54 protein-coding genes, 2 tRNA genes, 1 pseudogene and 2 other annotated features (1 of these 59 running past the window's edge) are annotated in these 57,671 nt (G+C 37.0%); of the genes and pseudogenes, 51 read left to right on the top strand and 6 right to left on the bottom strand.

The window, feature by feature from the left end; translation table 11 throughout:
- The 8 genes from B5P40_RS13670 to B5P40_RS13635 form a co-directional block, all read left to right on the top strand.
- A protein-coding gene (locus B5P40_RS13670; protein WP_113709325.1) for an MFS transporter crosses the window boundary here: on the top strand, positions 1-660 show its 3' end. Its footprint begins 666 nt before the window's first position; the window shows 660 of its 1,326 coding nt (coding positions 667-1,326); its start codon lies beyond the left edge, outside the window; its stop codon occupies positions 658-660.
- Between the two features lie 360 nt (positions 661-1,020).
- Complete coding sequence (gene racE, locus B5P40_RS13665) at positions 1,021-1,833, top strand: glutamate racemase (protein WP_002015338.1); 813 nt, start codon at positions 1,021-1,023, stop codon at positions 1,831-1,833.
- Positions 1,834-1,963: 130 nt separating this feature from the next.
- Positions 1,964-3,013 carry a GerMN domain-containing protein gene (locus B5P40_RS13660; protein WP_002015339.1) on the top strand — a complete coding sequence of 350 codons (1,050 nt, stop codon included), beginning with the start codon at positions 1,964-1,966 and terminating at the stop codon, positions 3,011-3,013.
- Positions 3,014-3,144: 131 nt separating this feature from the next.
- Positions 3,145-3,882, top strand: a complete 738-nt coding sequence (rph, locus tag B5P40_RS13655; RefSeq protein WP_002015340.1) for a ribonuclease PH — start codon at positions 3,145-3,147, stop codon at positions 3,880-3,882.
- 11 nt (positions 3,883-3,893) lie between these two features.
- Positions 3,894-4,502, top strand: coding sequence for an XTP/dITP diphosphatase (locus tag B5P40_RS13650; protein WP_002165027.1), 609 nt, complete (start codon positions 3,894-3,896; stop codon positions 4,500-4,502).
- Positions 4,503-4,515: 13 nt separating this feature from the next.
- Positions 4,516-5,019 carry a metallophosphoesterase gene (locus B5P40_RS13645; RefSeq protein WP_113709324.1) on the top strand — a complete coding sequence of 168 codons (504 nt, stop codon included), beginning with the start codon at positions 4,516-4,518 and terminating at the stop codon, positions 5,017-5,019.
- A gap of 108 nt (positions 5,020-5,127) precedes the next feature.
- A tRNA-Gly gene (locus tag B5P40_RS13640) sits at positions 5,128-5,201 on the top strand.
- A 1-nt stretch (position 5,202) separates the two neighbouring features.
- Positions 5,203-5,276, top strand: a tRNA-Arg gene (locus B5P40_RS13635).
- A gap of 51 nt (positions 5,277-5,327) precedes the next feature.
- On the opposite strand, the gene B5P40_RS13630 is transcribed toward B5P40_RS13635, so the two are convergent.
- Complete coding sequence (locus B5P40_RS13630; RefSeq protein ID WP_000473869.1) at positions 5,328-5,942, bottom strand: PH domain-containing protein; 615 nt, start codon at positions 5,940-5,942, stop codon at positions 5,328-5,330.
- A gap of 315 nt (positions 5,943-6,257) precedes the next feature.
- On the opposite strand from B5P40_RS13630, the gene B5P40_RS13625 reads away from it, so the two are divergent.
- The 7 genes from B5P40_RS13625 to yihA all read left to right on the top strand — a co-directional run bounded on the left by B5P40_RS13625 (position 6,258) and on the right by yihA (position 15,701).
- Entirely contained in the window at positions 6,258-6,506 is a 249-nt protein-coding gene (locus B5P40_RS13625; protein ID WP_001983650.1) for a hypothetical protein, read from the top strand.
- Between the two features lie 198 nt (positions 6,507-6,704).
- Positions 6,705-7,703, top strand: coding sequence for a hypothetical protein (locus B5P40_RS13620; protein WP_002034206.1), 999 nt, complete (start codon positions 6,705-6,707; stop codon positions 7,701-7,703).
- A 310-nt stretch (positions 7,704-8,013) separates the two neighbouring features.
- Positions 8,014-9,291, top strand: a complete 1,278-nt coding sequence (gene tig / locus B5P40_RS13615) for a trigger factor (RefSeq protein ID WP_113709323.1) — start codon at positions 8,014-8,016, stop codon at positions 9,289-9,291.
- Between the two features lie 264 nt (positions 9,292-9,555).
- Positions 9,556-10,815 carry an ATP-dependent protease ATP-binding subunit ClpX gene (gene clpX, locus B5P40_RS13610; RefSeq protein WP_000472285.1) on the top strand — a complete coding sequence of 420 codons (1,260 nt, stop codon included), beginning with the start codon at positions 9,556-9,558 and terminating at the stop codon, positions 10,813-10,815.
- Positions 10,816-10,921: 106 nt separating this feature from the next.
- Positions 10,922-12,592, top strand: coding sequence for an ATP-dependent protease LonB (gene lonB, locus B5P40_RS13605; protein ID WP_002034202.1), 1,671 nt, complete (start codon positions 10,922-10,924; stop codon positions 12,590-12,592).
- 185 nt (positions 12,593-12,777) lie between these two features.
- A complete protein-coding gene (lon, locus tag B5P40_RS13600; RefSeq protein ID WP_002192456.1) occupies positions 12,778-15,108 on the top strand; it encodes an endopeptidase La in 2,331 nt (776 codons plus the stop codon).
- Positions 15,105-15,701 (top strand): ribosome biogenesis GTP-binding protein YihA/YsxC, encoded by a 597-nt coding sequence (yihA, locus tag B5P40_RS13595; protein ID WP_002088829.1) that lies wholly within the window; start codon positions 15,105-15,107, stop codon positions 15,699-15,701. The genes lon and yihA overlap by 4 nt, the downstream gene beginning before the upstream one ends.
- A gap of 35 nt (positions 15,702-15,736) precedes the next feature.
- On the opposite strand, the gene B5P40_RS13590 is transcribed toward yihA, so the two are convergent.
- Complete coding sequence (locus tag B5P40_RS13590) at positions 15,737-16,153, bottom strand: organic hydroperoxide resistance protein (protein ID WP_002015349.1); 417 nt, start codon at positions 16,151-16,153, stop codon at positions 15,737-15,739.
- 2 nt (positions 16,154-16,155) lie between these two features.
- Positions 16,156-16,608: a MarR family winged helix-turn-helix transcriptional regulator gene (locus tag B5P40_RS13585; protein ID WP_002015350.1), complete on the bottom strand. Its 453-nt coding sequence runs from the start codon at positions 16,606-16,608 to the stop codon at positions 16,156-16,158.
- Positions 16,609-17,025: 417 nt separating this feature from the next.
- On the opposite strand from B5P40_RS13585, the gene hemA reads away from it, so the two are divergent.
- From hemA to pheA, 32 genes are all read left to right on the top strand, one after another.
- Entirely contained in the window at positions 17,026-18,357 is a 1,332-nt protein-coding gene (gene hemA / locus B5P40_RS13580) for a glutamyl-tRNA reductase (RefSeq protein WP_002015353.1), read from the top strand.
- A gap of 17 nt (positions 18,358-18,374) precedes the next feature.
- Positions 18,375-19,208: a cytochrome c biogenesis protein gene (locus tag B5P40_RS13575; RefSeq protein WP_002015354.1), complete on the top strand. Its 834-nt coding sequence runs from the start codon at positions 18,375-18,377 to the stop codon at positions 19,206-19,208.
- A gap of 15 nt (positions 19,209-19,223) precedes the next feature.
- A complete protein-coding gene (gene hemC / locus B5P40_RS13570) occupies positions 19,224-20,153 on the top strand; it encodes a hydroxymethylbilane synthase (protein ID WP_002034194.1) in 930 nt (309 codons plus the stop codon).
- A 2-nt stretch (positions 20,154-20,155) separates the two neighbouring features.
- Entirely contained in the window at positions 20,156-20,908 is a 753-nt protein-coding gene (gene hemD, locus B5P40_RS13565; protein WP_002015357.1) for a uroporphyrinogen-III synthase, read from the top strand.
- Positions 20,909-20,928: 20 nt separating this feature from the next.
- The gene (gene hemB / locus B5P40_RS13560; RefSeq protein ID WP_002015358.1) at positions 20,929-21,918 is read left to right on the top strand and encodes a porphobilinogen synthase; all 990 of its coding nucleotides are present in this window, start codon (positions 20,929-20,931) and stop codon (positions 21,916-21,918) included.
- Positions 21,918-23,207: a glutamate-1-semialdehyde 2,1-aminomutase gene (hemL, locus tag B5P40_RS13555; RefSeq protein ID WP_002034163.1), complete on the top strand. Its 1,290-nt coding sequence runs from the start codon at positions 21,918-21,920 to the stop codon at positions 23,205-23,207. Before hemB ends, hemL begins: the two co-directional genes overlap by 1 nt.
- A 79-nt stretch (positions 23,208-23,286) precedes the next feature.
- Entirely contained in the window at positions 23,287-24,294 is a 1,008-nt protein-coding gene (spoVID, locus tag B5P40_RS13550) for a stage VI sporulation protein D (protein WP_170969887.1), read from the top strand.
- A gap of 72 nt (positions 24,295-24,366) precedes the next feature.
- Complete coding sequence (gene ysxE / locus B5P40_RS13545; protein ID WP_113709322.1) at positions 24,367-25,392, top strand: spore coat protein YsxE; 1,026 nt, start codon at positions 24,367-24,369, stop codon at positions 25,390-25,392.
- A 134-nt stretch (positions 25,393-25,526) separates the two neighbouring features.
- Positions 25,527-25,758: a binding site (T-box leader), on the top strand.
- A 38-nt stretch (positions 25,759-25,796) separates the two neighbouring features.
- A complete protein-coding gene (locus B5P40_RS13540; RefSeq protein WP_002192465.1) occupies positions 25,797-28,442 on the top strand; it encodes a valine--tRNA ligase in 2,646 nt (881 codons plus the stop codon).
- A gap of 94 nt (positions 28,443-28,536) precedes the next feature.
- Positions 28,537-29,838 (top strand): bifunctional folylpolyglutamate synthase/dihydrofolate synthase, encoded by a 1,302-nt coding sequence (locus B5P40_RS13535; RefSeq protein ID WP_002190781.1) that lies wholly within the window; start codon positions 28,537-28,539, stop codon positions 29,836-29,838.
- A 164-nt stretch (positions 29,839-30,002) separates the two neighbouring features.
- Positions 30,003-30,965 (top strand): stage II sporulation protein B, encoded by a 963-nt coding sequence (locus tag B5P40_RS13530; protein WP_113709321.1) that lies wholly within the window; start codon positions 30,003-30,005, stop codon positions 30,963-30,965.
- Between the two features lie 219 nt (positions 30,966-31,184).
- Complete coding sequence (locus tag B5P40_RS13520) at positions 31,185-31,760, top strand: Maf family protein (protein WP_012261761.1); 576 nt, start codon at positions 31,185-31,187, stop codon at positions 31,758-31,760.
- Positions 31,761-31,810: 50 nt separating this feature from the next.
- The gene (gene radC, locus B5P40_RS13515; RefSeq protein ID WP_113709320.1) at positions 31,811-32,488 is read left to right on the top strand and encodes a DNA repair protein RadC; all 678 of its coding nucleotides are present in this window, start codon (positions 31,811-31,813) and stop codon (positions 32,486-32,488) included.
- A 158-nt stretch (positions 32,489-32,646) separates the two neighbouring features.
- Positions 32,647-33,666 (top strand): cell shape-determining protein MreB, encoded by a 1,020-nt coding sequence (gene mreB / locus B5P40_RS13510; protein WP_002015369.1) that lies wholly within the window; start codon positions 32,647-32,649, stop codon positions 33,664-33,666.
- Between the two features lie 41 nt (positions 33,667-33,707).
- A complete protein-coding gene (gene mreC / locus B5P40_RS13505) occupies positions 33,708-34,559 on the top strand; it encodes a rod shape-determining protein MreC (protein ID WP_002190778.1) in 852 nt (283 codons plus the stop codon).
- A gap of 14 nt (positions 34,560-34,573) precedes the next feature.
- Positions 34,574-35,119 carry a rod shape-determining protein MreD gene (gene mreD, locus B5P40_RS13500; RefSeq protein ID WP_113709319.1) on the top strand — a complete coding sequence of 182 codons (546 nt, stop codon included), beginning with the start codon at positions 34,574-34,576 and terminating at the stop codon, positions 35,117-35,119.
- 35 nt (positions 35,120-35,154) lie between these two features.
- Positions 35,155-35,841, top strand: a complete 687-nt coding sequence (minC, locus tag B5P40_RS13495) for a septum site-determining protein MinC (protein WP_002015372.1) — start codon at positions 35,155-35,157, stop codon at positions 35,839-35,841.
- Between the two features lie 2 nt (positions 35,842-35,843).
- Positions 35,844-36,641: a septum site-determining protein MinD gene (gene minD / locus B5P40_RS13490; protein WP_000503308.1), complete on the top strand. Its 798-nt coding sequence runs from the start codon at positions 35,844-35,846 to the stop codon at positions 36,639-36,641.
- A 133-nt stretch (positions 36,642-36,774) separates the two neighbouring features.
- A complete protein-coding gene (locus tag B5P40_RS13485; RefSeq protein ID WP_002034147.1) occupies positions 36,775-37,521 on the top strand; it encodes a M23 family metallopeptidase in 747 nt (248 codons plus the stop codon).
- Positions 37,514-38,374 (top strand): M50 family metallopeptidase, encoded by an 861-nt coding sequence (locus B5P40_RS13480; protein ID WP_002088816.1) that lies wholly within the window; start codon positions 37,514-37,516, stop codon positions 38,372-38,374. Before B5P40_RS13485 ends, B5P40_RS13480 begins: the two co-directional genes overlap by 8 nt.
- Before the next feature lie 42 nt (positions 38,375-38,416).
- Positions 38,417-39,826: an Rne/Rng family ribonuclease gene (locus B5P40_RS13475; RefSeq protein WP_002015376.1), complete on the top strand. Its 1,410-nt coding sequence runs from the start codon at positions 38,417-38,419 to the stop codon at positions 39,824-39,826.
- Between the two features lie 77 nt (positions 39,827-39,903).
- Positions 39,904-39,982 (top strand) — a sequence feature (ribosomal protein L21 leader region).
- 14 nt (positions 39,983-39,996) lie between these two features.
- Positions 39,997-40,305: a 50S ribosomal protein L21 gene (gene rplU, locus B5P40_RS13470; protein ID WP_000270907.1), complete on the top strand. Its 309-nt coding sequence runs from the start codon at positions 39,997-39,999 to the stop codon at positions 40,303-40,305.
- An 11-nt stretch (positions 40,306-40,316) separates the two neighbouring features.
- On the top strand, positions 40,317-40,661 hold the full coding sequence (locus B5P40_RS13465; RefSeq protein ID WP_002138477.1) for a ribosomal-processing cysteine protease Prp: 345 nt from the start codon (positions 40,317-40,319) through the stop codon (positions 40,659-40,661).
- A 3-nt stretch (positions 40,662-40,664) separates the two neighbouring features.
- Positions 40,665-40,955: a 50S ribosomal protein L27 gene (rpmA, locus tag B5P40_RS13460; protein ID WP_000944957.1), complete on the top strand. Its 291-nt coding sequence runs from the start codon at positions 40,665-40,667 to the stop codon at positions 40,953-40,955.
- A gap of 63 nt (positions 40,956-41,018) precedes the next feature.
- On the top strand, positions 41,019-41,567 hold the full coding sequence (locus B5P40_RS13455) for a sporulation initiation phosphotransferase B (protein WP_002015377.1): 549 nt from the start codon (positions 41,019-41,021) through the stop codon (positions 41,565-41,567).
- Positions 41,567-42,850 (top strand): GTPase ObgE, encoded by a 1,284-nt coding sequence (obgE, locus tag B5P40_RS13450; RefSeq protein ID WP_002015378.1) that lies wholly within the window; start codon positions 41,567-41,569, stop codon positions 42,848-42,850. The genes B5P40_RS13455 and obgE overlap by 1 nt, the downstream gene beginning before the upstream one ends.
- Positions 42,851-43,021: 171 nt before the next feature.
- On the top strand, positions 43,022-43,729 hold the full coding sequence (locus B5P40_RS13445; protein WP_002034150.1) for a response regulator transcription factor: 708 nt from the start codon (positions 43,022-43,024) through the stop codon (positions 43,727-43,729).
- Positions 43,719-44,801, top strand: a complete 1,083-nt coding sequence (locus B5P40_RS13440; RefSeq protein WP_113709318.1) for a HAMP domain-containing histidine kinase — start codon at positions 43,719-43,721, stop codon at positions 44,799-44,801. Before B5P40_RS13445 ends, B5P40_RS13440 begins: the two co-directional genes overlap by 11 nt.
- Before the next feature lie 93 nt (positions 44,802-44,894).
- Complete coding sequence (locus B5P40_RS13435; RefSeq protein ID WP_002015381.1) at positions 44,895-45,671, top strand: ABC transporter ATP-binding protein; 777 nt, start codon at positions 44,895-44,897, stop codon at positions 45,669-45,671.
- On the top strand, positions 45,646-47,568 hold the full coding sequence (locus B5P40_RS13430; RefSeq protein WP_113709317.1) for an ABC transporter permease: 1,923 nt from the start codon (positions 45,646-45,648) through the stop codon (positions 47,566-47,568). Before B5P40_RS13435 ends, B5P40_RS13430 begins: the two co-directional genes overlap by 26 nt.
- A 49-nt stretch (positions 47,569-47,617) precedes the next feature.
- Entirely contained in the window at positions 47,618-49,531 is a 1,914-nt protein-coding gene (locus tag B5P40_RS13425) for an ABC transporter permease (protein WP_033731352.1), read from the top strand.
- A 97-nt stretch (positions 49,532-49,628) separates the two neighbouring features.
- The gene (gene pheA, locus B5P40_RS13420; protein ID WP_002129247.1) at positions 49,629-50,480 is read left to right on the top strand and encodes a prephenate dehydratase; all 852 of its coding nucleotides are present in this window, start codon (positions 49,629-49,631) and stop codon (positions 50,478-50,480) included.
- A 102-nt stretch (positions 50,481-50,582) separates the two neighbouring features.
- On the opposite strand, the gene B5P40_RS13415 is transcribed toward pheA, so the two are convergent.
- The 3 genes from B5P40_RS13415 to B5P40_RS13405 all read right to left on the bottom strand — a co-directional run bounded on the left by B5P40_RS13415 (position 50,583) and on the right by B5P40_RS13405 (position 53,001).
- On the bottom strand, positions 50,583-51,230 hold the full coding sequence (locus B5P40_RS13415) for an MOSC domain-containing protein (RefSeq protein ID WP_002129246.1): 648 nt from the start codon (positions 51,228-51,230) through the stop codon (positions 50,583-50,585).
- Between the two features lie 86 nt (positions 51,231-51,316).
- Positions 51,317-51,859: a transcription repressor NadR gene (locus tag B5P40_RS13410; RefSeq protein WP_002034157.1), complete on the bottom strand. Its 543-nt coding sequence runs from the start codon at positions 51,857-51,859 to the stop codon at positions 51,317-51,319.
- Positions 51,859-53,001, bottom strand: a complete 1,143-nt coding sequence (locus B5P40_RS13405) for an IscS subfamily cysteine desulfurase (protein WP_113709316.1) — start codon at positions 52,999-53,001, stop codon at positions 51,859-51,861. Before B5P40_RS13405 ends, B5P40_RS13410 begins: the two co-directional genes overlap by 1 nt.
- Positions 53,002-53,154: 153 nt before the next feature.
- Between B5P40_RS13405 and nadB the strand changes: the two genes are divergently transcribed.
- The 4 genes and pseudogenes from nadB to exsA form a co-directional block, all read left to right on the top strand.
- Positions 53,155-54,684 carry an L-aspartate oxidase gene (nadB, locus tag B5P40_RS13400; RefSeq protein WP_016120844.1) on the top strand — a complete coding sequence of 510 codons (1,530 nt, stop codon included), beginning with the start codon at positions 53,155-53,157 and terminating at the stop codon, positions 54,682-54,684.
- Positions 54,685-54,703: 19 nt separating this feature from the next.
- Positions 54,704-55,537 carry a carboxylating nicotinate-nucleotide diphosphorylase gene (gene nadC, locus B5P40_RS13395; RefSeq protein WP_002184918.1) on the top strand — a complete coding sequence of 278 codons (834 nt, stop codon included), beginning with the start codon at positions 54,704-54,706 and terminating at the stop codon, positions 55,535-55,537.
- A gap of 30 nt (positions 55,538-55,567) precedes the next feature.
- Entirely contained in the window at positions 55,568-56,674 is a 1,107-nt protein-coding gene (gene nadA, locus B5P40_RS13390) for a quinolinate synthase NadA (RefSeq protein ID WP_113709315.1), read from the top strand.
- Between the two features lie 224 nt (positions 56,675-56,898).
- Positions 56,899-57,671 (top strand): annotated as a pseudogene (gene exsA, locus B5P40_RS13385) (spore coat assembly protein ExsA); the annotation flags it as partial.

Below are 57,671 nucleotides of genomic sequence, written 5' to 3'. Positions count from 1 at the left end.
CTATTTGTGTTATCGGTAGCTTTCTTATTTTTATTCACGGTTCGTATGAAGAACGCGGAGCATCCCTTTATTGATATTGAGTTATTTTCGAACAAGCCATTTCTTCGTTTAATAGCGGTCGGGTTTATAATTAATGTGGCGTTATGTGCTAGTCTATTATTATTGCCATCACTGCTAGGAAGAGTGCACGGATTGTCGCCATTCGTTATCGGAATTGCATTGTTTGTTGCATCACTCTTTGGTATTGTATCTAGTTTTATTACGGGAAAGATTGTCCCTTCGTTTGGAAATGTGAATATGATTTATGTAGCGTCTGTAGTTATGATCGTTGGCTTTTTAATTTTAGGGCTTATTCCGAACGGGAACTTAATCATTATTTTAGTGGCGGTTATTTTAACATTTATGAGTTATTCAGCTATTCAAGTATCATTAAACACATTTATACCGAAAACATTACATCCAGCTAAAGTTGGAGTCGGTCTTGGTTTATATAATTTAATTAACTTTTTCGGTATGGCATTTGGGCCAGCTGTAACGAGCAAGGTTATGGAATCTACAAATAGTTATCGTTTGAATTTTATTTTAATCATCATTTTAATTTCTGCTCATTTCTTCTTATTAATAGGAATGTCTTCTTTCCAAAAAAAGATGGAGCAATAAAATGAAACTTTAATTAGTGGGGGGCATCCCCCGCTAATTATTAGCCCCCACCAATCGGGCTTTTACGGGCAGCACGATCCCCTATATAACTTCTTTGCTTTCGCTGAATTTTGAGGTGGGGGTCTTACTGTCCGGCAAAGAGTGGGGTAAATGCGTATTTTATATAGAAGAAACCGACTTTCATATAGAAGGTCGGTTATTTTTCTGTCTTGCAAATTATGAAAAAAAGGAGCAAAATAAAAAAGGTCCTGATCTATATAGGTACAAATGAAAATTTTTATACAGGGGCACTTTAAGTTAGCGAACTTAAAGTGTGTAAAATATACTGATAAACATAAAAGATGATGAATGAGAAAACGGGTGATTAAGTTGAATAGAGCGATCGGTGTTATTGATTCAGGAGTGGGCGGTTTAACAGTAGCGAAGGAATTAATTCGTCAGTTGCCGAAAGAGCGTATTATATATTTAGGGGATACAGCACGTTGCCCTTATGGTCCGCGTTCTCGTGAAGAAGTGCGTCAATTTACGTGGGAAATGACGGAGCATTTATTAGATTTAAATATCAAAATGTTAGTTATTGCGTGTAATACAGCAACTGCGGTTGTATTAGAAGAAATGCAGAAACAATTACCAATTCCAGTAGTTGGAGTTATTCATCCAGGATCACGTACAGCTTTAAAAGTGACAAATACGTATCATGTTGGGATTATTGGAACGATTGGAACAGTAAAAAGTGGCGCCTATGAAGAGGCGTTAAAGTCTATTAATAACCGTGTTATGGTAGAAAGTTTAGCTTGCCCACCTTTCGTTGAGCTTGTAGAGAGTGGGAATTTCGAAAGTGAAATGGCGTATGAAGTTGTAAGAGAAACATTGCAACCGTTGAAAAGTACTGACATTGATACGCTTATTCTAGGATGTACGCATTATCCGATTTTAGGTCCTGTTATTAAAAAGGTAATGGGGGATCAAGTACAATTAATTAGTTCGGGTGATGAAACAGCGCGTGAGGTAAGCACGATTTTATACCATAGTAAGATGTTAAATGAGGGAGAAGAACAAAGTGACCACCTCTTCTTAACGACTGGTAAAATAGGTCTGTTCAAAGAAATTGCATCAAAGTGGTTCGGTCAGCCGATTGAAAATGTGAAGCATATCAATTTAGAAACAGAATAATAGTAGATTCATATAAGAGAACTCCTGAGAAATCAGGGGTTTTTTCTGTATAAGTAGCCATAGCTTGTTCTAAAATATGAAACAGCTCGTATACATAATAGTACAAACTTAGATTTTAGGGGGGAATGGCATGCCTAAATCCACTTTTAAATGGGTTGTTGGTGCTACTGTGAGTGCGATTTTATTATCAGGGTGTGGCTTGTTAAATCAAGAGAAAGCGACAGAACAAATTGATCCGCCAAAAAAAGTTACGTATACAGAAGGTGAAAAGAAAGAAACTGCTAAAAAAGATAAACAAGGGCAAACAGTAAATAGAGAGTTATACCTCGTTGATAAAAATGGATATGTCGTACCGCAAACTATTGCAATGCCTACTCCGAAAGCGAATGAAGTTGTACAGCAAACGTTAGAGTATCTTGTGAAAGATGGACCAGTCACAAATTTATTACCAAATGGATTTCGAGCAGTCCTTCCAGCGAATACGACGATGACCTTGAATTTGAAAAAAGGCGGGACAGCAGTAATTGATTTCTCTAAAGAAATGAAAAATTATTCAAAAGAAGAAGAACGTCAAATTGTTGAATCAGTAGCGTGGACTTTGACTCAATTTACAGAAATAAAACAAGTGCAGTTCCAAATAAATGGTGAAAAGTTAGCGAAGATGCCTGTTGCGGGTACACCGCTTGGTGAAGGTGTAAGTCGTGCGAATGGAATTAACTTTGATGATGAACAAGTAGCAGATGTGACGCATACAAAACCGGTTACACTTTACTTTATGGCACAAAATAATAATAAGCAGCAATATTACGTACCGGTAACAAGGCGCGTTGCAGAAGGAAAAGAAAATGATTACTCGGCAATTGTGGATGAGCTTGTAAAAGGCCCGATTCAAGGATCGCTACTAAATGATTTTAATCCAGGAGCTAAGCTTATTACGAATCCAAAAGTGGAGAACGGAAATATTACATTAAACTTTAATGAAAATATATTTGTGAACCCAGACAAAAATATGATTTCAAATTATGTGTTGAAATCGTTAGTCTTATCTTTAACGGAAAAACAAGGTGTGAAAAATGTTTCTATTGAAGTGAATGGGAAAGCAAATCTTATGGATGAGAAAGGTGAAAAGTTAATAAAACCTGTTGATCGTCCACAAAACGTGAATACAGGTAGTTTTTAATCGTGAATAATTTGATATACTTATGTAAGAAAGGGGAATTGCTTTTTGAGTTCCCCTTCTTTTATTGTTATACATAGCGTACATTTAAATTTGGCTATACTAATGAGAGTATTTATGAGGGGGTTATTTTTATGCGAGTAGATGGTAGAGGAAAAGCAGAGCTACGCCATATACATATTCATACAAATTATTTAAAACATCCAGAGGGATCAGTACTAATTGAAGTTGGGGATACAAAGGTAATTTGTTCAGCGACAATTGAAGAGCGTGTACCGCCGTTTATGCGCGGAGAAGGAAAAGGCTGGGTAACAGCAGAATACTCAATGATTCCACGTGCGACAGAGCAACGTACAATCAGAGAGTCAAGTAAAGGGAAAGTAACAGGGCGCACAATGGAAATCCAGCGTTTAATTGGACGAGCATTACGTGCGGTTGTTGATTTAGAAGCGCTTGGCGAAAGAACAGTTTGGATTGACTGTGATGTAATTCAAGCGGATGGCGGAACGAGAACAGCTTCTATTACAGGTGCTTATGTAGCGATGGTATTAGCTTTTGAAAAATTATTGCAAGCAGAAAAAGTATCTAAAATTCCGGTGAAAGATTATTTAGCGGCAACGTCAGTAGGTGTTGTTGAAGAACAAGGTGTTGTTTTAGATTTAAATTATGCTGAAGATTCTAAAGCAGACGTTGATATGAACGTTATTATGACTGGAAAAGGTCAGTTTGTTGAAGTGCAAGGAACTGGAGAAGAAGCGACGTTTAGCAGAGCTGAATTAAATGAATTACTTGATGCTGCTGAACAAGGGATTTTCCAACTTGTTGAAAAGCAAAAAGAAGCGTTAGGTGACATCGTATCTCATATAGAGTAGAGGTGGAAAATATGAAGCAAGTTGTTGTAGCGACGAAAAATCTTGGGAAAGTACGTGAGTTTGCTGAGTTATTTGAGAGATTTGACTTAGAAGTGAAATCTTTACACGATTTTCCTCATATTGAAGAAGTTGAAGAAACTGGTGAAACATTTGAAGAAAATGCGATTTTAAAGGCGGACAGTCTTAGTAGACAGTTGAATTCCATCGTAATTGCAGATGACTCTGGTCTTATTGTAGATGCCTTAAACGGGAAACCAGGTGTGTATTCAGCTCGTTTTGCTGGAGAGCCGAAAGATGATCAGGCGAATATAGATAAGGTGTTACAAGGGTTAACTGACGTCGATTTAGAAAAACGTACAGCTCGTTTTTACTGTGCGCTAGCAGTTGCTTTCCCTGAAGTGGATAAAGAGCCGGTTATTGTAAACGGAACGTGCGAAGGGAAAATTCTAGAACAGCGCCGCGGGGAAAATGGTTTCGGATACGATCCGATTTTTTATGTAGAAGAATATAAAAAAGCGATGGCTGAGCTAAATTCGGATGAGAAAAATGCGATTAGTCACCGCGGACGCGCTCTTCGTAAATTAGAAAAAAAAATCCCAGAATGGTTTTTAGAAGAATAAGGGAGAGAGATTGATGAAAGCTTTAATCGTAAGCGATAGTCATAGCTCTGTGAAGGAATTACAGCAGTTAAAAGAGAATTACGAAGGGAAAGTAGATGTCATGATTCATTGTGGTGATTCAGAGCTAACGCCTGCTCAAGAAGAGCTACAAGGTTTCCAAGTTGTAAAAGGGAATTGTGATTATGCTAACTTTCAAGATGAAATTGTAACTGATGTAGATGGAATTCGTTTCTTAGTTGTACACGGTCATCGTCATGATGTGAAAATGACGTTACAAACGTTAGCGTATCATGCAGGAGAAGTAGGAGCGCAAGTAGCATGCTTTGGACATTCTCATATATTAGGGGCAGAATTAATTGATGGGATTTTATTTATTAATCCAGGAAGTATTTTGCTCCCACGCTCTCGTGTGGAAAAAACATTCGCTTTATTAGAAATGGATGAAAATCATATAGAAGTTCGTTTTGAAACATTAGATGGACAGCTGGTGGAACAAGCAATTTTTAAAAGAGGATAAGGAAAATTATCCTCTTTTAAAAAAGTGTTGACTTTATAAGTAGTTATGAATATAATAAATATTGTCGATAGGGCAACGGCGCTAACGAAGAAAAATAAAATAACATATGCGGGTGTAGTTTAGTGGTAAAACAAGAGCCTTCCAAGCTCTGGTCGAGAGTTCGATTCTCTTCACCCGCTCCATGTCCCAGTAGCTCAGCCGGATAGAGCATACGCCTTCTAAGCGTACGGTCGGGAGTTCGAATCTCTCCTGGGACGCTAAAAAAACCTTGTTATCTTTTGATAACAAGGTTTTTTGTTTGTTTTAAATTAGTTATTAATAAATTTTTCAAAGACAAAACCGTAATCTTTCACGTTATATTGCTTTTTCGTATCAACGAGCCAGTTAAAGGCGATCTCGTTCATCTCTTTAAACTGTTCTGCTAAATTTACTTGTGCATTTGAAATACGGCTGAAAGCGTTAGATGCCATATCTAAACTTTTATGTGCATACTGCAATGTAATGTCGTTGTCGTATGAAATTTCTTCGATTTTAAGAAGAGCCTTATATAAATCTTTTAATTCTTCAATATGTTTTTTATGAACATCAATTGAGTAATGCTCATCTCCCATTTGAAATTTAATTTCTACATCTAAATCAATCGTTCCTGCAGTTTCAAGTGCTACGTTTTTAATTTGATATTTACTATAGCTAAAGCGGCGTAATGTACGTTTTTTGCTTGTGGCACTTGTACCATCTAGGTGAATTAATCCTTTGTTTGTGAAACAATATTCATCTGATTTTGATTTAATAAGAAAGTAAATTTTCTCCCCATCTTCATGCATTACGTAATCATCAGCATCGACCTTATCGTAATCTTTTGGTGTGATAACGGAACCTACATCGCTTAATCCTAAAACGTCAGCTGCCATTTTTTTGAACATATATAATCCCCCTTGTAAATTAAATTCTTAATTGTACAAAAATATATTAACATGATATTAAACTTATTTTTGAAATCTTACAACTCTGTAAGGTAAGTGTAAGGAAGTTCGATGGTAACAAATTACTAATCTTATATAATGAAGATAACAACGATAAATGAGGAGGAAGAGATGATGAAAGGATTAATCGTAACGGGTTTAACAGTAGCTTTTGGGTTTGTGGCGTATGAAAAGTTAACATATGTAATTGATGTTGTAAAACATTTAGTAGCGTAGAAAAAACTGCCATGAGAGGGAAAGGGAATGAGTGAATGAATGGAATGGTTATTTGGAATTATAGGTACTTGTAGTGTAGTTTTATTGTTCTTTGTCCCGAGTGGTATACTTAGTTCGACAACGAGTTTGTTCTTTTTAAGTTTGTTTGCTTGTACGATGCTTATTATTATGTTTTTAATGAAGCGAAGTAAACCAATCTTCTATTTTAGCATGATTGTTATGGCAATTATTGTTCTCCAAATTATTACCCTTGTTATATACCCCACAATTATAAAAGCTTTCCATTAATGATGAACCCTCTGCCGTCTGTTGCTGAGGGTTTTTGTTTGTGAAAAATGAATTTTATTTAGAAGTTTGTTGTTTTTTCGTTATGAAAATAGAATATTCCTATATTTCAAATAAATAATTTTGGAATGTTGTGTTCTCATTACGCATTTGATATATTTACTTTGAAGATCATTAAAATCTAGAAAAAGAGGCGGACGTATGGATAAAAAAGAAAATACGGTCGTATTGTTTCCGCAACTATCAGAACGCTATATTGATAAAGGTTTTTTAGCGTTGAAAGAGCGGGAATTCGAAGATGCATTGCGCTGCTTTGAAATATTACGTCAGTATAATGCAGAAACGGAACAAACAGAATTAGCTTCCGTTATTTGTTTGCTAGAATTAAAACGTATGGAAGAAGCGAAAGAAAAATGTGAGCAGTTGCTTGAAACAGGAGCTGTATTATTTGGTGATATTCTTGAAACGTATGTAACTATTTTAGTTCAAACAAATGATTATGAAGGTGTCATTGAAACTGTTGAGGAAGTTTTGCAAACGAAAGATATAATTCCTGAGCAAAAGGAAAAATTGGCGCAGCTTGCTTTGTTTGCGCAAGGGATGCTGAATGAAGAAGATACACCGCTAGTGGATTCGAATTTTGAATTAGAAGAATTTACCGATGGGCTTTTTGGAGAAAACTTTGGTCAAAAGCTAAGAGTGATCCAGAAACTTTCGTTAAAAGACCTGGATCTCGCACTTCCTACTTTAAAGAAATTTTTAATAGACGAAGATCAGCACCCGTATTTAAAAACTTCTATTTTGTATAAAATGGTAGAAAATCAAATAGAAGAAGAGATAGAAGTAGAGAAGTTTGGAAATACGATAAAGGTGATTCCAGCATTTACAGGTCATAATGAGGAGCAATCCGATAAAATTATACATAAATTCTCAAACCGATTAGAGCAAAATTATCCAGATATATTTAGTACGATGGTTACATACTGGAAAGAATTACAAATTAGCATTTTTCCGTTCCCTCTATTAATGGATAAAGTAGAAATTTGGGCTGCTGTCTTAGAGAGAATTGGAAGAAAGCGTTTCGGATTGGCTATTGATGAAGAAGAACTTATGACAGCATACAATATTGAGTTTGAGGAATTTCATATTGCCTATCAATGGTTACTGCGCATTGAAAGAGAAGGGTATTTGCCCGTATAATTATGAAAAAGAATCGTTCAGTTATTGAAACGAGCACATTCTATGTTATAATGTAAGGGTTGCAAAAGGCAGAAATCTGCCTGTTTGTAAGAGAAGAGGAGTATAATTCTCTTACTTAATATGTTTCATATTAGTCTCGAACAAAATATACCGTAGTTGTCTTTTAGACAATTAGTAGATTGGAACATTGTATCTGAAAGCTTTTTGCTAGAGGGTTATTTGTACATTTGTTATTTCAAGAAAGAGATAATAAAAATTTTGATCTATAGAGGTATGTGCATACATTATTATAGTTGGAGGGAAAGAATAAATGTCTACAAAATGGGAAAAATTAGAAGGTAACGTTGGCGTTTTAACAATCGAAGTTGATGCTAAAGAAGTAAATAACTCTATCGACGCTGCATTCAAAAAAGTAGTAAAAACAATTAATGTACCAGGTTTCCGTAAAGGAAAAATGCCTCGTCCATTATTCGAACAACGCTTTGGTATTGAATCTTTATACCAAGATGCTTTAGATATCATCTTACCAAAAGCATACGGTGAAGCAATCGATGAAGCTGGTATCTTCCCAGTTGATCATCCTGAGATTGACATCGAGAAATTCGAAAAAGGCCAAAACTTAATTTTCACTGCAAAAGTTACTGTAAAACCTGAAGTTAAATTAGGTGATTACAAAGGTTTAGCAGTAGAAAAAGTTGAAACAACTGTAACTGACGAGGATGTAGAGAACGAAGTAAAAGCTTTACAAGAGCGTCAAGCTGAACTAGTTGTTAAAGAAGAAGGAACTGCTGCAGATGGTGATACAGCTGTAATCGACTTCGAAGGTTTCGTTGATGGCGAAGCATTTGAAGGCGGAAAAGGCGAAAACTATTCTCTTGCAATCGGTTCTGGTACTTTCATCCCAGGTTTCGAAGAGCAAGTAATTGGTCTTAAATCTGGTGATTCTAAAGAAGTTGAAGTATCATTCCCAGAAGAGTACCATGCTGCTGAATTAGCTGGTAAACCAGCAACATTCAAAGTAACAATTCACGAAATCAAAACAAAAGAACTTCCTGAGTTAAACGATGAGTTCGCTAAAGATGCTGACGAAGAAGTTGCAACTCTTGATGAATTAAAAACAAAACTTCGTACAAACTTAGAAGAAGGCAAAAAGCACGAAGCTGAGCACAAAGTACGTGACGAAGTAGTAGAATTAGCTGCTGCTAACGCTGAAATCGACATTCCAGAAGCTATGATCGACACTGAGTTAGATCGTATGGTTCGTGAATTCGAGCAACGTTTAAGCCAACAAGGTATGAACCTTGAGCTTTACTACCAATTCACAGGTACTGACGCTGACAAATTAAAAGAGCAAATGAAAGAGGATGCACAAAAACGTGTAAGAATCAATCTTGTTCTTGAAGCTATCATTGAAGCTGAAAACATCGAAGTTACTGAAGAAGAAGTAACTGCAGAAGTTGAAAAAATGGCTGAAATGTACGGTATGCCAGTAGACGCTATCAAGCAAGCTCTTGGAAGCGTAGACGCTTTATCTGAAGATCTTAAAGTGCGTAAAGCTGTAGACTTCTTAGTAGACAACGCTGCATAATAAAATAACAAGGCGCGATTTTAATCGTGCCTTGTTTTATAAATATAGAAATATATTTATAAAACTTTTCGATGAAGAAGGAAAAGTGCCTTTGTAAGTCGAATATACATATTTCAAAAGTTTTAAAATTTTTTTATTTGTACATAACTAGTCATATTATTTGTATTTCTCGCTACGTAGTGACATAATATGTATTTACATACGATACATTTATCGTGTACATACGAAGGCAAGAGGTTAGCACTTTGTAAGGGGTGTGAAAATATGTTTAAATTTAATGATGAAAAAGGTCAATTAAAATGTTCTTTCTGTGGTAAAACACAAACGCAAGTTCGAAAGTTAGTTGCAGGTCCAGGTGTTTACATTTGTGACGAGTGTATCGAGCTTTGTACTGAAATTGTACAAGAGGAGCTTGCGAAGGACGAAGAAGTAGAATTCAAAGATGTACCGAAACCGGTAGAAATTCGTGAAATCTTAGATGAGTATGTCATCGGACAAGATAACGCGAAAAAAGCACTAGCGGTAGCGGTATATAACCATTACAAACGCATTAATTCTAACAGCAAAATTGATGATGTAGAATTAGCGAAGAGTAATATTTCACTTATTGGGCCAACTGGTAGTGGTAAAACATTATTGGCACAAACATTAGCGCGTATTTTAAATGTTCCATTTGCAATCGCGGACGCAACATCTTTAACAGAAGCTGGATACGTTGGGGAAGATGTAGAAAACATCTTACTAAAACTAATTCAAGCGGCTGATTACGATGTAGAAAAAGCGGAAAAAGGAATTATTTATATTGATGAGATTGATAAAGTGGCACGTAAGTCCGAAAATCCATCAATTACACGTGATGTATCTGGTGAAGGTGTACAGCAGGCACTTCTGAAAATTTTAGAAGGTACTGTAGCGAGCGTTCCACCTCAAGGTGGTCGTAAGCACCCGCATCAAGAGTTTATTCAAATTGATACAACGAACATCCTATTCATTTGTGGTGGAGCGTTTGATGGCATCGAGCCTATTATTAAACGTCGCCTTGGTGAGAAAGTAATTGGATTTGGTGCTGAGAAGAAAAATGCTGATGTAAATGAGAAGCATGTTTTATCTCACGTTTTACCAGAGGATCTTTTAAGATTCGGTTTAATTCCGGAGTTTATCGGTCGTCTTCCAGTTATTGCGAACCTAGAGCCGCTTGATGAAGATGCTCTTGTAGATATTTTAACTAAACCGAAAAATGCACTTGTTAAGCAATTCCAAAAATTATTGGAGCTTGACGATGTTGAGTTAGAGTTTGAAGAAGGTGCACTAGTTGAGATTGCGAAAAAAGCAATTGAACGTAAAACAGGTGCTCGTGGACTTCGTTCTATTATTGAAGGCTTGATGCTTGATGTAATGTTCGAACTTCCATCTCGCAAAGATATCGAGAAGTGTATTCTTACGAAAGAAACAGTAGCTGATAATGAACCGCCGAAATTGGTGTTACAAGACGGTACTGTACTTGATACAAAAACATCTGCATAATGCGAAGAAGAAACAGCAATTTTTATAATTGCTGTTTTTCTTTATGTTTAGCACTATTCCTCCCAGGAAATACTAAAAGGTAAAACATAGCGGGAGGAAATGAATTATGAGCTGGACAAATATATTTTTACTTGTTCAACTTGTTTTTGGCGTAATTGTCGGATTGTATTTTTGGCATTTACTTCGAAATCAGCGAACACAAAAAGTTTCAATTGATCGAGAATCGAAAAAAGAATTAGAGCAGCTTCGTAAAATGCGTGAGGTTTCTTTAACAGAGCCGCTTGCGGAAAAGGTACGTCCTACATCCTTTATAGACATTGTAGGGCAAGAAGACGGGATTAAGTCGTTAAAAGCGGCTCTTTGTGGTCCTAATCCGCAACATGTGATCATATACGGTCCGCCAGGTGTCGGAAAGACAGCGGCAGCACGCCTTGTATTAGAAGAAGCGAAACGAAATCCGAAATCTCCATTTCGTACAAATGCAACATTTATCGAACTTGATGCGACGACAGCTAGGTTTGATGAGCGTGGTATTGCGGATCCATTAATTGGTTCAGTGCATGATCCTATTTATCAAGGAGCAGGTGCAATGGGACAAGCGGGTATCCCGCAACCGAAAAAAGGGGCTGTAACAGATGCGCATGGTGGTATTTTGTTCATTGATGAGATTGGTGAATTACATCCAATTCAAATGAATAAAATGCTAAAAGTGTTAGAAGATCGGAAAGTGTTTTTGGAAAGTGCGTATTATAGTGAAGAAAATTCGATGATTCCAACGTATATACATGATATTTTTCAAAAAGGTTTACCTGCAGATTTTCGCTTAGTTGGTGCAACGACACGTTCACCAGAGGAAATTCCTCCTGCAATTAGGTCGCGTTGTTTAGAAGTGTTCTTCCGTGAGTTAGATACAGAAGAAATTCAAAAAGTAGCGAAAAATGCAGCTGACAAAGTGGAGATGCAAGTAGGTGAGAACGGTATCGAAATGATTGGAATGTATGCAAGAAATGGGCGAGAAGCAATTAATCTCGTGCAAATTTCTGCTGGTATGGCGATAAATGAAGAACGACCTTTCATTAAAGATGAAGATATTGAATGGGTTGTTCATTCTAGTCAGCTTACACCAAAGTACGAAAAACGTATTTATCCAATTCCGAGAATCGGTCTTGTGAACGGGCTTGCTGTATATGGGCCGAATACAGGTGCGTTATTAGAAATTGAGGTAACAGCTATTCCTGCGAAAGATAAAGGATCAGTAAATGTCACTGGAATTGTAGAAGAGGAAAGTATTGGAAATCAAACGAAATCAATCCGCCGTAAAAGTATGGCGAAAGGTTCTGTTGATAATGTGTTAACAGTACTTCGTTCTCTAGATGTGTTGCCAGAAGGGTATGATATACATATTAATTTTCCTGGTGGTATCCCGATTGATGGTCCTTCAGCAGGTATTGCTATGGCAACAGGTGTCTATTCAGCAGTGCATCGTACGTATGTGAATAATGAAGTAGCGATGACAGGTGAGATAAGTATCCACGGAGAAGTGAAGCCTATTGGTGGTGTGTACGCAAAAATAAAAGCTGCGAAAAAAGCGGGAGCTAAGAAAGTCATCATTCCGGCTGAAAACATGCAACCATTTTTGTATACAATAAAGGGAATTGAGATCATTCCTGTTCGCAAATTAAAAGAAGTATTTGAATTAACATTTATGCAGGAAAATATGCATCGTGAGCTTGATGCACATAATGATTTGGACGAAACAGATGCACAATCAATGTGAGAATATACAATAATAAAAATTTGCCAGACTTCGTTTAAGTTTGTATGCTTAAGCGGAGTCTTTTTTCTTTTCGTGAGGCACAAAAAAACAGGGGATTAACAATTGCGAAGAATCTCTGCAATTGCATCTAGATGTATTGTAATATAAAATAGTTGAACAGGAGTTTAATTTATTATGGAGGTGCTATGTCTAGTATGAATACGAATGAAAGAATTGTGCCCCTCCTACCATTAAGAGGCATTCTCGTATATCCAACGATGGTTCTGCATCTTGATGTGGGACGTGATAAATCGATACAAGCACTAGAGCAGGCGGCAATGGATGAAAATATCATCTTTTTAGCAATGCAAAAAGAAATGAATATCGACGATCCGAAAGAAGATGACATATATAGTGTAGGTACAGTGGCGAAAGTGAAGCAAATGTTAAAATTGCCGAACGGTACGCTTCGTGTCCTTGTAGAAGGTTTACATAGAGCAGAAGTAGTAGAGTTTATCGAAGAAGAAAATGTGGTACAAGTTTCTATTAGAACGGTAACGGAAGAAGTAGAAGATGATTTGGAAGAGAAGGCTCTTATGCGTACGTTACTGGAGCATTTCGAACAATATATTAAAGTTTCGAAAAAAGTTTCAAATGAAACATTTGCAACGGTAGCTGATGTAGAAGAACCGGGAAGACTAGCTGATTTAATTGCTTCTCACTTACCGATTAAAACGAAGCAGAAACAAGAGATTTTAGAGATTGTATCTGTGAAAGAGCGACTACATACACTTATTTCAATTATTCAAGATGAACAAGAGTTACTTAGCCTAGAAAAGAAAATTGGACAAAAAGTGAAACGTTCAATGGAGCGCACGCAAAAAGAATATTTCTTACGTGAGCAAATGAAGGCGATTCAAACTGAACTTGGTGATAAAGAAGGCAAGGGCGGGGAAGTTGAAGAACTTCGTGAGAAAATTGAACAGTCGGGAATGCCTGAAGAAACAATGAAGGCTGCACTGAAAGAATTAGATCGTTATGAAAAATTACCTGTAAGTTCTGCTGAGAGTGGTGTCATTCATAATTATATTGATTGGTTATTAGCTCTCCCATGGACAACAGCAACAGAGGATATGATTGACCTCACTCATTCGGAAGAAATTTTAAATAAAGATCATTACGGTCTTGAAAAAGTGAAAGAGCGAGTACTTGAATATTTAGCTGTACAGAAGTTAACGAATTCATTAAAAGGCCCAATTCTTTGTCTAGTAGGACCTCCTGGGGTTGGGAAAACTTCGTTAGCACGTTCTATTGCAACATCGTTAAACCGTAATTTTGTACGTGTTTCTCTTGGTGGTGTGCGTGATGAATCTGAAATTCGTGGTCACCGTCGTACATATGTAGGAGCGATGCCAGGACGTATTATTCAAGGTATGAAAAAGGCGAAAACAGTTAATCCAGTCTTCTTATTAGATGAGATTGATAAAATGTCTAACGATTTCAGGGGAGACCCATCAGCGGCGTTACTTGAAGTGTTAGATCCAGAACAAAACCATAACTTCAGTGATCATTACATTGAAGAGCCATATGATTTATCGAAAGTTATGTTCGTTGCAACTGCTAATACACTTGCAAGTGTTCCGGGCCCATTGCTTGACCGTATGGAAATCATTTCAATTGCTGGTTATACAGAACTTGAAAAGGTGCACATTGCTCGTGAGCATTTATTGCCGAAACAATTAAAAGAGCACGGTTTGCGAAAAGGTAATTTGCAAGTACGTGATGAAGCGCTTCTTGAAATTATTCGTTATTATACACGCGAGGCTGGTGTTCGTACGTTAGAGCGTCAAATTGCAAAAGTTTGCCGTAAAGCAGCAAAAATTATCGTTACAGCAGAACGCAAGCGCATTGTTGTAACAGAGAAAAATATTGTTGATTTACTTGGTAAGCATATATTCCGTTATGGTCAAGCTGAAAAAACAGACCAAGTTGGTATGGCAACAGGTTTAGCTTACACAGCAGCGGGCGGCGATACACTTGCAATTGAAGTGTCTGTAGCGCCAGGAAAAGGGAAATTAATTTTAACAGGGAAACTTGGGGATGTTATGAAAGAATCCGCACAAGCCGCGTTTAGCTATATTCGTTCTCGTGCAGAAGAACTTCATATTGATCCGGATTTCCATGAGAAAAACGATATTCATATTCATGTTCCAGAAGGAGCAGTTCCAAAAGATGGACCATCAGCAGGTATTACGATGGCAACGGCACTTATTTCTGCACTAACAGGTATTCCTGTAAGTAAAGAAGTTGGTATGACAGGTGAAATTACACTTCGTGGTCGTGTATTACCGATTGGTGGTTTGAAAGAAAAAACATTAAGTGCTCACCGCGCGGGATTAACAAAAATTATTTTACCGGCGGAAAATGAGAAAGATTTAGATGATATTCCAGAGAGCGTAAAAGAAAACCTTACGTTTGTGCTTGCATCTCATTTAGACGAAGTATTGGAGCACGCATTAGTAGGAGTGAAACAATGAAAGTAACAAAAGCAGATATTGTAATTAGTGCCGTTAAACCGGAACAATATCCAGACAGTGATTTACCAGAAATTGCCTTAGCAGGTCGTTCTAATGTCGGGAAGTCTTCCTTTATTAATAAAATTTTAAATCGTAAAAAGTTAGTACGTATTTCTTCTAAACCAGGAAAAACGCAAACGCTGAACTTTTTCTTAATTAATGAAATGATGCATTTTGTTGACGTTCCAGGTTATGGATATGCGAAAGTATCTAAAACAGAGCGCGCGGCATGGGGCAGAATGATTGAGACTTACTTTACAACACGTACGCAATTAGACGCAGCTGTATTAGTAGTTGATTTACGTCACCAACCAACAAAAGATGACATTATGATGTATGATTTCTTAAAGCATTATGAAATCCCAACAATTATTATTGCAACGAAAGCCGATAAAATTCCGAAAGGGAAATGGCAAAAGCATTTAAAAGTTGTAAAAGAAACGCTTGCTGTTGAAATTGGCGATGAAATCGTTCTATTCTCTTCTGAAACAGGACTTGGAAAAGAAGAAGCATGGAAAGCAATTCATAAAATGACAAAAACAAAAAACGCGTGACGAATGTCGCGCGTTTTTTTTTATTTACTAAACTTTTAGCGTACGTTTAATGTAACTTCAATATTTCCTCTTGTTGCTTTAGAGTAAGGACATACACCGTGAGCGGCTTCTACAAGTTCTTGTGCTTCGGCATGAGAAACACCAGCAACATGTACGTCAAGTACAGCAGATAGTCCGAAACCACCATCTGTATCTTTACCGATAGAAACGTGTGCAGTCACTTCTGTACTTTCCACCTTCATACGTTTTGTACGAATTACAAGTTGTAATGCACTATCAAAGCAAGCTGCATAACCAGCTGCAAATAATTGTTCTGGATTTGTTGCTTCTCCGCCTGCGCCACCTAGTGCTTTTGGCATTTTTACATCAAGATTTAATATGCCATCATCTGAAACTACCTTACCGTTTCTTCCACCTGTTGCTGTTACTGAAGCAGTATATAATTTATCCATGTTTATTCCCCTTTTCTGTCATTAATTTTTTTCATTGTTTCAATTAATGTGTTTAATTGGATTAATAAAGAATGATATTCTTGCTCTGTAATTCCTAAATTTGTAGCCATCGTTGTTGGTAATGAACAAGCTATTTCTTTTAAATCTTTACCTTGTTCTGTTAATTCAATACAAACTTTTCGCTCGTCTTCTTTTGAACGAACACGTTGTACAAGTTTTAATGATTCCATACGTTTTAACATAGGTGTTAAAGTACCAGAATCTAAAAATAGACGTTCTCCAATTTCTTTTACTGTTAGTCCGTCTTGTTCCCAGAGTACGAGTAAAGTAATGTACTGGGGATACGTAATGCCCATTTCTTCTAAATAGGGGCGGTAAAAACGGGTAACCTCTCTAGAACAAGCGTAAATAGAAAAACAAAGTTGGTTATCTAGATGCAAAGGATTTTCTTTCATAGGCAACTCCTTGTGTTTTTAAATTGTGCACAATTTAATTTTGTAAAACCGATATAACGAAAAAGAAATACAATGTCAAATGCATTGCATCGAGAAAGTGAGTACTATATTTTGGAACAATCATACATATTTTCCTTCATGATGAAAGAAGATAGAAAAGATGATGTTATAATTAATATGGAATAGTTTCCATCACTTGATTATGAGGACTTTTTTTGGTAACGTACAAATAGAGTTATTATTTTATAATTATTATAAAGTAGAAAGTTCTTTATTAATCTTACTGAAGCTCCTTTATTACATATGGAGAATAAATAAAAAATAATCAGTTGTTCACACGATTGTCAGATTCATAAGAGGAAAGTTGTATTATGATAGTAGATAAAGTGATAAAACGGGTGAAGGGGGACATGCTGCGTGCATATTCTTGTTGTTAGTGTAAATTATCGAACAGCCCCTGTAGAATTTCGTGAGAAACTCACATTTCAGGCAGCAGAGCTAGAGCAAGCAATGACTATATTACAAAACCAAAAGAGCGTGCTAGAAAATGTCATTGTATCAACTTGTAATCGCACTGAGATTTACGCTGTTGTCGATCAATTACACACGGGACGGTATTACATTAAGAAGTTTTTAGCTGATTGGTTTCAGCTTGAAATAGAAGAAGTCGCACCATACTTGTCTATTTTTGAACAAGATGGCGCAATAGATCATTTATTTCGCGTAACGTGCGGTTTGGATTCTATGGTTGTTGGAGAGACGCAAATTTTAGGTCAAATAAAAGATAGCTTTTTAGAAGCACAACAAGTAAAAGCGACAGGTACAATTTTTAATGAGTTGTTTAAGCAAGTGGTTACGTTAGCAAAACGTGCGCACTCAGAAACAACGATTGGTGAAAGTGCGATGTCTGTTAGTTATGCTGCTGTTGAGCTCGGAAAGAAAATATTTGGCGATTTAACAGATTGTCATGTACTTATTCTTGGTGCGGGTAAGATGGGTGAACTTGCACTGCAAAACTTATACGGAAGTGGAGCTCGTAAAGTAACGGTTATGAATAGGACGCTTACGAAAGCGGAAGTGATGGCTGAGAAATATATGGGACATGCAAAGCCTTTAAGTGAATTGCAATGTGCATTATTAGAAGCGGATATTTTAATTAGTTCAACGGGTGCATCAGAATATGTCATTACGAAAGAAATGATGACAAAAGTAGAGAGAATGCGCTCTGGTCGTCCGTTATTTATGGTTGATATTGCAGTACCACGTGATATTGATCCGGCGATTGATGAATTAGAAGGCTCTTTCTTATATGATATCGACGATCTGCAAGGTGTAGTTGAAGCAAACCGTGCTGAACGTTTAAAAGAAGCAGAGAAAATTCAATTTATGATTGAAGAAGAAATGGTTTTATTTAAAACGTGGTTAAGTACGCTAGGTGTTGTACCGTTAATATCAGCTCTTCGTGATAAAGCGCTAGCAATTCAAAGTGATACGATGGAAAGTCTTGAGCGAAAAATACCAAACCTTAGTGATCGTGAGAAAAAAGTAATTAGTAAACATACGAAAAGTATTATTAACCAATTGTTAAAAGACCCAATTTTAGTAGCTAAAGAATTAGCTGTTGAAGAGGGAGCTGGCGAAAAATTAGCTTTATTTGCGAAGATTTTTGATTTAGAAGTGGAAGAAGCGGGAAATACGGAAGAAGTAGAACATAAAAGAGCGTGGACACCATCCGTTCCATCTTTATAACTTGGAAGGATGATCGGATGAGTTTTTTAAATAACAGTATTATTTATCATATTGCAATTATTTTATATGCTTGTAGCATTAGTTTATATTTTATAGATTATTTCCAAAGTAACCGAAAGGCGAACCGCTTTGCTTTTTGGTTACTTTCGATTGTATGGGTTCTGCAGTCTATCTTTATGTTGCTTAGGGCTACAGATTCAGAAACGAATCCTATTTTAACTTTATTATCAGGGATTTATTTTTATGTTTGGTTATTGATTACGATGTCATTAGTCATTAATCGATTTATGCGTATTGACTTTTTAGTCTTTTTTACAAATGTTGTAGCATTTGGCGTAAGCGCTTTTTCTATTTTTACACCGCTCGGGAAGATGTCGCCAGTACTTGCAGAGCAATTAGTTTCAGAACTTGTATACGTGCATGTCGGTATGGCGATTATTTCTTATGCAACGTTTACTGTATCGTTTATTTTTTCTATTATGTATTTATTGCAATACCGACTATTAAAAAAGAAAAAGTGGAATGCGAGATTAAGAAGATTAGGAAATTTGCCGAAGCTTGAATCTATGTCTTACGGATTAAATTTATTTTCTGTTCCGTTTTTCTTATTAGCAATTATATTAGGATGCATATGGGGATATACAAAATTGGATAATTTCCATTGGTATGATACGAAAGTAATTGGGTCTTTTGTCGTTCTATTTGTATATTGCGTGGGCTTATATTTACGAGCAGCAGATGTGTTGCAAGGTAAGAAAATTGTGCAGTGGAATATCGGGGCATTTCTCGTAATGCTAGTTAACATTTTTCTATTAAGCAGTTTATCTAATTTCCACTTTTGGTATTTATAATGAGGAGAGAGAATTATGCGCAAAATTATTGTAGGTTCACGAAAGAGTAAACTAGCATTAACACAAACTAATTGGTTTATTGATCAATTAAAAGCGCTTGGTTTACCATATGAATTTGAAGTGAAAGAAATCGTCACAAAAGGTGATGTTATTTTAGATGTTACTCTTTCAAAAGTAGGCGGAAAAGGTTTATTTGTAAAGGAAATTGAACATGCGTTACTTACGAAAGAAATTGATATGGCTGTACATAGTATGAAAGATATGCCAGCTGTACTTCCAGATGGATTAACGATTGGTTGTACGCCAAAGCGCGTTGACCCTCGTGATGCTTTTATTTCTAAAAACGGAGAATCGTTTAAAGACTTAGCAGAAGGCGCGATCTTAGGAACGAGTAGTTTGAGACGTAGTGCACAACTACTAGCTGCGAGACCAGATTTACAAGTGAAATGGATTCGCGGGAATATCGATACACGCTTACGTAAGTTAAAAGATGAAGATTACGATGCAATTATTTTAGCGACAGCTGGATTACAGAGAATGGGCTGGGACGGAGAAGTTATTACAGAACATTTAGATGAAACGTTATGTGTACCAGCCGTAGGACAAGGTGCATTAGCGATTGAATGTCGTGAGGATGATACGGATTTACTTCAGTTGTTAGCGCATATTAATGATGCAGTAACAGAAAGAACAGTGGCTGCTGAACGAGTATTTCTTCATAAACTTGAAGGTGGATGCCAAGTTCCAATCGCTGGATATGCAACTCTTAAAGAAAATGATGCAATCGAATTAACAGCGCTTGTCGGTTCTATGGACGGTTCTGTTTTATTGAAAGAGATAGTAGTAGGTAATGATCCGAAGCAAGTTGGATTAGAGGCTGCGGACCGTTTAATTAAACAAGGAGCAAAAGAGCTCATCCTTGCTGCAAATAAGGAGCAACAATAAATATGAACGCTCTCGCTGGCAAAACAGTATTGATTACACGTGCCCAGCACCAAGCGAAACAAATGAGTGTAGCAGTGAAAGAAAGGAGCGGAATTCCATTGGAAATTCCGCTTTTGCGTATGGAAGGTACGTCTCATAGGCAAATTCAACACATAGCAGGGCAGCTACATTCGTATGACTGGGTTATTTTCACGAGTAAAAATGGTGTAGCTTTTTTTCTAGATAGTTTGAGAAAGAAGCTCCCCGGACCGATTAAAATTGCTGCAGTAGGCGTGAAAACAAAGTTAGAGTTAGAAAAGCGAGGCTATCAAGTAGAGTTTGTTCCCACTGCATTTGTTGCAGAAACATTTGCCGAAGAGTTTCTAAAAGAATTAAGTGGAAACGAGCGTATTTTATTTCCGAAAGGGAATTTAGCAAGAGATGTAATCCCGGTTAAACTTAGGGAGTTTGGTGTTTTTCTAGATGAGTTAATTGTATATGGTACGAAGGTGAATGTAGAGAAAAAACAAGAACTTATAACAGCATTGAAATTAGGGGAAGTAAATATTATTACATTTACGAGCCCTTCAACTGTTGATAGTTTTGTTCGTTTACTTGAGGGTACAAACTGGAGAGAATGGACGAAAAAATGTACAATTGCTTGTATAGGGCCTATTACGGAAAAAGAGGCGAACCTCTATTTTCCACATGTTATTGTGCCAAAAGAGTACACTGTAGAAGCATTACTACAATGCATTTGTGAATCTATAAAATAAAAGAATGGGGATAGAAATCTATGAATTCTTTACAATTTAATCGTCATCGTCGTTTAAGACAAAGCGGGGGCATGCGTGCGCTTGTACGTGAAACATTTTTACATACAGAAGATTTTATTTACCCTATTTTTGTATTAGAAGGAGAAAATACTCGTAATGAAGTTCCTTCTATGCCAGGCGTATATCAAATGTCTTTAGATTTATTGCAAGCTGAAATGCAAGAGGTCGTTGATTTAGGTATTCGTTCTGTTATTGTATTTGGTTTACCTGCTGAAAAGGACGAAGTTGGATCATCGGCATATTGTGAGCATGGAATTGTACAGCGTGCAATTAAGCAAATTAAAGATGAGTTCCCAGAGCTAGTAGTAGTTGCAGATACATGTTTATGTCAATTCACAAGCCATGGTCATTGCGGTGTTATTGAAGATGGCGTTATTTTAAATGATGAGTCTCTTGCAGCTCTTGCAAAAACAGCTGTAAGTCAAGCGAAAGCAGGGGCAGACATTATTGCACCATCTAACATGATGGACGGATTTGTAACAGCAATTCGCCATGCATTAGATGAAAATGGTTTCGCGCACGTACCAGTTATGTCGTACGCTGTGAAATATTCATCAGCATTTTACGGACCGTTCCGTGATGCAGCACACGGTGCACCGCAGTTTGGTGACCGTAAAACATATCAAATGGACCCAGCGAACCGTATGGAAGCATTCCGTGAAGCAGAATCAGATGTAATGGAAGGGGCCGACTTCTTAATTGTAAAGCCAGCTCTTTCTTATCTAGATATCGTTCGTGATGTGAAAAATAACTTTAACTTACCAGTCGTTGCTTATAACGTAAGTGGTGAATATTCGATGATTAAAGCAGCAGCACAAAATGGTTGGATTAATGAAAAAGAAGTTGTACTTGAGAAATTAATTAGCATGAAACGCGCAGGAGCAGACTTGATTATTACGTATCATGCAAAAGATGCAGCAAGATGGTTACAAGAAGGAGGCGCTAAATAATGAAAAAATTTGATAAGTCGATTGCGGCGTTTGAAGAAGCTCAAAATTTAATGCCTGGAGGCGTAAACAGCCCTGTTCGTGCTTTTAAGTCTGTTGGTATGAATCCGCTGTTTATGGAGCGCGGAAAAGGCTCTAAAGTATATGATATCGATGGGAATGAATACATCGATTACGTATTATCGTGGGGACCTTTAATTCATGGTCATGCGAATGATCGTGTTGTTGAGGCTTTAAAAGCTGTTGCTGAAAAAGGAACAAGCTTTGGTGCACCAACAGAAATTGAAAATAAATTAGCGCAGCTTGTTATCGAGCGTGTACCATCAATTGAGATTGTGCGTATGGTTAACTCTGGAACAGAGGCGACAATGAGTGCACTACGTTTAGCTCGTGGTTACACTGGACGTAACAAAATTTTAAAATTCATTGGTTGTTATCACGGTCATGGTGATTCTTTATTGATTAAAGCAGGTTCGGGTGTAGCAACGCTAGGTTTACCAGATAGCCCTGGTGTACCAGAAGGTGTAGCGAAAAATACGATTACCGTAGCATATAACGATTTAGAAAGTGTAAAATATGCTTTCGAACAATTCGGTGATGACATCGCTTGTATAATTGTAGAACCAGTGGCAGGGAATATGGGTGTTGTTCCCCCGCAACCAGGGTTTTTAGAAGGACTTCGTGAAGTGACAGAGCAAAACGGTGCACTACTTATTTTTGATGAAGTAATGACAGGATTCCGTGTTGCTTATAATTGTGGACAAGGTTACTACGGTGTAACTCCTGACTTAACTTGTTTAGGTAAAGTAATCGGTGGTGGCTTGCCGGTAGGAGCATACGGTGGGAAGGCAGAGATTATGCGTCAAGTTGCACCAAGCGGACCGATTTACCAAGCTGGAACATTATCGGGTAATCCACTTGCAATGACAGCAGGTTATGAAACGTTAGTGCAGTTAACGCCAGAATCATATGTGGAATTTGAGCGTAAAGCAGAAATGTTAGAGGCTGGACTACGTAAGGCAGCTGAAAAGCATAATATCCCGCATCACATTAATCGTGCAGGTTCTATGATTGGTATTTTCTTTACAGATGAGCAAGTTATTAATTATGATGCAGCAAAATCTTCAAACTTAGAATTCTTTGCAGCTTACTATCGTGAAATGGTAGAACAAGGTGTATTTTTACCACCTTCTCAATTTGAAGGTTTATTCTTATCGACAGCACATAGTGATGCAGATATTGAGGCGACAATTGCGGCGGCCGAAATTGCAATGTCAAAATTAAAAGCATAATTTCTTAGAGAAAATCGCTTTCCATTAGGGGAGCGATTTTTTTTATTCATAAAGTAGCCTTAGGGAACATAAATCTGTAATGACATATAGTTTGGGAGGGGGAAAAGAAGTGGCAACAGATCATTCATTACGATTTTCATTAAAAGAATCTGTTTGGTTCCAGAAGGGACAGGAAGTCGAAGAACTTTTGTCAATTTCGTTAGATCCAGACGTTGAGATAGAGGAGCTCGATCATGAAGTTATCGTGAGGGGGCAATTAGATTTAACGGGAGAGTACGTTGCAAGGCAAGATGATTCAGCTTATTCATTAAGAGAGCTATCACCAGCAAAGGCAATTGATTATGTAGAAACAAGGGCAGACGGGGTTAATGAGCTTGTCCATTCCTTTCCGCTCGAAATATCAATTCCAAGAAATCGAGTGAAAGTAATTGAAGAATTATATGTATCAATCGAGGAATTTGATTATGAATTAAAGGAAAATGGTTGCTTACAACTATTAGCGGATATATCTATTACAGGTTTATGTGACGAAGAAAGAACCGAGGATGAAGAGGAAGAGACGGTGTATGCCGAGTTGGAAGCTGATTCAGCTGAAGAAGATGAAAGTAGACCTGCGCCACACGAAGAGGTACCAGCCTATAAAGAATCAGATGGATGGGAAGATTATGCATTTGAGCCGTTTCAGTTAGAAGAAAGAAAAGAGCAAGAAATAGAAGAAGAGGAATTAGAAGAACATGAACTTGTGGAGCGTGAAGAGGAGCAAGAAAAGACGCCACAATTTGAATTGTTCGGGCGGAAAAATTTCAAGAAAGAAAAAGCGAAAAAGCAGGAAGAGCCAGAGGAAGAAGCATATTCACAGCGAGATGAAAATGCACTTTATTTAACGAAATTATTTACGAAAGAACCAGAAGAAGAATTTACGAAGGTAAGAATGTACTTCGTACAAGAAGGAGATACAATTGAATCGGTTGCAGAACGTTATGAAACGACTGTACAAAGCTTATATCGTGTAAATCAATCAGAAGATATATATTTAACTACAGGGCAAATTATATATATTCCTGTTTCAAAAGCAACAGTGAAATAAGTGAGTGAGTTTTTTCACTCACCTCTTTTCTTTTCCTAGAAGCTATGTTTTGAATAAGAAAGGGTTATTCGTATGGATATTGAATTACGAAATCGCTTTGAACCCATTGTGAGGCAATATAGATTGGACACTCAGCATATGGAAGAGCACGGAAGTGTAATGAAAATTTATACGAATCAAGGTCCGTATGCGTTAAAGAAAATACAAGATAGAAAATTAGAGCGGAATAATTTTTTACACCATATTCAATATTTGAAGGAGAAAGGTTTTTCGAATTATGTACCTATCTATCACACGACGGACGGGAATTATGTTTTAAGTGATGGGGCGTATAGCTATTATTTAATGCCTTGGTTAGAACGTGCGGAAGGAAATGGCGAAGATAATGATCAATACCATAAGATGTTTCAAACGCTCGGGACGTTGCATCAAAAAACGGTGAAAGAGGAGACTTATACAGAAGAAGATTTAGAAAAACATTATACAAATATATCCGGCCGTTGGGAAAATGATGGCGAGATATTAGAAGAGTTTCTCATAGAATCTGAAGCGAAGTGGTATATGTCTCCATTTGAATTACAATATTGTACGTATTATCACCACGTTATGAGAGCACGTGAGTTCGCAACGAAACAATTAAGTGAATGGCATGATGCAATGAAAGAAAAGGAAAAAACACGTACTACTTTCGTTCATGGAAATGTATCGCTTAATCACTTTTTATTTGATTATGAACGAAACGGTTATTTTATTAGTTTAGAAAAGTCTCAGTTTGCTACACCGGTACAGGATATCGTCAGCTTTTATTCAAGGTCTTTGAACACATATCCAATTGCGCGGAGCGACCGCTTTGAATGGTATCAAATGTATCAAAAAAATTTTCCATTTACGAAAGAGGAGCAGCTTCTTATGTTTGCGTATATGACGTACCCGTCGCATTTTATTCGGCAAATTCAGTCGTATACGAAAAGAAGAAAGAGTCGTAATGAAGAAAATGAGCTTCGCGGGGTAAAAATTCTGCAGCAATCGCATTGGCTCATTAGTAATACAGAATATTTCCTTTCGCAATTACAAGCTGCCCAGCAAGGGAACGGATAAAGAAGATAAGTAGGGAGAACCCTGCTTATCTTTTTTTATTAGTTTCATAAAGAGATAAAAGCCGTAGTTTCAAATTTATCTTGACGAATAAGGTTTCGTTTTTTACACTATTGTATATAATAATTAACAATCACATAAATGCATTGAAGGGGAAGAGTATAACATGAAACGTCTTCAGAGAGGGGAACCATTGGCTGGGAGGTTCTCTAGATAGTTATGTTAGAAGGTAGCCCTGGAGCATCTTTTCTGAACGGAATGATTCTTATTAGGAAAAGACGGATTTGTCCGTTATCAAATTAAGAGTATAAGCAAATCCTGAATTTGTTTGTAAATAAAGGTGGTACCGCGATGTCCCTCGTCCTTTTTTGGATGAGGGGCATTTTTTATTTTAAGGAGGGAAAATAATGTCAAACACGGAAAATAATTTACCAACTAAATATGATCATATGTCCGTTGAAGAAGGCCTTTACAAGTGGTGGCTTGAAGGCAAATATTTCGAAGCAACAGGAGATGAGAAGAAACAACCATATACAATTGTAATTCCACCTCCGAACGTAACTGGTAAGTTACACTTAGGTCACGCTTGGGATACGACGCTTCAAGATATTTTAACTCGTACAAAGCGTATGCAAGGTTACGATGTATTATGGCTTCCAGGAATGGACCATGCTGGTATCGCAACGCAAGCGAAAGTAGAAGGAAAACTTCGTGAAGAAGGTATTTCACGTTACGATCTTGGTCGTGAGAAATTCCTTGAAAAAGCTTGGGAATGGAAAGAAGAATACGCTTCTCACATTCGTCAACAATGGGGGAAAGTTGGTTTAGGACTAGACTATTCTCGTGAACGCTTCACATTAGACGAAGGCTTATCTAACGCTGTTAATAAAGTATTCGTTCAATTATATGAAAAAGACTTAATTTACCGCGGTGAGTATATCATCAACTGGGATCCAGCAACACGCACAGCTCTTTCTGATATTGAAGTAATTCATAAAGAAGTTCAAGGTGCATTCTACCATATGAACTATCCGTTAACAGACGGTTCTGGTCACATTCGCCTTGCAACTACTCGTCCAGAAACAATGCTTGGTGATACAGCGGTAGCAGTTCATCCAGAAGATGATCGCTACAAACATTTAATCGGAAAAACAGTTACACTTCCAATCGTAGGCCGAGAGATTCCGATTATTGCTGATGAATACGTAGAAAAAGACTTCGGAACAGGCGTTGTGAAAATTACACCAGCTCATGACCCGAATGACTTTGAAGTAGGTAACCGTCATGACTTACCACGTATTTTAGTAATGAACGAAGATGGAACGATGAACGAAAAAGCTGGTAAGTATAACGGTATGGATCGTTTCGAATGCCGTAAAGAGTTAGTGAAAGACTTACAAGAAGCTGGCGTATTAGTAGAAATCGAGCCTCATATGCACTCAGTAGGTCATAGTGAGCGTAGCGGTGCAGTTGTTGAGCCTTATTTATCAACACAATGGTTCGTAAAAATGGCTCCACTTGCAGAAAAAGCGGTAGAACTTCAACAAAAAGAAGAAGAAAAAGTAACGTTCGTACCAGAGCGTTTTGAAAACACATACTTACGCTGGATGGAAAACATTCATGACTGGTGTATTTCTCGTCAATTATGGTGGGGACACCGCATTCCAGCTTGGTATCATAAAGAAACTGGTGAAGTATACGTAGGTACAGAAGCGCCAGCAGATCTTGAAAACTGGAATCAAGATAATGACGTGCTTGATACATGGTTCAGTTCAGCATTATGGCCATTCTCAACACTTGGCTGGCCGAATGAAGATGCAGCAGACTTTAAAAAGTTCTATTCAACAGATGCTTTAGTAACTGGTTATGACATCATCTTCTTCTGGGTATCTCGTATGATTTTCCAAGGTTTAGAGTTTACAGGAGAGCGTCCATTTAAAGATGTATTAATTCACGGTTTAGTTCGTGATGAGCAAGGACGTAAAATGAGTAAATCTCTTGGTAACGGTATTGATCCGATGGATGTTATCGAGAAGTACGGTGCAGATGCAATGCGTTACTTCTTATCAACAGGAAGTGCACCAGGTCAAGATTTACGTTTCAGCATGGAAAAAGTAGAATCTACTTGGAACTTCATTAATAAAATTTGGAACGCATCACGTTTCGTATTAATGAACATGGATGACATGAAGTATGAAGAAATCGATTTAACTGGTGAAAAATCAGTTGCAGATAAGTGGATTTTAACTCGCTTAAACGAAACAATCGAAAGTGTAACACGTAACATGGATAAATATGAGTTCGGTGAAGCTGGTCGTTCATTATACAACTTCATTTGGGATGATTTCTGTGACTGGTACATTGAGATGGCGAAACTTCCACTATACGGTGAAGATGAAGCAGCTAAGAAAACAACTCGTTCGATTTTAGCTTACGTATTAGACCAAACAATGCGTCTATTACATCCATTCATGCCGTTCGTAACAGAGAAAATTTGGCAGCATTTACCGCATGAAGGCGAGTCTATTACAGTAGCAGCATGGCCAACAGTTCGCGAAGATTTACAAGATAAAGAAGCGGCAGCAGAAATGCACCTTCTAGTTGATATCATTCGCTCTGTTCGTAACATCCGTGCGGAAGTAAATACACCAATGAGCAAAAAAGTTCAAATGCAAATTAAAGCAAAAGATGAGGCAGTACTAGCTCAGCTTACGAAAAACAGTTCTTACATTGAGCGTTTCTGTAACCCAAGTGAACTAACAATTAAGATTGATTTACAAGCGCCAGAAAAAGCGATGACTGCAATCGTATCAGGTGCAGAGTTATTCTTACCGTTAGCTGATCTTATCAATCTTGATGAAGAGAAAGCGCGTCTTGAAAAAGAACTTGAGAAGTTCGATAAAGAAGTAGAACGTGTACAGAAGAAACTTTCAAACCAAGGATTCGTAGCGAAAGCTCCTGCAGAAGTTATTGACGGAGAGCGTGCGAAAGAACAAGATTATCTAGAGAAACGCGAAGCGGTTCGTCAACGTCTAGCTGATCTTGAGAAATAAAAATGTTTTTCAGAGACTCACTATATTGGTGAGTCTCTTTTCTTTGCGTATAATAGAATTACGAAGTTTGTCTTTTGAAAGGGGAATAGCAAACGTGATACATACATACGAAGAAGCGATAGGCTGGATTCATAGCCGATTGAAATTTGGGATAAAACCAGGACTAGAAAGAATGCAATGGATGTTAGAAGAACTCGGAAATCCAGAGCGTCATATAAAATGTGTTCATCTTGCCGGCACAAATGGAAAAGGTTCAACTTTAACATATATGCGCTACATGTTAGAAGGCGCGAAATATAAAGTAGGAACGTTTACATCGCCTTACATAGAAACATTCAATGAACGTATTAGTGTAAACGGAATACCGATTGCAGATGAAGAGATTGCGGAACTTGTAAATATGGTAAAGCCAGTCGTTGAAAAATTAGATGAGACGGACTTAGGAGAAGCGACTGAGTTTGAAATCATTACAGTAATGGCAATTTATTATTTCGGTAAAGTTAATTTCTGTGATGTTGTTTTATTTGAAACGGGGCTTGGGGGAAGATTTGATTCTACAAATGTTATTCATCCGGTTCTCACGATTATTACGAATATCGGCCACGATCATATGCATATTTTAGGCAATACACTAGGAGAAATTGCATATGAAAAGGCAGGGATTATTAAGTCTGGTGTTCCAGTTATTACTGGTGTGAAAAATGAAGAAGCATTGCAAGTAATTCAAAAGGTTGCTAAGGAAAACCATGCAAGCTTATATGAACTTGGAAAACAGTTTACAACATTACATAAACATTCTAATGAAGATGGGGAACATTTTGATTTTGATTGTCCATTTGCCTCGTTTGAAAATGTTCGAATTTCAATGAAAGGTATTCATCAAGTAGGCAATGCAGCGCTAGCGCTTATGGCAGTAATGTATTTAAAAACATATTTATCATTTTTAATTAATGAAGAGGAGATGAAAGTTGGCTTACAAGAAGCATACTGGATTGGTCGATTTGAAAAGTTACAAAGTAATCCAGATATTATAATAGATGGTGCTCATAATCCAGAAGGTATTGAAAGTCTTGTAAAAACAGTAGAGGCACATTATAAAAAGAAGAATGTAATAGTTTTATTTACTGCTCTTGGTGACAAACAGTTACATAACATGGTAGGGCAATTAGAAAAAGTTGCTGATGAAATAATATTTACGACGTTTGCCTTTGATCGTGCCATTTCTGCTGACAAGCTTGCATCGTATTCACAACAAGAGTCAAAATTAGTTTTTGAAGATTGGAAAGAGGCAATTGATACAAAGGTTGACATGATAGGAGAACATGATGTTTTTATCATAACAGGTTCTTTGTATTTCATTTCCGAAGTTAGAAAATATATTCGCGAGAAAAACTAGATAGTCTTTGCTATCTAGTTTTTTGTTCTACAAATGAAGTCAAATGCATACATATAAGATAATAATATAGGGTTATTTGACGAATTCCTCTGACAAATATCTCGTTTTTTTGTGGAATGAATATGATATGATGCGGACAATGACAAGAGGTGAGGTGTGAGTGTATGGACAAGCAATCACGAACGATCTCGGTGAAAGTAAATGGAACAGAAGCGAAGTATGAGGAAAAAAAGAAGGATGAGTTTGACTGGATGATAGCAGAAAGTGAGAGACCGAAAAATGTCGTTCCGTTTCAAAAAGCGAAATCAGTATCTATGGAAAAATATCGAAAGAAGTGGAGCAATACAATAATCGCAATCGTTGCAACTGCAATAATTATCGGTACTGCATTTGGGATGGGTATGATTCATTTATTAACTGGACAAGGGACGACAGGAGAAGGTAAGGTAACGGCTTCGAAGCAGACAGGTAATGAGGAACAAAAGGTGGGTGGAACGGCAGAACAAACACCAACACCGAAAGAGAAAAAACCAAAAGCACAGGTAGGAACGTCATTAGAACCAATGAAACTATTTTTCGTTCAAGGAGGGCTTTATTCCTCTGAAGAAAAAGGACAGGCTGCTATTGAAGAGTGGAAAAGTAATGGGGGCGTGGCTACTTTGAAACCGAGTGGTGATAAGTATGCGTTAGTTGTTGCTATTACGAGCGATGAACAGGCTGTTAATCAATTAATAGATCAGTATAAGCAAGATGGTGTTTCAGTTTTGAAAAAAAATTGGGATATTACAGATAAAGCATTGCTCAAAAATGATAAAGAAGTAGGAATGTTTTTAGCGAAAGTGCAGCCATTATATACTCATTTAGCAAAATATGTGTCCAGCGTACAAACTAGTGGAAAAAGTAATCCAAAAGATATAGAAGCGATTCAAAAAGAGTGGAAAGCTATGGAAAAGGAAGGGAAGAGTATGAAGCGTGAAGATGCAAAGAAGCTTTATACGTATACGTCAATAGCGGTGCAAACGATTAAGGAAGGGAAGAGCGATAAGGAATCTGTAGCTAAATTAAATCAAGTTATTATTGATGGTATACTTTCGTATGAAAAAATGGTTTCACAAAAAGTGAAATAATAGGATAATGAAATGACGAAGAAAGAAGTACATATACTTCTTTCTTTTCTTTTGAATTTAGAACAAAGTGCTTTCTGTATGGGCAGCGTATAATCGTATTTAAAAAGAACTATTATTTTGTTTAGAGAAAATGATATTTCTAGAATTTGTGGGGAAACTATTCCTTTGATACGATTGATTTAAATTATTCTGCTTCATGTGAGAAGGGAAGGAGAAAATATGAGGAAAATTATTTTAGCTTCAGGGTCACCTAGGAGGAAGGAACTGCTTGAATTAGCAGATGTGCCATTTGAAATCGTTGTTAGTGAAGTAGAAGAGACGATTGGTGCATATTCATCACCTTCTGATATTGTTATGTCGCTTGCTTTGCAAAAAGCATCTGCTGTGGCAGAAAACCATAGTAATCAAGTTGTACTAGGTGCAGATACAATTGTTACATATGATTCGCGTATTCTTGGAAAGCCGTCTAATGAGGCTGAGGCGAAAGAAATGTTACGATTATTATCGGGGAAAACACACGAAGTATACACAGGTGTTGCAATTATATCGAAAGAAAAAACGGTAACTTTTTATGAACGTACAGAAGTAACATTTTGGGGATTAACAGAAGAGGAAATAGACGTATACGTTGCATCGAAGGAACCACTTGATAAAGCAGGGAGCTATGGAATTCAAGGTAAAGGGTCTATTTTTGTTCAACATATTCAAGGGGACTACTACAGTGTAGTTGGCTTGCCAATTGCGCGTCTTGTCCGTGAATTAAAACAGTTTGATAGCGATGTAACCCATGCGTAAAATTGCATGGGGTTTTCTTTAGGAGAAATCGTAAAAAAAGGGGTGGAGAGATGAACGGTATTCGTGATGTTGTGAGAGAAGAACAGCCACGGGAGCGTTTATTGTTAGAAGGAGCAGGAAGTTTATCGAATCGAGAACTTCTTGCAGTTTTACTCAGAACGGGTTCTAAAGAAGAAACGGTGTTAACGTTATCAGATAATATTCTCCATCATTTTGACGGCTTACGAATGTTAAAGGATGCAACGTTAGAAGAGATGATGAGTATTCATGGTGTTGGGATTGCAAAGGCGTCGCAGCTTATGGCTGCTTTTGAATTAGGTAGAAGAATGGTACGTTTAGAATATCAAAATAGATATAGTATTCGAAGTCCAGAAGATTGTGCGAGTTATATGATGGAAGAGATGCGTTTTTTGCAACAGGAGCATTTTGTTTGTTTATATTTGAATACGAAAAATCAAGTTATACATAGGCAAACTATTTTTATTGGAAGTTTAAATACGTCGATTGTGCACCCAAGGGAAGTTTTTAAAGAAGCGTTCCGTCGGGCAGCAGCCTCTATTATATGTCTTCATAACCATCCCTCAGGAGATACAGCGCCGAGCCGTGAAGATATTGAAGTTACAAAACGATTAGTAGAATGTGGTCGAATTATCGGAATTGAAGTACTTGATCATATCATAATAGGTGACCATAAATTCGTGAGTTTAAAGGAAAAAGGTCATATTTAAGACTATTCTTTTTACTTATTTTGTTTTATAATGTGATTTATGAGTTTTTTGTAGAAAATTATCTACAAAAAGGATGCAGATATAAAAAAACGTACTGTTTTTATAAATATAAAGTAAGAAAAATGAGTCCGTGAAAATAAGAAGGGAAGATAAATGATATGTTTGGATTTGGTGGATTTACTCGCGATCTTGGAATAGACTTAGGAACAGCGAATACGCTTGTATATGTGAAAGGGAAAGGTGTAGTTTTACGTGAACCTTCAGTAGTAGCATTACAAACTGATACGAAACAAATCGTTGCGGTAGGTAGCGATGCAAAACAAATGATTGGTCGTACACCAGGAAACGTAGTGGCACTTCGCCCTATGAAAGATGGTGTAATTGCTGATTACGAAACAACAGCAATAATGATGAAATACTACATTCAACAAGCTCAAAAATCAAATGGATTCTTCTCACGTAAACCATACGTAATGGTATGTGTACCATCTGGTATTACAGCTGTAGAAAGACGTGCAGTAATCGATGCGACTCGTCAAGCTGGTGCTCGTGATGCTTATCCAATCGAAGAGCCATTTGCAGCAGCAATTGGTGCAAACTTACCTGTTTGGGAGCCGACTGGTAGTATGGTTGTTGATATCGGTGGTGGTACAACAGAAGTTGCAATTATTTCTTTAGGTGGTATTGTAACAAGTCAATCAGTTCGTGTTGCTGGTGATGATATGGACGATTCAATCATTCAGTACATTAAGAAAAGCTACAACTTAATGATCGGTGAAAGAACAGCAGAAGCACTAAAATTAGAAATCGGTTCTGCAGGCGAGCCAGAAGGTATTGAGCCTATGGAAATTCGCGGTCGTGATTTAGTAAGTGGTTTACCGAAAACAGTACTAATTCAACCAGAAGAAATTGCAGATGCATTAAAAGATACAGTAGATGCAATTGTAGAATCAGTTAAAAATACGTTAGAAAAAACTCCACCTGAATTAGCAGCGGATATTATGGACCGTGGTATCGTATTAACGGGTGGCGGGGCATTACTACGTAACTTAGATAAAGTTATTAGTGAAGAAACAAATATGCCAGTTCTTGTTGCAGAGGATCCATTAGATTGCGTAGCAATTGGAACGGGTAAAGCATTAGACAATATCGACCTTTTCAAAACTGCTGCTCGATAATATTGCAAAATAAAAATCAATGAAATTAAGAGGGTGTGAACGTGCCACAGTTTTTCTTAAACAAAAGATTAATTGTTTTGTTAGTTAGTATTATTCTTCTCGTGGCATTGATTGGAATCTCATTGAAAGAACGGAACAGTTTATCATGGCCAGAGCAGTTTATAAAAGATACTGTCGGTGTTGTAGAACGTGTATTCCAAAAGCCAGCGAATTATGTTGCCGGATTCTTCGAGAACGTAGAAGATGTAAAGCGCACGTATGAAGAGAATAAAAAGCTGAAAGCAAAATTAGATTCTACCGCAGATTTATCTGCAGTAGTGAAAAATTTAGACGATGAGAATAAAAAACTACGAGAATTAACAGGTAAAGAAAAGTCCCGTGGTGATTATACGGAAGTACAAGCTAGTGTGGTTTCTCGTAATCCCGATAAATGGTACGATTTAGTTGGAATTGATAAAGGAGCACAGCAAGGGATCAAAAAAGATATGGCTGTTGTAACTCCGAAAGGTTTAGTTGGACGCGTAAAAAGTGTATCTCAGTTTACATCTTCAGTAGAGTTGTTAAGTTCGATGAGCCGAACAAACCGTGTTTCTGCTATTGTACAAGGAGAAGAAAATATCTTTGGATTAATTGAAGGTTACGATAAAGAAAAACAACTACTTCTTTTCACAAAGATTAGCTCTGATGCAGAGGTGAAAAAAGATCAACTAGTTGTAACATCTGGACTTGGTGATATCTTCCCTAAAGGTCTTGCGATTGGGAAAATTGTTGATGTTCAGCCAGATCCATACGGTTTAACAAAAACGGCTTATGTAAAACCATCCGCTGATTTGAATGATGTAGAGCATATTATAGTTGCAAAACGTGATATGCCTACAGCGTCGTTAGAATAGGAGGGAGAGAAGAGATGATGACGATTTTAAAAAGAGCAGCTCTTCCTCTTTTGCTCCTTTTTGTTTTTTTATTTGAAAATATGTTCTCTACTGTTGTTCCAACAGACGTCTTTTGGAAAGGCAGTATAGCAGCACCGCATTTCTTTATAATTGTGTTATGTTTTATTACAGTGTACTATATTCCGGTTCAAGGGATTTACTACGGACTATTATTTGGTTTCTTATTTGATACCGTATACACGGAACTTGTCGGTATATATATATTTACTTATCCGATTTTAGCTTATTTAGTTTATAGTGTGATGAAAGTATTACAATTGAATTTATTTATTGTCGCTTCTATCGTACTGGCTGGCATTGCAGCATTAGAGTATTATGTGTATGGGTTTTTAACTTTGTTAGGACGTACTCACATGTCAGCATCTGTCTTTTTCACAGATCGTCTCCTTGCTACTTTATTGCTAAATGGAATTTTCTTATTAATAGTTTGTTTCCCACTGAGACGATATTTAGTGCGTCTTTCAAAAGCGATAGAAGAAAAAGAAAAAAGGATTTTCTAATTTTATGTCGAATTGAATCGGTGGGGTGAACTTTAGTGGAAGAAAAAAAGCAACAAAATGTAACGATAAAAGGGACAAAAGATGGAATAACACTTCATTTAGATGATTGCTGTTCATTCTCTGAGCTACTAAAAGAATTGGATGAAAAGCTTTCTACACATTACTATGAGAGTGACGGACGTTCTTTAATTGAAGTGCGTGTTAAAGTAGGAAATCGCTATTTAACAGAAGTACAACAAGAAGAGATTCGTACGTTAATTCGCAATAAGAAGAACCTTGTTGTAGAATCAATCGAAAGTGATGTTATAACAAAAGCAGAAGCAATAGCTTGGAAAGAAGAAACAGAAATTGTCCCTATTTCCAAAATTGTTCGCTCTGGACAAGTGTTACATGTAAAAGGCAATTTATTATTAATTGGAGATGTTAATCCAGGCGGAACGGTTATCGCTGGGGGGAATATTTTTGTCTTGGGATCATTAAGAGGAATTGCACATGCGGGGTATGATGGAGATTCAGAAGCTGTTATTGCTGCATCTATTATGAACCCTATGCAACTCCGAATTAGTGATGTGACAATGCGGGCTCCGGAAGAGAAAGAAGACGGAGCAGAGGCGGCAGAATGTGCGTACATTAATGAGAATAATCACATTGTTGTCGATCGCCTGCAACTTCTCACTCATCTTAGACCTAATTTAACAAAGTTAGAAAGGGGAATTGTATAGCTGTGGGAGAGGCAATAGTAATTACATCTGGAAAAGGCGGAGTAGGTAAAACTACAACGTCTGCGAACATTGGTACAGCCCTTGCGTTATCTGGAAAAAAAGTGTGTTTAATTGATACAGATATCGGTTTACGCAATTTAGACGTAGTAATGGGGCTAGAAAATCGTATTGTATTTGATCTTGTTGATGTCGTTGAAGGGCGTTGTCGTTTACCTCAGGCTCTTATTAAAGATAAGCGTTTTGATGATCTTTATTTATTACCTGCAGCACAAACGAGCGATAAATCGGCGGTAACACCTGAACAAATGGATGAATTAATACAAGTATTACGTCAAGATTATGATTACATATTAATTGATTGTCCTGCGGGGATTGAGCAGGGGTTTAAAAATGCAGTAGCAGGTGCGGATAAAGCAATCGTTGTAACAACACCAGAAGTATCCTCAATGCGTGATGCGGATCGTATTATCGGGCTTTTAGAGAAAGAGGATATTGAACCACCGAAACTTGTAATTAACCGTGTGCGTAGTCATATGCTTCATGAACAGGATATGTTAGACGTTGATGAAATTGTACGTACACTGTCAATCGAGCTTCTTGGAGTTGTCGAGGATGATGATGAAGTTATTCGTGCTACGAATACAGGTGAACCTGTAGCGCTGCAACCTAGCGGGAAAGCAGCAATAGCTTATCGTAATATTGCAAGACGCTTGTTAGGTGAGAATGTACCATTACAAGCATTTGAACAAGAAAAAGTATCGGTATTTACAAAGATGAAAAATTTCTTTGGAATCCGTTAAAAGCACTTCGCATAAATGCGGAGTGCTTTCTTTTTTCTTCGCATGAATATCTTCCTTCTATAACTCATACATATGTACAAACTGTATATAACTGTTTCTATTTGAATAAGGCTAACGAAAGAAAGGAGACAGTATGAAGAATAGACGTGTGGAAGAAATTAAAAAGCGGATTGCGAAAAGGAAAGCAGAGCAAGAATTGCTAGAAGAAGAGCAGTATTTTGCGGGAGGAGATTTTGATAGCGAAACGGTCTTTATTGAAGAGGGGGAGAAGGAAATTCATCCTCTATTTCGAAAAGAAGTTTTTCTCTTCAAAGTTTTGCTATCAGCAATATTAGTTCTTTCGGTTGCTATTTTATTTAAGAACGCACCTTCTTCTTTTGATGGTACTAGAGCTGTTACAGAAAAAGTTATGCAAGAAGAATTTCAATTTGCTACTATATCGAAATGGTATGAAAATCAGTTTGGAAAACCTCTCGTGTTCTTTTCTCCAAATGAGAAAAAAGAAGAGGCTATTCAGCAAAAGGATTATGCGATTCCTGCCTCTGGAAAGGTGATGCAAGGATTTCAAAAAAACGGCCAGGGTGTATTTGTTCAAACGGCTACAAATGCAACGGTGGAGTCAGTAAATGAAGGTATAGTTGTTTTTGCGGGCAAGAAAGAGGAACTTGGAAATACAGTTCAAATTCAGCACGCTGATGGTACGGAGTCATGGTATGCAAATTTAAATGATATGTCAGTAAAATTATATGATTACGTTTCAAAGAAACAAAAAATTGGAATAGTGAGTAATGATGAAAATAATAAAAATGGCAAATTTTATTTTGCAATAAAAAAGAATGAAAAATTTATTGATCCAATTCAGGTGATTTCATTTGATTAAATATAGGGATGTTTTCACGAAAATTTCTGTGCATCCGTTGTTTTGGGTTATTATTGTCATTGGTATTTTTACAGCACGTTTTAAAGAGTTACTATTACTATTTTGTATCGTTTTAGTTCATGAACTTGGGCATGCTTTTGCCGCAGCGTATTATAATTGGCGTATTAAACAAATTCAGCTTTTGCCGTTTGGTGGCGTAGTTGAGATGGAAGAACATGGGAATAAATCTTTAAAAGAAGAATTAATTGTCGTTATGGCGGGGCCAATTCAGCATATATGGATGATTGCGGTCGCTTACATTTTGTATAAAGCGGGCTGGGTAACTGACGATTTGTACCATTTCTTTGTATGGAATAATGTCATTATTTTAGGGTTTAATTTATTGCCTATTTGGCCACTTGATGGTGGAAAAGTATTATTTAATGTATTATCATATCGTTTTCCCTATTTACAAGCACATGAAAAGATGATGAAATTGTCATGTGTTTTTTTTAGTGTAATATTAGGATGGCAGTTACTTTGGAATAGTAATAACATTATGATGTGGGTATTACTCGTTTTTCTAGCGATTTCTTTATATCAAGAATGGAAACAAAGACGGTACGCATTTATGCGTTTTTTATTAGAGCGTTATTATGGGAATAAAAGAGATATTGAAAAAATAGCACCTATTGAGGTGAAAACGGAAGATCATTTATATACGATTTTCACAAAATTTCGCAGAGGATATAAACACTCTATTATCGTCCATGGAAAATATAAAGAGCATTACACATTGGACGAAAATGAATTGTTGTATGCGTATTTTGCTGAAAAACGAACAACCTCATCTGTTGAAGAATTAATTGGTTAGTGTTGACGACGACACTAACCTTTTATATTGTAAGGAAAAGAAATGAAAAGTGAGGAAAGAATTTTGAAGACGTTATATATTAACTACACTGGTTCGGAAAAGCGTGTTGCGATAGAAGAGAAACAAAAAATTGTAGAGCTTTTATGGAAACGGAATGAAGAGCAGGAGATTGTCGGACATATTTATGTTGGGCGTATCGTAAGAACAATTGCTGGAATGAACGCAGCCTTTGTAAATATCGGATTAGAAAAACATGCATATCTTTCATTTGATGATGTACCATCTTCATATCGCATACATGAAGGACAGGCGATACTTGTACAAGTTGTGAAAGAGGCAATTGATACGAAGGGGCCAAAATTAACGGCGAAGATAGAAGTTACCGGAAAATATGTCGTTTACATGCCCTATGATGACATGCGCGCTGTTTCTCGGAAAATAAAAAATAATAAAAGAAGACAACAGTTACTGGGAATTGAAGTAGAAGGAACAGGTGGATACATTTTCCGTTCTGCTTCTGAAAAAGGAACGATCGATGAAATACAAGCTGAAATGCAAGGGTTGCAGCAGTTATATGAAGAGTTAAAAAGAAAAGAAGATCAAGGGAAGGCGCCCTTACTACTTCATCAACCAGCGACGTTTTTAGATCGTGTATTTCAGGAGAACCCAATTGAAACAATTGAAAAAATAGTTGTAGATACGAGAAGTATAGTAAAAGAATTAGAAGAAAAAGTAGGGAAAGAAAGAGTATCCTTTTATAATGAAAAATCTTCGATGTTTAACCACTTTGGAATAGATCGTGAAATCGAGAAAGCACTTCAAAAAATTGTGTGGCTACCAAATGGTGCCTATCTAATTGTAGAACAAATGGAGACGATGACTGTAATTGATGTGAATACAGGTAAATTTACTGGAAAACAAAATTTACAAGATACCGTATTTCGCACAAATGAAATGGCTGCTGAAGAGATTGCTCGTCAATTAAGACTTCGTGATATTGGCGGGATGATATTAATTGATTTTATTAATATGAAAAGACGGGAAGATAAAGAGAAGGTAAGAGAGCGTTTAATGATAGCTTTACAAGATGATCGCACATATACAAGAGTGCTTGGGTTTACAGAGTTAGGTATTTTAGAGATGACGCGTAAGCGCAAGAAACATTCGTTACGTGACGTATTATTAGAAGAGTGTGCGCCTTGTAAAGCGACAGGTTACGTTATATCTAATGAAACAATTGCGTATGAGCTAGAGAGAGAGCTTATTACTTATGGTAATATAGAGGATGAAGCTGTATTGATTGGTGCTTCAAAAAAAGTACAAAAACATTTTTCACAAAAAGAATTACAAAAAAATATTCCATTTGAAATTTATTTCAAAGATGATATTATCGAAAAGTACGCTATTATCCGTTTTGGAAGTAAGAAAGAAATTGTAGAACGGAAAAAATAGTTAGCAGAACATTCATTGACAATAGTCAATGAGTCATGGTAATATTTTTATGTTATAGTTTATAGCACCTAAACTGCTATATGCTACAACCGCACAAGACAGGTTCCCTAAAGACATTTTATGTCTACCTCGTTTTTGGCGAGTCTTAGTAATTAAGAGGAGGTGCAAGTATGTACGCAATTATCGAAACAGGTGGAAAACAAATTAAAGTTGAAGCTGGTCAAGCAATCTACATTGAAAAATTAGATGTTGAAGCTGGTGAAACTGTTACTTTTGACAAAGTTCTTTTCGTTGGTGGCGAAAACGTGAAAGTTGGTAGCCCAGTTGTAGAGGGTGCAACAGTTACTGCGAAAGTTGAAAAACAAGGTCGCGCTAAGAAAATCATCGTTTTCAAATACAAAGCGAAAAAGAACAATCGTAAGAAACAAGGTCATCGTCAACCTTACACTAAGCTAGTAGTTGAAGCTATCAACGCTTAATTCTGGTTAAGATGATTAAGATTACGATAAGTCGCACGAAACTAGGAAGTATCCGATCATTTAAAATGACTGGACATGCCAATTATGCGCCACATGGACAAGATCTTGTCTGTGCTGGAACTACAGCGGTTGTGTTTGGTTCTATAAATGCAGTGGAAGAACTTTGTAATGTGCAGGCAACTATTGAACTCGGAAGTGATGGCGGATTCTTGACGTATGAATTGCCTAATGATTTAGACGTTCATACAGCAGAAAAAGCACAAATACTTTTAGAAGGATTGGTTGTTTCACTTAAGACGATTGAACTTGATTACGGAAAGTATATCCGTTTAATAGAAAAAGTGCAGGAGGTGTAACGTATGTTAAGATTAGATCTTCAGTTTTTCGCATCTAAGAAAGGTGTAGGTAGTACAAAGAACGGTCGTGACTCTCAGTCAAAACGTCTTGGTGCTAAACGCGCAGATGGTCAAACGGTTTCAGGTGGTTCAATTCTTTACCGTCAACGCGGTACAAAAATTTATCCAGGTGTTAACGTTGGTCGTGGTGGCGATGACACTTTATACGCGAAAGTTGACGGCGTAGTACGCTTTGAGCGTCTTGGTCGTGACCGCAAACAAGTGAGCGTATATCCTGTTGCTCAAGAAGCATAAGAACTCACGGAAAACTCTAACCTGAGTGCAGGTTAGAGTTTTTCTATATTAAGGGGTATCTAAATGAATGAAAAATGGACAATTATAGATGCGTTGAGCCACTCGAGACATGATTGGCTCAATCGTTTGCAGATGGTTAAAGGAAATCTTTCCCTTGGAAAAGTGGAAGAGATTCATAGGCTCATCGATCGTTTTGTCCAAGAAGCGAGACAAGAATCCAATCTGATGGGGCTATCAATGCCTTTATTTTCAGAGTGGATTTTAACATATAATTGGAAACAGCAACCGTGCTTATTGGAGTACGAAGTATTAGGGAAATTACATAACTTATCTCATCTAGATGAGACTGTATGTACATGGACGAATCAGTTTTTCTTAATGCTTCAGCATAGTTTAGACGTATATGTTGAAAATTATGTTTGTATCACAATTGAAAGTGACGCGGAGAATGCTCGTTTCTTTTTTGATTTTCGTGGAAAGCTAACGAATGTAGAAGAACTACAAACGTGGCTTGCGAACGAAAACAATAAATGGTATTCCATTTCTTATACAGTACGAGACGAAGAAGTCTCAGTTATATTACAACTAATCGAAAAAAGTGTGGTGAAATAATGTTTGTAGATCAGGTCAAGATATATGTAAAAGGCGGCGACGGTGGTAACGGAATGGTTGCGTATCGTCGTGAGAAGTATGTACCTAAAGGTGGCCCAGCAGGTGGCGACGGTGGTAAAGGTGCAGATGTTGTTTTTGTTGTTGAGGAAGGCTTACGTACATTAATGGACTTCCGCTACCAACGTCATTTCAAAGCTGATCGCGGTCAGCACGGAATGAGTAAAGGTCAGCACGGTCGTAAATCTGAAGATTTAATCGTAAAGGTTCCACCAGGAACAATAGTGAAAGATGAAAAAACAGGTGAAATTCTTGCCGATTTAGTAACGCATGAACAAACAGCTGTAATCGCAAGAGGTGGCCGTGGTGGCCGTGGTAATTCACGTTTCGCAACAGCGACGAACCCAGCGCCAGAAATCGCTGAGAACGGGGAACCAGGTCAAGAACGTGATGTCACGCTAGAACTTAAAGTGCTAGCAGATGTTGGACTTGTTGGATTCCCAAGTGTAGGTAAATCTACATTATTATCTGTTGTATCATCAGCACGTCCGAAAATTGCAGAATATCACTTTACAACAATCGTTCCGAATCTTGGTGTTGTTGAAACTGGTGATAACCGCAGCTTCGTTATGGCTGACCTTCCTGGACTAATTGAAGGCGCACACTCCGGCGTTGGACTTGGACACCAATTCTTACGTCATATCGAACGTACACGTGTAATTGTACACGTTATCGATATGTCTGGTTTAGAAGGACGTGAGCCATATGAAGATTATGTCACAATCAATAATGAACTAAAAGAATACAATATGCGTTTAACTGAGCGTCCACAAGTTGTTGTTGCAAACAAAATGGATATGCCAGATGCAGAAGAAAACTTACAAGCATTTAAAGAGAAATTGGGAGACGAAGTGAAAATTTTCCCAATCTCAGCTGTAACGAAACAAGGTGTTCGTGACTTACTATTTGAAGTAGCGAACTTATTAGAAACAACACCAGAATTCCCAATGTACGATGATGTAGAAGAATCTGAAGCAAGTGTAATGTACAAATTTGAATCTGAATCTAATTTTGAAATTACACGCGAAAGTGATGGCACATTTGTTATTTCTGGTTATGACATTGAGAAAACATTCAAGATGACAGACTTCTCACGTGATGAATCTGTACGCCGATTTGCTCGTCAAATGCGTGGAATGGGTATTGATGAAGCCCTTCGTGCACGTGGTGCAACAGACGGAGATATTGTGAAAATTCTTGAATATCAATTTGAATTTATCGATTAAGACTGCCGAAATATGGCGGTCTTTTTTTTCGTTATTTGAGTCCAGTAAAAACCCAATTCATATAGGTGAACCATAAGTCGATATAGGAAAAAATCCCCATTGATTAAAGTTTCAATTTATAATAGAAAAAGGAGTGATTTTAGAAGAATATTTTATGGGGAGAAAAGGAATATGTATAAAATATTAATTGTAGAAGATGATGAAAAAATTGCAGAGATATTAGAGGAGCATTTAGAAAGGTATGGATATCAATCTTTCAGAGTGAGCGATTTACGGCATATAAAAGATGAGTTTGTAAAAGTAAGTCCTCATCTTGTGTTACTTGATATTAATTTACCATACTTTGATGGCTTCTACTGGTGCCGCCAAATCCGCACTGTATCGAATGCGCCGATTATTTTTGTTTCTGCAAGAACAGGGGAAATGGATCAAGTAATGGCGATTGAAAATGGCGGAGATGATTACATTACAAAGCCATTCCATTTAGATATCGTAATGGCAAAGGTGAAAAGTGCACTCCGCCGCGGGTATGGTGAGTATGCTTTGGCCGCAGAAAGTGACTGCTTAGGTGTTAATGGATTGTTATTATTCCCATCACAGCACACAGTAGAGTGGAAAGGTCAACAAACGGAACTTACAAAAAATGAGTTTTATTTATTAGAATGTTTAATGAAACAAGCAAATCAATACGTGACACGTGAAGAGCTGTTAGAGGCTTTATGGGATGAAGTAGCTTTTGTTGATGATAATACATTAACCGTGAATGTAAAGCGTGTAAGGAAGAAACTTGAGGAGTTAGGCATTAAAAATGCAATTGTCACAAAGCGTGGGTACGGTTATGCTCTTCTTACTGAGTGGGGCGAAGGGCATGAAGGTTAAAAATTACCTCATAGAACGTTTTTCCTTAATCCTTGCTTACATTATAAGCCTTTGTTTATTTGGACTCGTATTGCAGTTGCAAAGCCTTTTAGAAAAGCGTGCGCTGGACTGGAGTACATGGTTATACGGACTTTTATTAGGGACAGTTGTGTTTAGTGTATACCTTATTTACGATTACCGAAAACGAAGTGTGTTTTTAAAGAGGATAGAACAGTATATTGCCGGTGGACATACATTACATGACTCTTTACTTATCGATACTTCTTATACGTCAGAGCAAGAAATGGTTGTTGAAGCGTTTACGCTATTAAGGCAGCAATATATGAATGAAGTTCATAAGCAGCATGCAAAAGAGCAACAGCAAATGATTTTTATGAACCAGTGGATCCATCAAATGAAAACACCAGTATCCGTTATTGAATTATTGTTACAGAAATATGGTAAGGAGCACCGTGAAGCAAGGGGAACGATTGAAAGTATTCGTGAAGAAAATAACCGTATTTTAAATGGGTTAGATTTAGCGTTACATATGGCAAGGTTAGATCAATTTTCGAAAGACTATAAAGTAGAAGTAGTAAATGTTATAGAGGTCATTCGAGATATTATTAATGAAAATCGGAAGTCGTTCATTCAATCTTCTGTATTTCCGAAAATGATGTTTGAAGAAGAGACTTGTATGATTGCGTCTGATAGAAAGTGGCTTAGTATCGCGATGAGCCAAATTGTTGTGAATGCAATTAAGTATACAAAAATTTCAGAAGCAGAGAAAAAAGAAATTCAATTTCAAATTGAAGAGAAAGATCAAAAGGTGTTATTACATATTAAGGACAATGGAATTGGTATTCCTGAGCAAGATGTAAAGCGTATATTTGATCCGTTCTTTACGGGAATAAACGGCCGTAAAACAAGGGAAGCGACAGGTATGGGTTTATATATTACGAAGGAAATCTGCGGTAATTTACATCATGGAGTGTATGTACAATCAACTGAAGGGGAAGGAACAACAGTTACGTTCCAATTTGCAAAAGATGAAGAATATCATACATTAATGAGAAAAATGACAAAACTGTAAGATAACAAAACGTTTTGTAAGGGAAATCACTCGTTTCTTTTTCTTATTTTTCTTATAGTAAATGTAAGAAGAAAACACGTAGGGGGATTAGAAATGAGTGTTCTTGAAGTAAAAGGATTAACAAAGGTGTACCAATCAAAAGGTTCAGTAGCGACGACTGCTTTAAATGATATAAATTTTAAAATTGAAGAAGGCGAGTTTGTAGGGATTATGGGGCCTTCAGGAAGCGGAAAAACAACGCTTTTAAATTTATTAGCAACAATTGATAAGCAAACTTCAGGTCATGTGCTTGTAAATGGTGAAGAAATTAATCAAATGCGTGCTGCAAAATTGGCGGAATTTCGCCGTACACATCTAGGATTCATTTTCCAAGATTTCAACTTACTTGATACATTATCGATTAAAGAAAATATTATTTTGCCGCTTGTAATGGCGAAGAAATCTGTAAAAGAAATTGATGCGAAAGTACTTGAAATTGCGAGGTTTTTAAACATTGAAGAAATTTTAAATAAAAAAGTATACGAAGTATCAGGTGGACAACAACAACGTGCAGCAGCTGCAAGGGCGATTATTCATGAACCAACATTAATTTTAGCGGATGAGCCAACAGGAAACCTAGATTCTAAGTCAGCGAAATCATTAATGGGAGCACTTCAAGATTTGCATGAGCAAAAGAAAGTAACGATTGCAATGGTAACACATGATCCAGTAGCCGCTAGTTATTGCGAACGTATCCTTTTCATACGTGATGGAGAGATTTTTTCAGAAATACATAAAGGAAGAACGAAGCAAGCCTTTTTCCAAGAAATTTTAGACGTACTTGCGATGCTAGGAGGAGAATATCATGAACTTTCGCCAGCTCGCGCTTAATAACGTAAAAGGAAATTGGCGTAATTATAAAGCGTTTCTTATTAGTAGTTGTTTATCGATTGTCGTATTTTTCATGTATGCTTCCTTCATTTATCATCCAGATGTCGTAAGCGGTAATATTAGTATGAAGACGATGATTACAAAAGGGTTAGAATCGATGAATTATATTGTAGTCATCTTCTCAGCACTCTTTATTTTATATGCGAATTCAACGTTTTTACGAGCAAGAAAAAAAGAATTTGGCTTATTAACGTTAATAGGTGGAACAAAGTCTCAGCTCGGCCGAATGATTATATTAGAGCAACTGATGTTAGGGAGTATTGCCATTGTAGTAGGTATTGGGATTGGAATGCTTTGTTCAAAACTTTTCTTCCAAGCACTCAGTGTCTTACTAAAAATTGATAAAACACTGCCGCTTGTGTGGAATGGAAAAGCAGTTCTTATTACAGCTGGCATATACTTTATCCTCTTTTTAATACTATCATTGTTTAGTGCTTGGACAGTAGGACGCTTGCAAATTATTGATTTATTAAGAGAGGCAAGAAAACAAAAAGTAGAACCTTTTGCATTTACATGGTTAGGGGTAGTTGGTATAGGCTGTATTATTGCTGCGTATATACTTTGTTTCCAAGTAACAATTATGAATTTCATTATGTATTTCTTACCAATTGTCGGACTGACAATTGGCGGAACGTATTTACTATTTACACAAGGAAGTACAGTCGTATTAAAAGCATTGCAAAAACGAAAACAATCTTTTTATACGTATCCCAATATGTTTGTACTTAGCAATCTTATTTATAAAATGAAAGATAATGCTCGTTTTCTATTTGTTATTTCTATTATTACGGCGGTTGTTTCTTCAGCGGTTGGTACGCTTTATGTATATTTTGAAAATATGAGTGCGAAAACGATAGAGCTTACACCGCATGCTATTTCATATGAGGAAAAGGGACTAAATACGCATAGCCTGATTAATGAAGAAAAAGAACAAGAGATTGTAAAAAAACATGGGTTTGAAGATGCACGAAAAGTAACTTACGTAAAACTACCTGCAACACAGAAAATAATGTTGTTTAACAGTGAACGTGAAGTACCAATGACGATTATTTCAGAAAAAGAATATAACGCGGAAGTACGTGAACAAAAGAAAGAGCAAATTACAGAGGTTCATAATGCACCAGGTAGTGCGACGATGGTTATGGTTGATGCAGCAAATGAACTTATGAAGATAGATCGTACGAAAACGTATGAATTTACAATCAACGGACAAAAGCAGTCTGCTCAATTAAATGAGCCAACGTCATATTCTGTTTTTAATGATAGCGAATATCTCATTGTGAATGATCAAGATTTTGAGAAATACGAAAAGCTCGTACCAGATGAAGAAAAGACGAAATATTATGGTTATTATATTGAAGACTGGAAAAGTACGGAAGACCTTGTGCTAGATTTGAAAAAGGAAATTGCACCAGAAAAGCAAGGGGAATTGAGAAACGCAGTGTTCGCTTATAAAGATATAAGAGAAGGTGGAGCAATTACAATGTTCATCGGCTTCTTCGTAGCAGTACTGTTCTTCTTCTTTGCTTGTAGCATGACATACTTTAAATGGTTTAATGATAAAGAACAAGATCGTATTCAATTTAAGTCATTAAAAAGAATTGGTATGACAGATAAAGAAATTCGTAAAATTGCAATTCGACAAATGGGTGTTATCTTCTTTATCCCAATTTTAATCGGTACAATTCATAGTGGATTTGCTCTTCATACGTTAGGAAAAATGCTTTATATTGATTTGTGGAAATCAGGTGCGATAGTAATTGGAGCATATATTTTAGCTTCTACAATTTACTTTATGATTGCGCAAAGAGGATATTTAAAACACGTAAAAAGCTAGGGGAACCTCTAGCTTTTTACGTGTGTAGTAAGTTACAGGAGGACGATAGATGAACATTCGGCAACTAGCGCTGCAAAATATAAAGGGAAATTGGCGTAATTATAAAGTGTTTTTCTTAAGTAGTTGTTTTGCCATATTAGCTTCTTATGCATACATGTCTGTCATTGTACATCCGTATATGCAAGAGACGATGTGGTATCAAAATGTACGCTGGGGGCTTATCATATGTAACGTTATAATTATTTCTTTTTTCGTCATATTTATTTTGTATTCTACTTCTATTTTCATAGAAGCACGTAAGAAAGAATTAGGGTTATATATGTTAATGGGAGCAACGAAATCTAACGTAATAGGAGTGATTATGACCGAGCAAATATTGATCGGAATTTTCGCTAATATTTTCGGTATTGGGCTTGGCATGATTTCTTTAAAACTCTTTTTTATGGTATTTAGTATGTTACTTCATCTTCCGAAAGAACTCCCTGTCATATTTGACATGAGAGCGATTGGTGTAACGTTTGTTACATATATGCTTGTCTTTGTTCTGTTATCTTTTATAAGTGCTTTACGTATATGGAATATAAAAATCATACGGTTATTAAAAGAATTTCGAACAGATAAACGAGAGAGGAAAACATCAAAGTGGCTTTGTTTATTCGGTTTTGCTTGTTTAGGGACGGGATATGCGTTAGCGCTACAAGTGACGATGACAACGATAGCATTATACTTTTTTCCGGTTGTTATACTCATTTCTTTTGGGACGTATTTTTCATTTACACATGGCGCTACACAAATATTAGAAGTGATAAAAAGAAATAAAAGGATTATGTATACATATCCGTATTTATTTATAGTGAATCAATTGTCACATCGAATGAAGGAAAATAGTCGCTTTTTCTTTCTGTTGTCTATGGCAACAACGTTTGTCGTTACGGCGACAGGTACGGTGTTCTTATATTTTTCTAGCATGCAAGATATGTGGCGTGGCGGAGGAGTACACTCATTTTCATACATAGAAAAAGGCACTTCTGCTCATGAAGTTTTCGAGAAAGACAAGGTTGAAAACTTATTACATCAATATGGATATGATGATTTTCAATATATGAGTTTTGTTGGAGTGTATGCATCTTTTCAGTCCAATAAGGGAGAAACAGAGGTAGCGCCGCTTATAAAGGAAAGTGAATACAATCAAGAGGCGAGAAAACAAAAACAGAAAACGTATCATCCTAAAAAAGGAACAGTTACACTTGTTTATTATAATAAACGCAATCATCCGAATGTATATAATCAAAAAGAGATTCAATTACAAGTAATAAATCAAACATATCAATTTGCATTTAACGGTCAGAAAGAAGGGGTACAATTTAACTATCACCCTTCGCACATTAATGGTCTGTTTTTCGTCATGAATGATGAAGATTTTGAGATTATATCAAATACAATTACGGATTCTGAAAAAATGATATATAGAGGTTACACATTACCAAATATCGAAAATACGAAAGATTTGAATGCAGATTTACGGAAACATATGAAACAAGATACAAATGATGCATTTCGAAGTAATATGGAGTTATATGTGAATATGAAAGAGTTCGGTAATATTACTCTATTTGTAGGCTCATTCATTAGTATATTATTCTTCCTTACTTCATGCAGTATCGTATATTTTAAATGGTTTCATAATATTGCATCGGATCGTAAACAGTATGGTGCACTCTCTAAACTTGGGATGACAAAGGAAGAGGTGTGGAAGATTTCTCGTTGGCAATTATGTATGCTATTTTTTGCGCCTATTATAGTAGGGAGTATGCATAGTGCAGTTGCGTTATATACGTTTCATAATACGATCTTTATGGACGGTTCATTAAGAAAAGTAGGCTTGTTTATTTTATTTTACATTGCTGCATGCATTATGTATTTCTTCTTCGCTCAAAGAGAATATAGGAAACATTTAGACTAGCGAATGCTAGTCTTTTTTAAATATTCGAAATTTACATAGAAGAATATTTAAAATTGTGGTATAACAGTAAGAAAACGAAAAAGAGAGGGAAAAGACGATGATTCGAGTAGGATATTTAGGACCAGAGGCAACATTTACAAATATGGCGGTGAGTCGTTTTTTTCCGGAAGCAGAGCATGTACCGTATCGAACGATTCCAGATTGTATTGATGCAGCTGCAAATGAAAATGTAGATTATGCGGTTGTACCGTTAGAGAACGCCATAGAAGGTTCAGTTAATATAACGGTTGATTATCTCGTACATGAGCAGCCACTTTCCATTGTAGGAGAAATTACAGTGCCAATTCAGCAACATTTACTCGTACACCCGCAGTACGAAGGAGTGTGGAAAGAAGTATACGCTGTACATTCTCATCCGCATGCCATTGCACAGTGCCATAAATTTTTAAATGAGGAATTAAAAGGGGTAACCGTTCGCGATATGACATCAACAAGCGCTGCTGCACAATATGTGAAAGAACATCCTGAAAAAAAAATTGCAGCTATTGCAAATGAAGCAGCGGCAGAAAAATACGGATTAACAATTGTAAGGCGTGATATTCATACGCATAAAAACAATCATACACGTTTCCTTGTTCTCCATAAGAAAAAGAAAGCAGTACTCCCAAATAACGGAGAAAACCGAGGAGAGAAAACGACGCTTATGATAACGTTACCTGCTGATTACGCAGGGGCACTATATCAAGTGTTATCAGCTTTCGCATGGAGAAAATTAAACTTATCCAAAATTGAATCGCGCCCGATGAAAACAGGCCTTGGAAATTACTTTTTCTTAATCGACGTCGACAAAGCATACGATGATGTATTATTGCCAGGCGTAACAATGGAACTTGAAGCACTCGGGTTTTCTGTTACTGTGCTGGGGAGTTATTCTTCTTATTGGTTGTAAGGGGAGTGTTTGTCGTATTTTGTAGTTAAGTCGATATAATTTCGGTCGCTAGTATACCGTATGATAGATAAATAGAGTCCCACCTATAAAAGGTGGGATTTATTATTTTAACTTCGAAAGACGATCCTCTAACTGACCACGCCAAATCTCGGCTAGTTCTTGTACAGCAAGAACCTTCTCAATGCCATCTTTATCTTTCCTATTATGAAAATAAATTTCGTTAGAGAACAAAACAGATACATTGTTTGATGGACGCTCTAGTAATGTAATTTTAGAATCTTTACGCACAGTACCTTCTTGAAGAACGCGGCATAAGTAGCCAGTATATCCAGTTGCTACAATGCGTGGTAAAATGCCAGGAATACCGACACGTTTTGAAATTGTGCTACAAGGTACGCGAGCTTGTGTTACTTGAATGATTGCTTCGCCTAGTTGATATGTATCTCCGATGCAAACATCACGCTCTAACATATTTGTTACGGTAATGTTTTCGCCAAATGTGGAAGCGGGAAGTGTAGTTTGAAATTCCTCTTCCCATAGTGCGTAATGCTCGTGTGGGTACACACAAACTGCGCGATCAGGTCCCCCGTGGTGTTTTAAATCCGCTACATCATCACCACGGAATCCGTCTTTTGAGAGGAAGGCCTCTTCTGTAGGATCTTTACATATACCTGTTATCATTTCTTTATCTTCGCCATATTTCATTTGTTTCGGTTTACCGGTGCTAAAGTGAACGAGTTCAATTCCCATATTTGACCTCCTTTACAATTGATTACAATATTATATCATTTACAAAATAAAAGCACAGAGAATGATAAAAAACTCTGTGCTTTACATTAATAAACGAGAAATCCAGCGCGGTCTAGTGCCTCACAGGCAGCATCTAATTTCTCTTTAGAATCTGCTTCGATTGTATGTAAGTGAATACCATCTGTCAGTTGCGAAAGATAGGAAGCGTTTGTGTTTTCGATTTTTTGTAAATATTGTTCTACATCGAAGCGATTACTTACCATAATCGATGCTGTTAAGTCGCCGTATACAGGATGCTCAACTTTTACGTCTTTAATCGTAACGCCGTGGTCAACTAACATAGTAAGTTCTTGACGTACTTCTGCCGGTTTATGTTGGCATACGATTACGCGTTCAAAAGCTTGTTGTCTTGTTTGTGGCTTTAAATATAAATACCCTTGTGCAGTCGCAATAATTGGTTCATTTCGTGCTTTTAGTAAGGAAATGTCTTGAACGATAACTTGCCTACTTACGTTTGTCTTTTTAGATAGTTCATTCCCTGATAACGGTTCATTTGCAGCAAGAAGCCACTCAAGGATGAGTTGTCGTCTTTCTTCGCCTAAAATCTTTTTTTGATCATTTTGTTTCATTATGATTTAACACCTCTATAAAATTGATTTCCAATTGTGTGTAGTGCATGAATAGTTGTATCAATTTGTTCTTTCGTTGTGTGATGTCCGAAAGAAAAGCGGACATATTGTTTTGCCTCTTCATACGTTTTTCCAATTGCAAGCATTGTTTTTGAAGGGTCTTGTTTACCGATTTGGCAAGCACTTCCAGTTGAAATGGCTATACCATGACGGTTACATTCTAACATTGTATACTGACCTTCTATTCCTTTTATTGTAACCCCAATAATATGTGGTAAACAAGAAGTAGAATGTCCTTTCACTTCAATTTCTAGAGGAAGTGTTTGTAATTGCTCTAAAAAATAAGATCGTAATTGTTTAAAACGAAAGCTCTCTTCCTTTTGATTCTTTAATATATGCTCTGCGGCTGTTAAAAAAGCAGCGATTCCAGGAACGTTCACTGTACCAGGGCGAAAGCCTTTTTCATGAGAAGTTCCTGGAAATACTTGTTCCCAGCGAACTTGCGGATTTATATAGCAAGCTCCAACTCCTTTTGGTCCGTATATTTTATGGGCTGAAACAGAGAGGCTATCAATCTCCATCGCTTTAACGTCTATTGGAAGTTTACCAAACGTTTGAACACAATCCGAATGAAATAAAACATTATATTTTTTTAAAAGTGCTCCGATCTCTGCAATGTTTTGAACGGTCCCGATTTCAGAGTTTCCGTGCTGTATACTTGCTAGAGCAGTATCTTCTGTAATAGCTGCTTCTAAATCTACTAAATGAATTATCCCACTTTTATCAACAGGAATCTCAGTAATAGTATAACCTTGCGATTGTAAGGATTGAAAATAACTTCGAATCGATGCGTGTTCCATAGGTGTCGTAATAATGTGCTTTCCATTTCTGGCATTTAGAAGGGATTGAATCGCAAGGTAGTTAGATTCTGAACCGCCGCTTGTAAAGAATACACCTTGTTCCTTACCCCCGATCATTTCTGCAAATGTTTCTCTACAAACTTGCAATAAAGATGATGCGCTTCCGCCGATATCGTGTAAACTTTGTTCATTTCCGAAATATTTCTTTGCTGCTTCTACATATGTTTCTAAAGCTTCTTCGCTCATAGGTGTTGTCGCTGCATAATCTAGATATATCATCATGTAATTTCCTCTCTTCAGTAAGAGTGACATTTGTTTTCGTTTTTAGAATGGTAGTGAAAATAAGAATTGTAAAAAAACTCTTGTCATTATTTTAAAACTATGTAAATATAGGTGTCAAGACAGTTGGAAAGTGTAAAGTGGGAGGCAACAATTATGCCAAGTGCAGATGTCTTGATTATTGGAAGTGGCGTTGCGGCGCTTCGTGTTGCGAAAGAGCTTTGTCACGAAAAGAATGTGATAATTATCACAAAAAAAACAGGACGTAATAATAATACACATTTAGCTCAAGGAGGAATTGCAGCAGCAGTTGCTACATATGACGATCCGAGTGGGCATTTTGAAGATACATTAGTGGCAGGTTGCCATTATAACAACGAAGAAGCAGTTCGTTATTTAGTTGAAGAGGGACCGAAAGAAATAAGTAAGCTTATTACGAATGGAATGAAATTTGATGGGGATGAAAAAGGGATCCACCTTGGTAAAGAAGGGGCGCATCGAAAACGGCGCATTTTACATGCCGGAGGAGATGCAACTGGTAAAAATCTATTAGAGTATTTAATACAAGAAGTAGTTCCGAACGTTACTGTCGTTGAGCATGAAATGGTGCTCGATTTTATTATAGAAAATAATAAATGCATAGGAGCTTTAACGCGAAATAGTGAAGGGAAGCTGAAGCGTTACTATGCTGATAATACGGTGTTAGCATCAGGAGGAATAGGTGGTTTGTACGCCTTTACATCGAATGATGAGACAATTACAGGCGATGGACTTGCGATGATATATCGAGCTGGGGGGGAACTTGTTGATTTAGAATTTGTACAATTTCATCCGACGATGTTATACGTGGACGGACGATGTTGTGGTCTCGTTTCTGAAGCAGTCCGTGGTGAAGGAGCTGTCCTTATAAATGGAAAAGGACAGCGTTTTATGATGGATATACATCCCGGGAAAGATCTCGCACCGCGTGATGTAGTGGCAAGGGCTATTCATGAACAACTTCTTGCAGGTGAAAAAGTGTACTTAAACATCGAAACCATTCAAAACTTTGAACAACGTTTTCCGACCGTCTCATCATTATGTAAAAAGAATGGTATTGATTTAAAAGAAAATTCTATTCCGGTCGTACCGGGCGCTCATTTTCATATGGGCGGCGTGAAGACGAATTGTGACGGAGAGACGTCCATTTCAAACTTATATGCGGTCGGTGAAGTGGCTTGTAATGGAGTTCATGGTGCGAATAGATTGGCGAGTAATTCATTATTAGAAGGTCTTGTGTTTGGAAGACGAATAGGAAAACACATTTTAGCTAAGCCAGCAGAGGAAAGAAAAAATGTGCCGGAAGAGAGAGGGAAAAGTTTTATAGCTCTTAATGATTTACCGTTGAAAGAAGAAATACAAGAATGCATGATGAACTATGTTGGGATTGTGCGAACTGAGAAAAATTTATCATATGCTCAGAGATGGTTTAGTAGGTACGGTGTGCGAAATATGATCTTACAATATGATGCACTTACAAATGAAGAGATAACGCTTATTAATATGTTAACAGTTTGTGAGCTTATAACAGTATCAGCTTTGCAAAGAGAAGACAGTATTGGTGGTCATTATCGCATTGATTATCCAGAAAGAAATAGCGTGAAAAAAGAGATTATCCGAGTGAGAAGAAAACTACAACTTGTTTAATAAGGGGAAGAGGGTTTTTATGAATACGTTAAAAGTTAAGGAAGCATTAAATCGATTTTTTCTAGAAGATATAGGAGAAAGAGATGTAACATCTCAGCTTATCTTTCCCGATAATGCACTTGCGAAAGGAACGTTTCTTGTAAAGGATACAGGGGTATTTGCAGGGTGCTTAGTAATTGAAGAAGGATTTAAATTAATTGATCAGAGAATTGAAGTTGAACTTCATAAAAAAGATGGGGATCTTGTAGAAAAAGGCGAAATAATTGCAACCGTGCAAGGCCCAATCGCATCATTATTAACGGCAGAGCGCGTTATATTAAACGTTATTCAGCGTATGAGCGGGATAGCGACGATGACACGTAAGGCGGTTTTTGCTTTAGATAGCAGTCATACACGCATTTGTGATACGAGAAAAACGATGCCAGGACTACGTATGTTTGATAAATATGCTGTAGTATGCGGGGGCGGATTTAACCACAGATTCGGTTTATATGATGGTGTCATGATTAAAGACAATCATATTGCTTTTGCTGGCTCGATTACAAAAGCTGTTACATCGGTGAAAGAAAGATTGGGACATATGGTGAAAGTAGAAGTCGAAACAGAGACAGAGGCGCAAGTAAGAGAAGCAGTAGAGGCCGGCGCAGATGTTATTATGTTCGATAATCGTACGCCAGAAGAGATTCGTGAGTTTTCAAAAATTGTACCAAGTGCCATCGTTACGGAGGCTTCAGGTGGTATTACAATTGAAGATTTATCAAAATACGGAAAAACAGGGGTAGATTATATTTCACTTGGAGCGTTAACACATTCAGTGAAAGCACTTGATATTAGTTTTAATATTGAGGCCTAATGAGAGTGGTTTAGAGGGGGAGAATCATAAATGGGTATTTTAGAGAAAGTTCAGCCAATCGAAGTAATGTTACCAGAGCGTTATCAAACGATGTCTACATTAGAGATGGAAGAGCGTGTCCGTGAAATTAAAGAAAAAATGGGGGCATTACTATTTATTCCAGGACATCATTATCAAAAAGATGAAGTGGTGCAATTTTCAGATGCAGCAGGGGACTCACTTCAACTCGCGCAAGTTGCAGCGAATAATAAAGAGGCAAAATATATTGTGTTTTGTGGTGTGCACTTTATGGCAGAAACGGCAGATATGTTAACGACAGATGATCAAATTGTCATCTTACCAGATATGCGTGCCGGCTGTTCTATGGCAGATATGGCAGATATTGAACAAACAGAAAGAGCGTGGAAAGAGCTCGCGAAATTATTTGGGGATACGATGATTCCATTAACGTATGTAAATTCAACAGCTGCGATCAAAGCGTTTTGTGGTCGTAATGGAGGGGCAACAGTAACCTCTTCTAATGCAAAACAAATGGTGTCTTGGGCGTTTACACAAAAAGAGCGTCTCGTCTTTTTACCAGACCAACATTTAGGGAGAAATACAGCGTATGATTTAGGTATTCCGTTAGAAAAAATGGCAGTGTGGAACCCGCATACAGATTCATTAGAGTACGATGGAGATATAGAAGAAATTCAAGTGATTTTATGGAAAGGCCATTGTTCTGTTCATCAAAACTTCACTGTGAAAAATATTGGAAATGTGCGAAAAAATCATCCGGATATGAATATTATTGTTCACCCTGAATGTTGTTATGAAGTGGTTGCTGCTTCTGATTATGCAGGATCAACGAAATATATTATTGATATGATTGAAGCAGCTCCGGCGGGAAGTAAGTGGGCGATTGGTACAGAGATGAATTTAGTGAACCGAATTATTCAGCAACATCCAGATAAAGAAATTATTTCGCTAAATCCGTTTATGTGTCCTTGCTTAACGATGAACCGAATTGACTTACCTCACCTGTTATGGGCACTTGAGAACATAGAAAGAGGAGAACAAATTAACGTTATTCGTGTAGAGAAACAAGTAACAGAAGAGGCAGTTCTTGCATTAAATCGTATGTTAGAGCGCGTTTAAAGCAGCGGGGTTTCCGTTGCTTTTTTTCGTACATATAATCATAACAAGGATGAAATAGGCATACATTGTGTTGAGGAAATCATTGCGGTTTTTCTATGCTTATTCCACTTCGAATCATATTGAAAATAGAAGAAGTGATAAAAGTAAAAGAAGTTAATGTTGTTTAGAAAGTGTTACTTCAAAGTGTTTTTACTCATAGATAAGTTATACAGGAGGGGGAAAATTTGAAAATTCATATCGTGCAAAAAGGGGAGACCCTTTGGAAAATTGCAAAAAAGTACGGAGTGGATTTTGAAACGCTAAAAAAAACAAATACACAGCTTAGCAATCCAGACCTAATTATGCCAGGGATGAAAATTAAAGTGCCATCGCATAGCGTTCATGTGAAACAACAAACTGGATCGGGTTCAGCGCCCCCGAAACAATATGTAAAAGAGGTGCAGCAAAAAGAGTTTGCATCAACACCAACGCCACTTGCAATAGAAGATGAAGATGAGATCACGTATCAATCAACACCTATTACACAACAACCAGCTATGCAACAAACGCAAAAAGAAATGCAGATAAAACCGCAAAAAGAAATACAGGTGAAGCCGCAAAAGGAAGTGCAAGTGAAGCCGCAAAAGGAAGTGCAAGTGAAGCCACAAAAAGAAGTGCAAAAAGAAATTCCGATTCAAAAAGAGAAGCCAGTTGAAAAGCCGCCTGTCATTCAAAAACCACCTGTTGTAGAGAAAGTAGAAAAACTAAAACCTACTACAAAAGAAAATACTAAATTTTCTATCAATGTGTTACCACAGCCACCGCAACCACCAATTAAAGCGAAAAAAGAATATAAAATTTCAGACGTAATAAAAAAGGGAAGCGAGTTAATTGCTCCTCAAATTAATAAAATGAAACCTAACAATGTCATTTCTCCGCAAACGAAAAAAGACAATATAGGAAACATAGTGTCACCGCAAGTGAAAAAAGACAATATAGGGAATATAGTGTCGCCGCA

Origin of the sequence: Bacillus sp. SRB_8 (assembly GCF_003264205.1) — a bacterium.
In the GTDB taxonomy this organism is placed as follows: domain Bacteria; phylum Bacillota; class Bacilli; order Bacillales; family Bacillaceae_G; genus Bacillus_A; species Bacillus_A mycoides.
This window is presented reverse-complemented; position numbering and strand designations above follow the sequence as displayed.

Excerpts from the sequence above, each read along its gene's own strand:
- B5P40_RS13660 (WP_002015339.1), top strand. The coding sequence starts at position 1,964 with ATGCCTAAATCCACTTTTAAATGGGTTGTTGGTGCTACTGTGAGTGCG.
- radC (WP_113709320.1), top strand. The coding sequence starts at position 31,811 with ATGAACGGTATTCGTGATGTTGTGAGAGAAGAACAGCCACGGGAGCGT.
- rpmA (WP_000944957.1), top strand. The coding sequence starts at position 40,665 with ATGTTAAGATTAGATCTTCAGTTTTTCGCATCTAAGAAAGGTGTAGGT.
- B5P40_RS13585 (WP_002015350.1), bottom strand. The coding sequence starts at position 16,608 with ATGAAAGAAAATCCTTTGCATCTAGATAACCAACTTTGTTTTTCTATT.
- clpX (WP_000472285.1), top strand. The coding sequence starts at position 9,556 with ATGTTTAAATTTAATGATGAAAAAGGTCAATTAAAATGTTCTTTCTGT.
- yihA (WP_002088829.1), top strand. The coding sequence starts at position 15,105 with ATGAAAGTAACAAAAGCAGATATTGTAATTAGTGCCGTTAAACCGGAA.
- hemB (WP_002015358.1), top strand. The coding sequence starts at position 20,929 with ATGAATTCTTTACAATTTAATCGTCATCGTCGTTTAAGACAAAGCGGG.
- lonB (WP_002034202.1), top strand. The coding sequence starts at position 10,922 with ATGAGCTGGACAAATATATTTTTACTTGTTCAACTTGTTTTTGGCGTA.
- B5P40_RS13405 (WP_113709316.1), bottom strand. The coding sequence starts at position 53,001 with ATGATGATATATCTAGATTATGCAGCGACAACACCTATGAGCGAAGAA.
- B5P40_RS13630 (WP_000473869.1), bottom strand. The coding sequence starts at position 5,942 with ATGTTCAAAAAAATGGCAGCTGACGTTTTAGGATTAAGCGATGTAGGT.
- B5P40_RS13645 (WP_113709324.1), top strand. The coding sequence starts at position 4,516 with ATGAAAGCTTTAATCGTAAGCGATAGTCATAGCTCTGTGAAGGAATTA.
- B5P40_RS13435 (WP_002015381.1), top strand. The coding sequence starts at position 44,895 with ATGAGTGTTCTTGAAGTAAAAGGATTAACAAAGGTGTACCAATCAAAA.
- B5P40_RS13590 (WP_002015349.1), bottom strand. The coding sequence starts at position 16,153 with ATGGATAAATTATATACTGCTTCAGTAACAGCAACAGGTGGAAGAAAC.
- spoVID (WP_170969887.1), top strand. The coding sequence starts at position 23,287 with ATGACATATAGTTTGGGAGGGGGAAAAGAAGTGGCAACAGATCATTCA.
- hemD (WP_002015357.1), top strand. The coding sequence starts at position 20,156 with ATGAACGCTCTCGCTGGCAAAACAGTATTGATTACACGTGCCCAGCAC.
- B5P40_RS13410 (WP_002034157.1), bottom strand. The coding sequence starts at position 51,859 with ATGAAACAAAATGATCAAAAAAAGATTTTAGGCGAAGAAAGACGACAA.
- ysxE (WP_113709322.1), top strand. The coding sequence starts at position 24,367 with ATGGATATTGAATTACGAAATCGCTTTGAACCCATTGTGAGGCAATAT.
- hemL (WP_002034163.1), top strand. The coding sequence starts at position 21,918 with ATGAAAAAATTTGATAAGTCGATTGCGGCGTTTGAAGAAGCTCAAAAT.
- rplU (WP_000270907.1), top strand. The coding sequence starts at position 39,997 with ATGTACGCAATTATCGAAACAGGTGGAAAACAAATTAAAGTTGAAGCT.
- B5P40_RS13485 (WP_002034147.1), top strand. The coding sequence starts at position 36,775 with ATGAAGAATAGACGTGTGGAAGAAATTAAAAAGCGGATTGCGAAAAGG.
- mreD (WP_113709319.1), top strand. The coding sequence starts at position 34,574 with ATGATGACGATTTTAAAAAGAGCAGCTCTTCCTCTTTTGCTCCTTTTT.
- nadA (WP_113709315.1), top strand. The coding sequence starts at position 55,568 with ATGGGTATTTTAGAGAAAGTTCAGCCAATCGAAGTAATGTTACCAGAG.
- B5P40_RS13475 (WP_002015376.1), top strand. The coding sequence starts at position 38,417 with ATGAAAAGTGAGGAAAGAATTTTGAAGACGTTATATATTAACTACACT.
- B5P40_RS13430 (WP_113709317.1), top strand. The coding sequence starts at position 45,646 with ATGAACTTTCGCCAGCTCGCGCTTAATAACGTAAAAGGAAATTGGCGT.
- nadB (WP_016120844.1), top strand. The coding sequence starts at position 53,155 with ATGCCAAGTGCAGATGTCTTGATTATTGGAAGTGGCGTTGCGGCGCTT.
- B5P40_RS13455 (WP_002015377.1), top strand. The coding sequence starts at position 41,019 with ATGAATGAAAAATGGACAATTATAGATGCGTTGAGCCACTCGAGACAT.
- lon (WP_002192456.1), top strand. The coding sequence starts at position 12,778 with ATGTCTAGTATGAATACGAATGAAAGAATTGTGCCCCTCCTACCATTA.
- nadC (WP_002184918.1), top strand. The coding sequence starts at position 54,704 with ATGAATACGTTAAAAGTTAAGGAAGCATTAAATCGATTTTTTCTAGAA.
- B5P40_RS13530 (WP_113709321.1), top strand. The coding sequence starts at position 30,003 with ATGGACAAGCAATCACGAACGATCTCGGTGAAAGTAAATGGAACAGAA.
- B5P40_RS13445 (WP_002034150.1), top strand. The coding sequence starts at position 43,022 with ATGTATAAAATATTAATTGTAGAAGATGATGAAAAAATTGCAGAGATA.
- B5P40_RS13415 (WP_002129246.1), bottom strand. The coding sequence starts at position 51,230 with ATGGGAATTGAACTCGTTCACTTTAGCACCGGTAAACCGAAACAAATG.
- B5P40_RS13425 (WP_033731352.1), top strand. The coding sequence starts at position 47,618 with ATGAACATTCGGCAACTAGCGCTGCAAAATATAAAGGGAAATTGGCGT.
- B5P40_RS13540 (WP_002192465.1), top strand. The coding sequence starts at position 25,797 with ATGTCAAACACGGAAAATAATTTACCAACTAAATATGATCATATGTCC.
- B5P40_RS13440 (WP_113709318.1), top strand. The coding sequence starts at position 43,719 with ATGAAGGTTAAAAATTACCTCATAGAACGTTTTTCCTTAATCCTTGCT.
- rph (WP_002015340.1), top strand. The coding sequence starts at position 3,145 with ATGCGAGTAGATGGTAGAGGAAAAGCAGAGCTACGCCATATACATATT.
- B5P40_RS13625 (WP_001983650.1), top strand. The coding sequence starts at position 6,258 with ATGGAATGGTTATTTGGAATTATAGGTACTTGTAGTGTAGTTTTATTG.
- B5P40_RS13650 (WP_002165027.1), top strand. The coding sequence starts at position 3,894 with ATGAAGCAAGTTGTTGTAGCGACGAAAAATCTTGGGAAAGTACGTGAG.
- B5P40_RS13520 (WP_012261761.1), top strand. The coding sequence starts at position 31,185 with ATGAGGAAAATTATTTTAGCTTCAGGGTCACCTAGGAGGAAGGAACTG.
- mreB (WP_002015369.1), top strand. The coding sequence starts at position 32,647 with ATGTTTGGATTTGGTGGATTTACTCGCGATCTTGGAATAGACTTAGGA.
- hemC (WP_002034194.1), top strand. The coding sequence starts at position 19,224 with ATGCGCAAAATTATTGTAGGTTCACGAAAGAGTAAACTAGCATTAACA.
- pheA (WP_002129247.1), top strand. The coding sequence starts at position 49,629 with ATGATTCGAGTAGGATATTTAGGACCAGAGGCAACATTTACAAATATG.
- B5P40_RS13465 (WP_002138477.1), top strand. The coding sequence starts at position 40,317 with ATGATTAAGATTACGATAAGTCGCACGAAACTAGGAAGTATCCGATCA.
- obgE (WP_002015378.1), top strand. The coding sequence starts at position 41,567 with ATGTTTGTAGATCAGGTCAAGATATATGTAAAAGGCGGCGACGGTGGT.
- B5P40_RS13575 (WP_002015354.1), top strand. The coding sequence starts at position 18,375 with ATGAGTTTTTTAAATAACAGTATTATTTATCATATTGCAATTATTTTA.
- tig (WP_113709323.1), top strand. The coding sequence starts at position 8,014 with ATGTCTACAAAATGGGAAAAATTAGAAGGTAACGTTGGCGTTTTAACA.
- B5P40_RS13620 (WP_002034206.1), top strand. The coding sequence starts at position 6,705 with ATGGATAAAAAAGAAAATACGGTCGTATTGTTTCCGCAACTATCAGAA.